The sequence below is a fragment of the Bradyrhizobium sp. SPXBL-02 genome (assembly GCF_051853065.1).
Lineage (GTDB): Bacteria > Pseudomonadota > Alphaproteobacteria > Rhizobiales > Xanthobacteraceae > Bradyrhizobium.
Genome location: NZ_CP182474.1, coordinates 1239463 through 1296257, shown reverse-complemented (window position 1 = coordinate 1296257; position 56795 = coordinate 1239463). Strand labels below are relative to the sequence as shown.

Here is a 56795-nt window from a genome sequence, read left to right as displayed (position 1 = left end):
CTCGGCGCCGAAGATCTGCGCGCGCATATCGCCGACATCGGCCGCGTCGCCGACACGCTCGTGTGCGCCTATCCCAATGCAGGCCTGCCGAACGAGTTCGGCCAGTATGACGAAACGCCCGACTACATGGCGCGCCTCGTCGGCGAGTTCGCACGCGACGGCCTCGTCAACATCGTCGGTGGCTGCTGCGGCACGACGCCGGACCATATCGCCGCGATCGCGGCCGCCGTCGCCCCGCACAAGCCGCGCATCGTGCCCGAGATCGCACCGCGCCTGCGGCTCTCCGGCCTCGAGCCTTTCGTGCTGACGGACGCGATCCCCTTCGTCAATGTCGGCGAGCGCACCAACGTCACCGGCTCGGCCCGCTTCCGCAAGCTGATCACCGCCGGCGATTACACCGCCGCGCTCCAGGTCGCGCGCGACCAGGTCGAAAACGGCGCGCAAATTATCGACGTCAACATGGACGAGGGCCTGCTCGATTCAGAAGCGGCGATGGTGACGTTCCTCAACCTCGTCGCCGCCGAGCCCGACATCGCCCGCGTGCCCGTGATGGTGGACTCCTCGAAATTCTCGGTGATCGAGGCCGGCCTGAAATGCGTGCAGGGCAAGCCGGTCGTGAACTCGATCTCGATGAAGGAAGGCGAGGAGAAGTTCATTCACGAGGCGAAGATCGCCCGCCGTCATGGCGCGGCCGTCGTCGTCATGGCGTTCGACGAGGTCGGCCAGGCCGATACGTTCGCGCGCAAGACCGAGATCTGCAAGCGCGCCTACGACATCCTGGTGAACAAGGTCGGCTTCCCGCCCGAGGACATCATCTTCGATCCGAACATCTTCGCGATCGCGACCGGCATCGAGGAGCACAACAATTACGGCGTCGACTTCATTGAGGCGACGCGCTGGATCCGCCAGAACCTGCCGGGCGCGCATGTCTCGGGCGGCGTCTCCAATCTGTCGTTCTCGTTCCGCGGCAACGAGCCGGTGCGCGAAGCCATGCACTCGGTGTTCCTGTATCACGCCATCAAGGCCGGCATGGACATGGGCATCGTCAATGCCGGTCAGATGATCGTCTATGACGACATCGATCCGGAGCTGCGCCAGACCTGCGAGGACGTCGTCCTCAATCGCGACCCCGGCGCGAGCGAACGCCTGCTGGCGCTCGCCGATAAATTCCGCGGCAAGAAGACGGAAAGCAAGGAAGCCGATCTCGCCTGGCGCGAATGGCCGGTGGAGAAGCGGCTGTCGCATTCGCTGGTGCATGGCAACACCGAGTTCATCGAGCAGGACACCGAGGAAGCCCGCAAGAAGTCCTCGCGGCCACTCGATGTCATCGAAGGCCCGCTGATGGCCGGCATGAACGTGGTCGGCGACCTCTTCGGCGACGGCAAGATGTTCCTGCCGCAGGTGGTGAAGTCCGCGCGTGTCATGAAGCAGGCCGTTGCCTACCTCATGCCGTTCATGGAGGAGGAGAAGGCGCGCAACCTTGCGAGCGGCATCGGCACCGAGGGCTCCTCGTCCGCCGGCAAGATCGTGCTCGCGACGGTGAAGGGCGACGTCCACGACATCGGCAAGAACATCGTCGGCATCGTGCTCCAGTGCAACAATTTCGAGGTCATCGACCTCGGCGTGATGGTGCCGGCGGCGAAGATCGTCGAGACCGTGAAGGCGGAGAAGGCCGATATCGTCGGGCTCTCCGGCCTGATCACGCCCTCGCTCGACGAGATGGCGTTCTTCGCCGGCGAATTGCAGCGTGAAGGCTTGAGGCTGCCGCTCTTGATCGGCGGCGCCACCACCAGCCGCGTGCATACCGCCGTGAAAATCGACCCGAGCTATCGCGCCGGCCCCGTCGTTCACGTCAACGACGCCAGCCGCGCCGTCGGCGTCGCTTCCGCGCTGCTCTCGCCGGAGAAGCGCGAGGCCTATGCCGCCGAGGTGCGCGCCGAATACGCAAAGATCTCGGAGGCGCATCTGCGCGCGCAGGCCGACAAGAAGCGGCTGAAGCTCGCTGATGCCCGCGCCAACCGCGTGCCGGTCGACTTTGCCGCGAACAAGCCGGTGAAGCCGACCTTCTTGGGCACCAAAAGCTTCGACGCATACGACCTCGCCGAGCTCGTGCCCTATATCGACTGGACGCCGTTCTTCCAGACCTGGGAGCTCGCGGGACGTTTCCCCGCCATCCTCGACGACGCCAAGGTCGGCGAGGTCGCGCGCTCGCTCTATGACGATGCGCGCAAGATGCTCGACACCATCGTCAAGGAAAAGTGGTTCCGGGCGCGCGCGACGATCGGCTTCTGGCCGGCGAATGCGCAAGGCGATGACATCGTGCTCTATGCCGACGAAAGCCGGACCAAGAGCATCGCGACGCTGCACACGCTGCGCCAGCAGTTGGAGAAGCGCGAGGGCCGCTTCAACGCGGCGCTGTCCGACTTCATCGCCCCGGCCGGCGTGCCCGATTACATCGGCGGCTTCGTCGTCACCGCTGGGATCGGCGAGGACGCCGTTGCCGACCGCTTCAAGATGGCCAACGACGACTACTCCTCGATCCTGTGCAAGGCGCTGGCCGACCGCCTCGCCGAGGCCTTTGCCGAACGCATGCATGCCCGCGTGCGCCGCGAGTTCTGGGCCTATGCACCTGACGAGGCGCTCTCCAACGATGAGCTGATCCTGGAGAAATACCAGGGCATCCGCCCCGCGCCCGGCTATCCCGCGCAGCCCGATCACACCGAGAAGGCGATACTGTTCGAGCTGCTCGATGCGGAGGCGACCGCCGGCGTGAAGCTGACCGAGAGCTTTGCGATGTGGCCGGGCAGTAGCGTGTCGGGGCTCTATTTTGCGAGCCCCGAGAGCTACTATTTCGGCGTCGGCAAGATCGAGCGCGACCAGGTCGAGGACTACGCGGCGCGCAAGGGCATGACGGTAGCGGAAGCCGAGCGCTGGCTCGCGCCGGTGCTGAACTACATCCCGTCGCAGGACAAGGCCTTCGCCGCCACGCCGGCGAACGACGAGATGCCGAAAGATCTCGCCTCGCATCCGCCGGGCTGCACCTGCGCGGTGCACCTCGTCTGGCAGAAAAAGCGCGCCGGCGCGGGGTAAGCGGGGCGTCCAAAACAAAGTAGAGAAAACAACCCCATGCACAGTAGCGATGGGGTTGAAAAGGCTTGAGGATTTTCGGCCTTGCCGAAATCCCGTTGCGGCGTCGGGCAAAACAGGGGTATTATGGCATCATCGGGCTGCTGTAGCGGTCCGACACTCTCGCCAGCGCCAGCGCCGTCATTCCGGGGCGCGCCACTTGGCGCGAGCCCGGAATCCATTGCTCCACATCATCCGCTGCACGATGGATTCCGGGTTCGCGCTTCGCGCGCCCCGGAATGACAGAGCGCACCTCATCCCTTCGGCGGGGACAGCGGCTGCACGATCTCCTGGAACGGGGCCAGTGCCTCGCAACGCGCGCTATGCGCCGCGAGCGCCGGATAGCGCGACGCATCGAACAGCTGTGGATGCGCTTCGCGGGTAAAGCGGACGACGCAGGCCACCGCGATGTCGGCGTGGCCGATGCGCGTCCCCAGCCAGTACGGCGTCGTCACCCTGGCGCGCTCGGCCTCGAGCACCTCCAGCACGTCCGCGATCTGTGCCTGGCAGCGCTCGACCCACAGCGCGAGCTGCTCCTTCCGCAGCACGCGCTCGTAGAGCAGGCTGACCGCCTTGTCGCCGAGGCCGGAGGCGAGCGCGCAGATGCGCAAATGCCTGCGCCGCTCGGTGCCGCCGCGCGGCAGCATGGCCTTCTCGGGCCCGACGAGGTCGTCGAGATAATCCAGGATGATCATGCTCTCGATCAGCGCCTCGTCGTCGTCGAGCACCAGCGTCGGCACGCGGCGCAACGGATTGTAGGGCGCGATCTTGTCGGCATCGCCGAAGGTCGACCATGGCTTGTGCTCGAAGGCGAGCCCGTAGAGCCGGAGCGCAATCGCGACGCGGCGGACGAAGGGGGAATCATATTGGCCGATCAGGAACATGGTTCTCGCTCTTCTCAATCATTGAACAACGGCCGATCAGTCTCCACGACGGGCTCGGCGCGACGCAACAAAAATCTCGGAAAGGGAGCATTGCGCCGGCTGCAACGAGGTCCGCGGGCGGCCTTGCGCTCAAAGGCCGTCCTGGATCGAGCGCTTGATCGCGGCGATGGCCGTCTCGTTGCGCTTGTACATCGTCCATTGCTTGATGCGCTTGGCGCGCACCAGCTTGGCTGCCGTCAGCACCCGCATGTGCTCGCTCAATGTCGGCGCGCTGACCCCGAGCTTTTCGGCGATCAGCAATCCGCAGACGCCGTCCTCGACCAGGTCGCCATCTTCCTGCTCGCGAAAATGCCGCCGCGGATCCCGCAGCCATTCCAGGATCTGCAGGCGGCGTTCGTTGGCGAGCGCGCGCAAGGCGACGGCAAATTTCATTTAGCCATTTTGCTAATTACCTAATTGATGTCAACGCTCCCTTGGGCTATCCTGGACGGTATCATGACAGCGACAATGGACATCAATCGGGAGCGGATTGCGGCGACCGAGCCGGTCATCCGTCCGCATATCAGGCGCACGCCGCTTGTTCAGGCCGATCTCGCCGATTTCGGCCTGCCGGCAGCGCCCGTCACCTTCAAGCTCGAGATGCTGCAGCATTCCGGATCGTTCAAGGCGCGCGGCGCCTTCGCCAATCTGTTGCTGCGGCAGGTGCCGCAGGCCGGTGTCGTCGCCGCATCCGGCGGCAATCACGGCGCGGCCGTCGCCTATGCGGCGCAGCGGCTCGGCATTGCCGCCACGATCTTCGTGCCCGACATCACCTCGCCGGCCAAGGCCGAGCGGATCAGGACTTACGGCGCAAAGCTCGTGATCGCAGGCAGCCGCTACGCCGATGCGCTCGCCGCGAGCGAGGCGCATGTCGCGCAGACCGGCGCGCTGGCCGTCCATGCCTACGATCAGGCCGAAACCCTGCTCGGCCAGGGCAGCGTCGGACTGGAATTGGAGCAGGATGCGCCCGGCATCGACACGCTGCTGGTGGCGGTCGGCGGCGGCGGACTGATCGGCGGCATTGCGGCGTGGTACGCCGGCAGGACACGCATCGTCGCGGTCGAGCCGGAGCAATCGCCAACCCTGCACGCCGCGTTCGAGGCGGGCGCACCGGTCGATGCGCCGGCCGGCGGCATCGCCGCCGACAGCCTTGCGCCGCGGCGCGTCGGCGAGCTGATGTTTCCGATCGCGCGCTCCCATGTCGAGCGGGTCGTCCTGGTCAGCGACGATGCAATCCGGCAGGCCCAGGCCGCGCTGTGGTCGCACTTGCGCCTCGTAGCCGAGCCTGGCGGCGCCGCCGCCTTTGCCGCGGTGCTCTCCGGCCGCTATCGTCCCTCACCCGCCGAGCGCGTCGCGATTCTGGTCTGCGGTGCCAACACCAATGCGGTGAATTTCGATAGCTGAGCGGGAATGACATGACGGCACCGCGCGGACTGATCCTGATAGCGATCCTGCTGCCGATGATCGGCGCCGCCCACGCCCAGGACCGCCCGATCGACGACCGCCCGATCGGTTTCTTGACGCCGTCGAAGAACATCGCCTGCCAGTTCTTCACCGACAACGGTCAAGGCGTGCTCCGCTGCGACATCATGAACATGGACGCGCGCCCGCGCCGGCCCGCCGATTGCGAGCTCGACTGGGGCCACGCCTTCGAGATGAGCGCGAAGGGCGCCGCAAGCCGCATCTGCGCCGGCGACACCGTGATGGATCCCTCGCTGCCGGTGCTGGCTTATGGCGAGATCTGGCAGCGCGGCGGATTTACGTGCCGGTCGGAGCAGACGGGGCCGACATGCTTCAATGCGATGCAGCGGGGGTTTTCGCTGGCTCGGGGGAAGCAGGAGGTGTTTTGAGATCGTAGGCCCATTGCATGCGGAAAAGCAGGTCCCGGACTTTGCTGTGCGCCATCCAGTACGGCGCCGCCGCCCTTTGATGTGCTAATCAGAACATTGACGTCAGCGCAGCACTTCGTCATTGCGAGCGCAGCGAAGCAATCCAGAAACTCTTCGTGCAGACATTCTGGATTGCTTCGTCGCAAGGGCTCCTCGCAATGACGGTGAGGAGGCAGCCGCACACTACTCAATGATCGGCACATGCGGCGCCGCATCGCGCGGCGACCTCCCGTCGAGGCGCGGGTCGTCGTCGATCTCGATCTGGCGGCGAAAGGGGCGGAAGCCGAAGCGCTGATAGAATGCCACCGCCCCGGGATGATCGAAAGTGCAAGTGTGCAGCCAGAGGCGGCGGAGGTCGCGTGACCATGCGATCTCCAGCGCACGATTCATCAGGAAGCGGGCGGCACCCGTTCCGATCAGGCCGGCGGTGACGCCGAAATAGACCACCTCGCACTGCCCGGGTTCGCGGAAATCCAGTTCCAGAAAGCCTTCCTCGCGCCCGTCCTCGACGAGGGCATAGACCTCGACGCCAGGCGCGTGGATGATTGCGGCGAGCTCGGTGTCGGTCAGATGGGGCCGCGCCAGCCAGAGCCAGTTCTCGCCGACGCGGCGGTAGAGATCGCGGTACCAGGTGAGCGCGGGCGAATCGACCTTGCGCAGGGACCAGTTTCCCGGCGGATCGTCGCGGCGCGCGGGCGGCGTGGTTATCTCCAAATGGGTGACGACGGCGGCGATCTTGCCGTTCGGCACGTCGGAATAGCCGTCGGGGACGATCATGCTTGGTTGCTTCTTTCGTTATGGGCGAGCGGGCGGCGCCGTTTGAGCCACCACAGCAGCGCCACACTCCGTCATTGCGAGCGCAGCGAAGCAATCCAGGATCTTTCCGCAGAGGCAGTCTGGATTGCTTCGTCGCAAGAGCTCCTCGCAATGACGACGTGGAGGCAGTTGAGCGCGTCTCGCGGCATCGAGCTGCGAGGCCGTGCCTACGCCTACCCTTCCCCCTCGTCGCTCGCCAGCACGCCCTTCACCGCGCGTGCCCAGCCGGCGAGCTTCCGCTCGCGCGTCGCTTCGCTCATGTTCGGCTTGAAGCGGTGCTCGAGGCGCCAGTTATCGGCGAATTTTGTCGGCTCGGGATAGACGCCCGCATTGAGACCGGCGAGATAGGCGGCGCCCAGCGCCGTGGTTTCCTGGATCACGGGGCGGTCGACCGGCGCGTTGAGGAGATCGGCGAGGCGCTGCATGGTCCAGTCGGATGCGGTCATGCCGCCATCGACGCGGAGCACGACGCTGGCCGTCTCTGAACTCGGCCAGTCCGCGCGCATCGCGGCCCAGAGGTCAAAGGTCTGGTAACAAACACTCTCCAGCGCGGCATGGGCGAGCTCGGCCGGACCGGTGTTGCGGGTGAGGCCGAACAGCGCGCCGCGCACGCGCGGATTCCAGTAGGGCGCGCCCATGCCGACGAAGGCCGGCACGAGATAGACGCTCTGCATGGAGTCCGATTGATCGGCAAGAGGTCCGGTCTCGGCGGCGTGCTTGATGATGCCGAGGCCGTCGCGCAGCCATTGCACGGCGGAGCCCGCGACGAAGATCGAGCCTTCGAGCGCGTAGGTGCGCTTGCCGTCGAGCTGGTAGGCAACGGTGGTGAGCAGCTTGTTCTTCGACACGACGGGAGTCGTGCCGGTGTTGAGCAGGGCAAAACAGCCGGTGCCGTAGGTGGATTTCATCATGCCCGGGCGGAAGCAGGCCTGGCCGATGGTGGCGGCCTGCTGGTCGCCGGCGATGCCTGATATCGCGATGGCGCCGCCGAACAGATCGGGCGTGCTCTCGCCGAAGCGGGCGGAGGAATCCTTCACCTCGGGCAGCATCGAACGCGGCACGCCGATGATCTCCAGGAGCTCGTCGTCCCACTGGCCGGTGTGGATGTTGAACAGCAGCGTGCGCGAGGCGTTGGTGGCGTCGGTGGCGTGCACCTTGCCGCCGGTGAGGCGCCAGAGCAGATAGCAATCGATGGTGCCGAACATCAGCTCGCCGCGCGCGGCGCGGGCGCGGGCGCCGGGAACGTGGTCGAGTATCCAGGCGACCTTGGTGCCGGAGAAATAGGGATCGATGATCAGGCCGGTCTTCTCAGAGATCACGCCCTCGCGGCCGTCGGCTTTCAGTTTCGCGCAGATGTCGGCGGTGCGCCGGTCCTGCCAGACGATGGCGCGGTGCACGGCCTGGCCGGTGGCGCGGTCCCACACCACGGTGGTCTCGCGCTGGTTGGTGATGCCGATCGCGGCGATGTCCTTTGCGGTGATGCCGGCGTGCTCGATCGCCTCGCGGCAGACCATCACGGTCGAGGTCCAGATGTCCTCGGGCTCGTGCTCGACCCAGCCCGAGGCCGGAAAATGCTGCGGGAATTCGGCCTGCGCCTTGGCGGCGATGGAAATATCGCCGCGAAACACGATCGCGCGCGAAGAAGTGGTGCCCTGGTCGATGGCGAGGACGAAAGACATGGCGGCTTACCTTGATGTGTTCTTGGCGTTTCCCGGAGGGTCGTTGTGTTGGGCCAAAGGGAGCGGATTGGAGGCAGAAGGTCAAGATTGGATAACGGAGGTGCACGCTTGCTTACCCTCCCCTGGAGGGGGAGGGTCGCTCGCGCGCAGCGCGAGCGGGGTGGGGTGAAGCCACAAAGGCGGTCTCACATTTGTTCCGCCGAAGGCTTTTCCGTTCATTCAGGAGCACTGCGCTCGCGGATGGTCTGTCACCCCACCCCGGTTCGCATTCCGCTTCGCTGCATGCGAACCGACCCTCCCCCTCCAGGGGAGGGTAAGAGAAGGGTCGCGCGAGCCGCTAGGTTCGGCGGTGCTTTAAGGGTGTCGTCTCTGCGTCGCTCGATCCGTACAGCTCGACATAGATGCGCTCCATCACCGCGGTCAGATCGGTCGTGATCTCCAAATTCCAGAACCGGATGACGCGGTAGCCTTCGTGTTCGAGCCAGCGTTGGCGGTCGAGATCGCGGGCGGCCACACCGTCTTCATTGTGGTGGCCGCCGTCGAGCTCAATGATCAGGCGCCTGGCAGGGCAGAAGAAGTCCACGATGTATGGACCGATCGGCGCTTGCCGGCGGAAATGCGAGCCATCCATCGGTAATTCTTTGAGGGCACGCCACAAGATGCGCTCATGTGGGGTTGTATTCGCCCTCAGCTTTTTCGCGGCGCTACGTCGGATTGATGTTGAGACCATTGCCTTGGCTTCACCCCACCCCTCCAGGGGAGGGTAAGCGACGCCCGTCACGCCGGCAACCAGAAGTCGCGTCCCGGCAGAGCCGACAAGGCTATGACCATCTCGACCAAAATGCTAAATGCCGTGTCGGGCCAATGGGGCGGCATGACTTTCACCTCCTTTCAGTTCGGCGTCTTCGTCGCGGCCGTGTTCGGCGCTTATTACCTGCCGCCGCTGCGCGGCTTCCAGGTGCAGCTGCTGGTGGCCGCGAGCGTGTTCTTCTACGGGTTCGGCCAGCCCGAGTTGCTGCCGCTGCTGCTGGTCGCGGTGCTCGGCACCCATGTCTGCCTGGTGCTGGCGTTCGAGAACCGGGCTGTGTGGATGCCGGCCGGCATCGTCTTCAACCTCGGCCTGCTGGCGTTCTTCAAATACAAGTTCCTGTTCGTCGATGGCGCCGCAAGCCATCTGACCGGGGTCGCGCCGCTCGACTTCCTGCTGCGGCTGCCGCTGCCGATCGGCATCTCGTTCTTCGTGTTTCACAACATCAGCCTGCTGGTCGACCTGACGCGCGAGAAACGCACCGCAAGCCTGCGCGAGGTCTTCCTCTACATCATCTTCTTCCCGCAGTTGGTGTCCGGGCCGATCACGCGCGCGGCCCAGTTCATGCCGCAGATCGTGCCCAAGCGGATCAGTGACGTCGCTTTCGTCGAGGCCACAAAATGGATTCTCGTCGGCTATTTCTTCAAGCTGTATGTGGCGAACAATCTCAACGAGATGACGTCCTACATGGACTTCCCGCTCCACGAGACGCTGCGCACGCAGGACCGCTGGCTGCTCGTGTTCCTCTATAGCTACCAGATCTACGCCGACTTCTTCGGCTATTCCGCGATCGCGCTCGGCCTCGGCCTCTTGTTCGGCTATCGGCTGCCGGTGAACTTCAACCTGCCCTACATCTCGACATCGTTCTCGGAGTTCTGGACGCGCTGGCACATCTCGCTGTCGAGCTGGCTCAGGACCTATCTCTACATTCCCCTCGGCGGCAACCGGCATGGGGGCTTGCGGACCTATCTCAACCTGATGATCGTGATGATGCTCGGCGGGCTCTGGCATGGCGCGAGCCTGAGCTACGCGCTGTGGGGCATGGCGCACGGGCTGCTGCTCGCCATCGAGCGGCCGTTCCTGAAACTTCTCGGCGACCGTCCTGCGTTGCGCGTCGTCCGGATGGGCGTCGTGTTCTTCTGCGTCACGATGCTCTGGATCTTCTTCAAGCTGCCGAATTTCGACCACGCGATCAGCTACCTCAAGGGCATGTTCATCGCGACGGACGCGCCCAATCCGCCGAAGCTGTTCTATAACCTCGCCCTGCTCTACGCGCTGCCGGTGATCATCCAGCATGCCGGCATCGGCGCGCTCGTCGACGGCCGGTTGCGACGATGGGAGCCGTATCTCTATGGTGCGCTGGCGGCGCTGGCCTATCTCGAAGCCGGGCCCGACAGCGCCTTCATCTACTTCCAGTTCTGACCATGCGGCAGCAAGCGACACTTTCGTGGATGATCAGGTGCGCCGGCGGCGCCGCGATGCTGCTGCTCGCCTGCGGCCTCGCCACCGCGCGCTTCGGCTCGGCCCTGCAGCAGCCGGCCGTCACCACCCGCGACGGCAGCCTCGTCACCCTCAACCGCTATGTCCGGGAGCCCACGCCTGACATCGTGCTGGTCGGCAGCTCGGTCGCGTGGCGCCTGAAGGAGGAATATTTCTCGTTGCCCCGCATCCGCAATTTGGCGCTGGCCGGCGGTTCGCCGGTGACGAGCCTGGAGATCATCGCGAGGCAGAAAAGCCTGCCGAAGATCGTCCTGATCGAGACCAATGTGCTCACGCGCCTGCCGGACGACGCGCTGATCGAAAAATTCTCCGGCGGCGCGGACAACGACGCGCGGTTCCTGCGCCCGGTGCGAACGGCGGTGGCCGCCTACGAGACCTGGAATCACACCCCGCCAAATCCCGCAGAGGCGCGCGCGGCGCGGGATCGCCTGCTCGGCGAGCCACCGAGCACTTTCGACAACAAGGTCTATCTCGACCGCGCCGTGCAACAGATGAACGACGAGGACCCCACGGTTGCGGCGCGGGTGAATGTGGCGCGCATCAAGGCGCTCATCGACGAGATCGAGCGGCGGGGATCGCGCGCCTTGCTGCTCGAGAATCCCTTCGCGGCGGAGATCGAGGAGTCCCGCATGGTCAGGATGAGCAAGGCGATCGTCCACACGGCCTTCCCGGATGGCGGGCGCTGGCTGCCGATCCATCCGCCGATCGGCGAGCTGCGCTGGGCCGACGGCGTGCATCTCGACGAGCGGTCCGCCCTGATCGTGGTGCGCGCCATCGAGGGCGCGCTGGCGGCGCGCGGGGCTACACCGCCGCGGTCGTGACGCCGCCATCGATGACGATGGTCTGGCCGGTCATGAAGCTCGAGGCGTCGGAGGCGAGGTAGGCGACGGCGCCGGCGATCTCGTCGGGCTCGCCGATGCGGCGCAGCGGCGTGGTGGCGGTGCGGCGCTTCAAATTGGCTTCGTCTTCCCAGAGCGCGCGGGCGAAGTCGGTCTTGACGAGGCCAGGCGCGATGCAGTTGACGCGGACGCCTTTCGGGCCCCATTCGCCGGCGAGCGAACGGCACAGCGCGAAGTCAGCGGCCTTGGAGATGCCGTAGGCGCCGATCACGGTGGAGCCGCGCAGGCCGCCGATCGAGGAGATGATGATCACCGAGCCCTTGCCGCGCTCGGCCATCTCAGGGATCGCGAGCGCGGCGAGCCAGATGTTGCTCTTGACGTTGCTTCCCATGATCTTGTCGAAGGCTTCGTCGGTGATGTCGAGCAGCGGGCCGTAATACGGGTTGACCGCGGCGTTGCAGACCAGGATGTCGATCTTGCCGTAATGCTTCGTGGCGCCTGCGATCAGCGCCTCGACCTCGGCCTTGCGCGCGATGTTGCAGGGGATGACGATGGCGTCACCGCCGGCCGCATTGATGCCGTCGGCGACCTCCTTGCAGGCCTCCGCCTTGCGCGAGGAGACCACGACCTTGGCCCCGAGCCTGGCGAGCAGCTCGGCGGAGGAGCGGCCGATGCCGCGGCTGGAGCCGGTGACCACGGCGACCTTGCCGGTGAGATCGAACGGGGTGTTTTTCATTTGGTGTTCTCGATGCTTCAACGGCTTCCGTCATTGCGAGGAGCGAAGCGACGAAGCAATCCAGACTGCCTCAACGGAAGGATCCTGGATTGCTTTGCTTCGCTCGCAATGACGATGTGGAGAGATCCCGGGACGATCGCCTCTTGATGCCCCGGGATGACGCCAAGGCGTCAGATCAACCCGCCCGCATCGGCGACGCGGCGCTGGTGGTAGTCGGTGTCGCCAAAGGTGTTCTCGATCATGGTGAGGCGCTTGAAGTAGTGGCCGATCTTCGCCTCCATGGTCATGCCGATGCCGCCGTGGAGCTGGATCGATTGCTGGCCGACGAACTTCAGCGACTTGCCGATCTGCACCTTGGCCGCGGCGATCGCGTTGCTGCGCTCCTTGGCGTCCTCGAAATCACCAGCCATGGTCGCGAACATCGACATCGAGCGCGCCTGCTCGGTGGCGACGAACATGTCGGAGGCGCGGTGCTGCAGCGACTGGAACGAGCCGATCGCGACGCCGAACTGCTTGCGCGTCTTGATGTACTCGACCGTGGTCTTGAGCGATTCGTCCATCAGGCCGACCGCTTCGGCGCAGAGCGCGACGCGGGCCTCGTCCACGACACGCTCGATCAGCGCGAGCGAATCCTCGGGGTTGCCGAGCACGGCATCAAGGCCGACCTCGACACCGGTGAAGGTGATGTCGGCGGCGTGCAGGCCGTCTTGCGTGGGATAGGACTTCCTGGCGACGCCCTTGGCATTGGCCGGGACCAGGAACACGCCGATGCCTGACTTGTCGCGACGGTCGCCCTTGGTGCGTGCGGTGACGATCAGGGTGTCGGCGTTCTCGCCGTTGAGCACGACGAACTTTTCGCCGTCGATCACAAAGCCGTCGCCCTTCTTCTTCGCGGTCGTGGTGACGTCGAACAGATCGTAGCGCGAGTTCTTCTCGAGCTGGGCGAAGGCGAGCGTCTTGCTGCCGTCCATGATCCCCGGCACGTGCGCGGCCTTCTGCGCATCGGTGCCGGCATGACGCAGGAAGCCGCCGCCGATCACGACCGTGGCCAGATACGGCTCCAGCACCAGCGCCTTGCCGAGCGCCTCCATCACGATCATGGTCTCGACGCCGCCGCCGCCGAAGCCGCCGTCGGCCTCGCTGAAGGGCAGGCCCAAAAGACCCTGCTCCGCGAGCTTGAGCCAGACCGTTTTGCTCCAGCCGCCCTTCTCCGCCATGTACTTCTTGCGCTGCTCGAAATCGTAGGAATCGGTCAGCAGGCCGTCGATGCTTTCCTTGAGAAGCCGCTGCTCCTCGGACAGATCAAAATCCATTTCTGTTTCCTCAAGTCAAAAGTGTACGCGTTGTGTGGGGTGCCTCTCTTCACCTCTCCCCGCTTGCGGGGAGAGGTCGACGCGTGAAACGCGTCGGGTGAGGGGGTACCGCTCTCTCGACAGTCCCTGCGCGGAGAGAGGCCCCTCACCCTGCCCTCTCCCCGTAAGAACGGGGAGAGGGAGAGGAGAGAGCATCACAGCCCCAGCACCGCCTTGGCGATGATGTTGCGCTGGATCTCGTTGGAGCCGCCGTAGATCGAGACCTTGCGGTTGTTGAAGTAGCTCGGCGCGATCTGGGCGGTCCAGTCCATGGCTTCATTGGAGCCGTCGTCGCCGTGCACGTCGTAGGGCGCGGCGAACGGGCCGATCACTTCCATCAAGAGCTCGGTGGTGGTCTGCTGGATCTCGGAGCCCTTGATCTTCAGCACCGACGAGGCCGGATTGGGCTTGCCCTTGCCGTGCTTGCCTTCGTCGGCGACGACGCGCAGCTGCGTCAGCTCGAGCGCCTTCAGCTCGATCTCGCAGGCCGCCAGCTTCTCGCGGAAGGCGGGATCCTGGATGATCGGCTTGCCGGCGGATTCGACCTTCGACGCCAGATCCTTGATGCGGCGGATGCGCTCCTTGGAGACGCCGACGCGGGCGATGCCGGTGCGCTCGTTGCCGAGCAGGAATTTTGCGTAGTCCCAGCCCTTGTTCTCCTCGCCGATCAGGTTCTCGTAGGGAACCTCGACGTCGTCGAAGAAGACCTCGTTGACCTCACGGCCGCCGTCGATGGTCTGGATCGGACGCACGGTGACGCCCTTCGACTTCATCGAGAACACGATGAAGGAGATGCCCATCTGCTTCTTGGCGTTGTTGTCGGTGCGGCAGAGGCAGAAGATCATGTCGGCGTGCTGGGCGAGCGTGGTCCAGGTCTTCTGGCCGTTGATGATCCACTTGTCGCCACGGCGCTCGGCTTTCGTCTTCAGCGAGGCGAGGTCGGAGCCGGAGCCGGGCTCCGAAAAACCCTGGCACCACCAATCGTCGACATTGGCGATGCGCGGCAGGTACTTCTTCTTCTGCTCCTCGTTGCCGAAGGTGTAGATGACGGGGCCGACCATGCTGACGCCGAAGGCGAGCGGCTGCGGCGCCGGATAGGACTGCAGCTCCTCGTTGAAGATGTAGTGCTGCACGGAGCTCCAGCCGGTGCCGCCATATTCCTTCGGCCAATGGCTGACGCCCCAGCCCTTCTTGTTGAGGATGCGCCACCACGTCACCATCTCGTCCTTGGAGAGATGACGGCCCTCGACCAGCTTGCGCCGCGTATCCGGCGGCACGTTGTCGCGGAAGAACTGCCGCACTTCGTCGCGAAACGCCTGCTCTTCTTTCGTGAATGCGAGATCCATCGGATCCTCCTGTGAATTACTGCAAAACTTCGAACAGCCCGGCCGCGCCCATGCCGCCGCCGACGCACATGGTGACGACCGCGTACTTGGCCTTGCGGCGGCGGCCTTCGATCAGAGCGTGGCCGGTGAGGCGCGCGCCGGACATGCCGTAGGGATGGCCGACCGAGATCGCGCCGCCGTTGACGTTGATCTTCTCGGGGTCGATGCCGAGCTTGTCGCGGCAATAGAGCACCTGCACCGCGAAGGCTTCGTTCAGCTCCCAGAGGCCGATGTCGTCGACGGTGAGGCCGTGGCGCTTCAAGAGGCGCGGCACGGCGAAGACCGGACCGATGCCCATCTCGTCCGGCTCGCAGCCGGCGGAGACGAAGCCGCGGAAAATGCCGAGGGGGCTGAGGCCGCGCTTGGCGGCTTCCTTGTCGCTCATGATCACGGAGGCGCTGGCGCCGTCGGAAAGCTGGCTGGCGTTGCCGGCGGTGATGGTGAAACCCTCCCCGCGCACGGCCTTCAGGCCGGCGAGACCTTCGATCGTGGTCTCGGGGCGCGGGCCCTCGTCCTGCGACAGCGTGACTTCCTTCATCGAGACGGCGCCGGTCGCCTTGTCGGTGACCGCCATCTGCGTCGTGATCGGGGCGAGCTCGTCCTTGAACTTGCCGCCCTGCTGTGCGGCCGCGGTGCGGCGCTGGCTCTCCAGCGAATATTCGTCCTGCTTCTCGCGCGAGATGCCGTAGCGCTTGGCGACGACTTCCGCCGTGTCGATCATGGGCATGTAGACCTCGCCCTTGATCTTGAGCAGCGCCGGATCCTGGGCGTGGAAGCCGTTCATCTTGTCGTTCTGCACGAGGCTGATCGACTCGCCGCCGCCGCCGACCGCGATCTCGACGCCGTCGAAGATCACCGAGCGCGCCGCGAGCGCGATCGCCTGCAGGCCCGAGGCGCATTGCCGGTCGATGGTGGTGCCGGCGACGGTGACGGGAAGGCCGGCGCGTAGCAGCGCCTTGCGCGCGATGTTGCCGCCGGTCGCGCCCTGCTGCAGCGCTGCGCCCATCACGACGTCCTCGACCTCCTTCGGATCGATCTTGGCGCGGGCGACCGCTTCGCCGATGGCGTGGCCGAGCAGCGTTGCGCCCTCGGTGGCGTTGAGCGCGCCGCGATAGGCCTTGCCGATCGGGGTGCGGGCGGTGGAAACGATGACGGCGTCGGTCAAGAGCGACCTCCTGATGCGGTTGTCGTGGATTGTGACGGTTTCTGCTGCTGGCGCAATTCGTGGCGCGACAATTTCCCGACCGGCGTGCGCGGCAGGTCATCGACGAATTCGACCGCGGCCGGCAGCTCGTGCCTGCCGAGCTTGCCGGCGAGCTGCGCGCGCAGCTCGTCGAGCGAGAACGGCTTTGCGTCAGGCCTCAGCTTGATGAAGGCCTTTGCGGCTTCGCCACGATACGGGTCGGGAATGCCGAGCACGATCACCTCGTGCACGCCGGGGACTGTGTAGATCGCCTGCTCGATCATCTGCGGATAGACGTTGAAGCCGCCGGAGATGATCATGTCCTTCTTGCGGTCGACCAGGAAGAAGTAGCCGTCGGTGTCGACATAGCCGATGTCGCCGGTGAGGAAGCGGCCATCGACGAAGGCCTCGGTCGATCCCTCCGGCTTGTTCCAGTAGCCTTTGGTGACGTTCGGGCCCTTGATGCGGATCTCCCCGATCTCGCCCGGCGGCAGCACGCGTCTGGGATCGTCGAGCGCGACGACGTCGAGCTCGATGCCGGGCAGCATCAGGCCGATCGAGCCGGGCTTCTCGGGACCCGTGGGCGGATGGCCGGTGCCGGGCGAGCAGGTCTCGGTCATGCCCCAGCCGCTGCGCAGCTTCTTGCCGACCTTGCGCTCGAAGAAGCTCGCGATCTCCACCGGCAGCGGCGCGCCGCCGGAGCCGATGGTGACGAGCGAGGAGAAATCGCGCTTGTCGAGATCGGGCAGCGCGGCGATGGCGATCCACATCGTCGGCACGCCGGGGAAGTAGGTCGCACGCTTGACCTCGATGTCGCGCATCACGGCTTCGACGTCGAAGCGCTGATGCAGCGAGATCAGATTGCCGCGCCGAAGCGAGGACAACAGCACCACGGTGAGCGCGTAGATGTGGAACAGCGGCAGCACGCAGATCACGCGCTCGATCACGTCGCCGCGGGCAGCGCGCGCCGGCTTGCCCCAGACGTCGTAGATCGACACCGCCGAGGTGAGATTGCCGTGGGTGAGCATCGCGCCCTTGGGCAGGCCGGTGGTGCCGCCGGTATATTGCAGCAGCGCGACGTCATCGGCCGCGACGACAGGCCATTGCGCAGGCGCGGCGGCGCCCTCGACGAAGGTCTTGAAGGTGACGATGCGGGGATCGTCGGGGATCGGCGCCTGCGGCGTGCCGACCTTGCCCCAATGATCGTCCTCGCAGACGACGAGCTTGTCGATCAGGCCCTTCTCCAGGAATTTCAGCGCGGTCGGCAGCAGGGCCTGGAGGTTGGAGGTGACCAGCACACGCGAGCCGGAATCGGTGATCTTGTGCGTCAGCGCGATCTCGCCGTCGAGCGGCGACAGATGCGCGACGCGGCCGCCGGCCTTCAGCGCGCCGAAGAAGTTGACGGGGTGATCGGGCGTGTTGCCGAGGAACAGCGCGACCGAGCTGTTCTTGCCGCATCCGGCGCGCAGGAACGCCGCGGCGGCGCGATCGGCCTGAGCTGTGAGCTCGGTGTAGCTGATCGGTCGGTCGCGGAACTCCAGCGCGGTGCGCGTGCCATAATCGGCGGCGGCCTTCGCGAGGAGATCCGGCAGCGTGCCCTGGACGATGGTGTCGTCCCACCGCACGCCCTCGGGATAAAACTGTTCGCCGGGATGGGTCATTTTCTTGATTGCTTGAGCGAGCACTCGCGAAATCCATAGCCACCAGCTGGGGTTATGGATTCCGGGCCTGCGCCTTGCGGCGCATCCCGGAATGACAAAGGTTGAGACGAAGCGGCCATCACGCCGCTTTCGACTCGGCCGCGAGCGAGGCGAACGTCTTGCCCTCCGCCGCGAGCTTCTTCAGCAGCGGGGCGGGCTCGAGGCTGGGGTCGTTGGTCTCCTTGGCGTAGAAGGCCAGGCGATCGGCGATGTGCTTCAGGCCGACGCTGTCGGCCCAGAACATCGGGCCGCCGCGATAGATCGGCCAGCCGTAGCCGTAGAGCCAGACCACATCGATGTCGCTGGGACGCGCGGCGATGCCCTCTTCGAGGATCTTCGCGCCCTCGTTGATCATCGGATACATCATGCGCTCGAGGATCTCCTCGTCGCTGACGACGCGCTTCTTGCGGCCGAGACGCAGCAAGGTCTCGTCGATCAGCTTCTCGACATCGGGGTCAGGCAGCGGCGCGCGAGAACCCTGCTCGTACTTGTAGTAACCCTTGCCGGTCTTCTGGCCGAAGCGGCCGGCTTCGCAGAGCGCGTCCGCGATCTCCGACTTGATGCCGCGGTCCTTGCGCGAGCGCCAGCCGATGTCGAGGCCGGCGAGGTCGCCCATTGCGAACGGCCCCATCGGCATGCCGAATTTCGTCACGACGGCGTCGACCTGCTGCGGCAGAGCGCCTTCGAACAGGAGCTTCTCGGACTGCTTGCCGCGCTGCGCCAGCATGCGGTTGCCGACGAAGCCGTCGCAGACCCCGACCACGGCCGGGACCTTCGCGATCTTGCGCGCGATCGACACCGCGGTCACCAGCGCATCCGGCGCGGTCTTGTCGGCGCGCACGATCTCGCACAGCTTCATGACGTTGGCCGGCGAGAAGAAGTGCATGCCGAGCACGTCCTGCGGACGCTTGGTCGACTTGGCGATCTCGTCGATGTTGAGGTACGAGGTGTTGGAGGCGAGCACGGCGCCGGGCTTGGCGTACTGGTCGAGCTTGCCGAACACCTCCTTCTTCACCGCCATGGTCTCGAACACGGCCTCGATGACGAGGTCGGCATCGCCGACATTCTCGATACCGACGACGCCGTTGATCAGCGCCATCCGCTTGGCGGGCGCATCGGCCGGGATGCCGCCGCGCGCGGCGGTCGCTTCCCAGTTCTTCTGCATGATGCCCATGCCGCGCTTGAGCTGCTCTTCGCCGGTCTCGATCAGGGTTACGGGCACGCCGGCATTGGCAAAGGACATCGCGATGCCGCCGCCCATGGTGCCGGCGCCGAGAATGGCGACGCGGTTGACGGGCCGCGGCTTGGTGCCTTCAGGAACGCCCGCGATCTTGTTGGCCTCGCGCTCGGCGAAGAAGGCGTAGCGCTGCGCCTTGGACTGGTCGCTGGCGACGAGCTTGAGGAAGCCCTCGCGCTCCTTCTTCAGCCCTTCGTCGAAGGGCAGGTCAATGGCGTAGCCGACGGCATCGGCCGCCGCGAACGGCGCCTCCAGGCCGCGCGACTTCTTGGTCATTGCCGCAACCGCATTGGTGAAGATCGAGCGGTCGGCCTTGGCCGCCGCGAGCTTGGAATCGTCGTCGCGCAGGCGCCGCAGCGGGCGCTTCTCGGCCAGCAGTTTGCGCACGAAGGCTTCGCCACCGGACGCCGGCCCCTCGATGATCTCCTCGATCAGGCCGTTCTTCAGCGCTTCCGCCGCCCCGATCGGGTCGCCGCCGACGATCATCTTGACGGCGAGCTCTGGGCCCACCGCACGGGGCAGGCGCTGGGTGCCGCCGGCGCCGGGCAACAGGCCGAGCTTGACTTCGGGCAGGCCGAGCTTGGCCTCTTTCACTGCAACGCGGAAATGGCAGGCCAGCGCGACCTCGAGGCCGCCGCCGAGCGCGGTGCCGTGGATGGCGGCAACGACCGGCTTGGGCGAATTTTCGATCTCGGACAGCACGTCGTTGAGGGCAGGCGGCTTCGGCGGCTTGCCGAACTCGGTGATGTCGGCCCCGGCGATGAAGGTGCGGCCGGCGCAGGTCAGCACGATGCCCTTGATGGCGGGATCGGCGATCGCCGCCTTGATGCACTCGAGGATCCCACCGCGGACTGCGGCACTCAGCGCGTTGACCGGCGGGCTGTTGACCGTGACGATCCCGACTTCGTCATGACGCTCAAGCTTGACCACTTCGCTCACGGTGTCCCTCCTTGGTGGGGATTTACTTTTGTTCGATTTCGCGGTGCGGAATTTAATTCCGCATCTTGACGGCAGGGTTATTTTGAAGCACGGACGTTGTCAACGACTCCGCGCAAGAAGCAGATCAGGGATGAAGCGTACAGGAAAGAAGACCGCGACCGATCGGAATTTCGTCGTCGCGCTTTCCCGCGGACTGGAAGTATTGCGCGCGTTCCACCCCAATGACGGCCTGCTCGGCAATCAGGAGATTGCCTCGCGCACCAATCTGCCCAAGCCCACCGTGTCGCGCCTGACCTACACGCTGACCAAGCTCGGCTATCTGACGCCGGTTCCCCGGTTCGAGAAGTACCAGCTCGCACCTGCAGCGATGTCGCTCGGCTACGCGGCGCTGGCCAATCTGGGCGTTCGGCATTTGTCCGAGCCGTTCCGCGAGGAAGTGATGCGCGCGACCGGCGGCGCCGTCGCCGTCGGCGGCCGTGACCGCCACAGCATGATCTATTTCGGGCAGAGCCGCGGCAGCGAGACCGTCGGCGTTCAACTCGACGTCGGCTCGCGCGTGCCGATTGCAACCAGCGCGATGGGCCGCGCCTATTTCTGGGCGCTCGACGACGAAGGTCGCGCTGACGTGTCGCGCATCCTGCGCGAACATTACGGCAGCCGCTGGCCGAAGATGCGCGAGGGATTGGAACGTTCCGGCGAGACCGTCGCGAAATACGGCTTTGCGATTTCGGTCGGCGACTGGCACGACGACATCGGCGCGGCCGGTGTCGCGCTCAAGCTCAACGACGGAACCGGACCATACGCATTCAATTGCGGCGCGCCCGCATTCCGTTTCACGGAAGAGCGCTTGATCAACGACATTGGACCGCGTCTCCTAGCGATGGTAAGGAACATCGAAGCGGCGCTCGGGGGTCTGATGCCGCATTCAAAAAAAGACATCGGCAAAAAGCTGAAATCAGGAGGAAAAGTTGCGCGTGTGGCCGAGGGATTCAGATAGCCTTTGTCATCACCGGGAGCGGCTCGGATCGCCCCATCGCTCACTGAACGACGTGAGCGAGACGAGATGACGCAGGCACAGCTCGCGCAGGGTACATCGCCCCTGCTCGCGGTTCGCGACGTCAGCGTCGTGTTCGGCGGCATCGTCGCGCTCAACGGCGTGTCCTTCGACATGCACAAGGGCCAGATCCTCGGCTTGATCGGCCCGAACGGCGCCGGCAAGACCACGCTGTTCAACTGTCTGTCGCGGCTGTACCAGCCGTCGTCCGGCGACATCCTGATGGAGGGCGTGAGCATCCTGTCGCGGCCGCCGCACCGGATCGCCGAGATCGGCATCGGCCGCACCTTCCAGAACGTGGCTCTGTTCCCGAACTTGTCGGTGATGGACAACGTCCGCGTCGGCGCGCATGCCCGCACCTCCAGCGACATCATCAGCGACTCCTTGAAGCTTGCCTGGGTCCGCCGCAGCGAGACCGCGGTCAACAAGAAGGTCCACGAGATCCTCGCCTATCTCGACCTCGAGGACGTCGCGCACACCATCGTCTCCGGCCTGCCCTTCGGCACGCAGAAGCGGGTCGAGCTGGCGCGCGCGCTGGCGGCGGACCCGAAGATCCTGCTGCTCGACGAGCCCGCCGGCGGCCTCAATCACGAGGAAGTTCACGTGCTCGGCGACCTCATCCGCCGCATCCGCAACGAGCGCCACATGACCGTGCTGCTGGTCGAGCACCATATGGGCCTCGTGATGTCGATCGCCGACCACGTCGTCGCGCTGAATTTCGGCAAGAAGCTCGCGGAAGGTACCCCCGCCCAGGTGCAGGCGGACCCCGACGTCATCAAGGCCTATCTCGGGAGCAAGGACCAATGACGACACTGCTCAACGTCAAGGACCTGCGCGCCTATTACGGTCAGGTCCAGGCGCTCCATGGCCTGTCGTTCTCGCTCAACGAGGGTTCGCTGACGACGCTGCTCGGGGCCAACGGCGCCGGCAAGACCACGACGCTGCGCGCGATCTGCAACATGGTGCGCTCGACCGGCGGAATCGAGTTCGACGGCAAGCCGCTCAACAACCGCTCCACCGAGAGCATCGTGCGGTTCGGCATCGCCCATGTGCCGCAGGGTCGCGGCACCTTCACCACCATGACGGTCGAGGAGAATCTCCAGCTCGGGGCGATCACCCGCAAGGACAGCGCCGGCATCGTCTCCGACATCGAGCGCATGTATGCGCATTTCCCGGTCTTGAAGCAGCGCCACACCCAGCAGGCCGGCACGCTCTCCGGCGGCGAACAGCAGATGCTCGCGGTCGCCCGCGCCCTGATGCTGCGGCCGCGGCTGATGCTGCTCGACGAGCCCTCCTTCGGCCTCGCGCCGCTGGTGGTGCGCGATCTGTTCGGCATCCTCGGCAAGATCAACCGCGAGGACAAGGTGTCGATCCTGGTGGTCGAGCAGAACGCCCAGCTGGCGCTCGAGCTCGCCGACCAGGCCTATGTGATCGAGACCGGCCGCATCGTGATGTCCGGCAAGGCCAAGGACATCGCGAACAACGAAGAAATCCGCAAATCCTATCTGGGTTACTGAGGGAGCCGGGACAATGGAGCTGTTCACCAACCAGGTCCTGGCCGGCATCGCCACGGGCGCGATCTATGCCTGCATGGCGCTTGCCGTGGTCATGATCTACCAGGCCATCGACCATCTCAACTTCGCGCAGGGCGAGATGGCGATGTTCTCGACCTTCATCTCGTGGCAGCTGATGCAGTGGGGCGTGTCCTATTGGGCCGCCTTCCTGATCACGCTGGCATTTTCCTTCGTTGCCGGCATCGCGATCGAGCGCATCCTGTTCAAGCCGCTCGCCAAGGCACCGGTGCTCACCAACGTCGCCGGCTTCATCGCGCTGTTTGCGATCATCAACTCGTCGGCCGGCCTGATCTGGGACTTCACCATCAAGCAATATCCGACGCCGTTCGGCTCCGCGCCGTTCCTCGGCAGCCAGCTGATCTCGACCCACCAGGCCGGCATGATCGGCGTCACCGTGCTGCTGTTGCTCGGGCTCTATTTCTTCTTCCAGTACACCCGCATCGGTCTCGCCATGCGCGCGGCCGCGTCGGTGCCTGAATCGGCTCGCCTCGTCGGCATCAACACGAGCTGGATGATCGCGCTCGGCTGGGGCATGGCGACCGCGATCGGCTCGATCGCCGGCATGCTGATCGCCCCTGTCGTGTTCCTCGAGCCCAACATGATGGGCGGCGTCCTGATCTACGGCTTCGCCGCGGCGGTGCTCGGCGGACTGTCGAGCCCGTTGGGCGCCGTGGTCGGCGGCTTCCTGGTCGGCGTCTTCGAGAATCTCGCCGGCACCTACATCCCGGGCGTCGGCAACGAGCTGAAGCTCCCGATCGCGCTCGCGCTGATCATCTCCGTCCTGGTCGTCAAACCCGCTGGTCTGTTAGGCCGGCACATCGTCAAGCGAGTTTGATCATGAGCGCAGCAGAAGAAGTCGTCGCCGAAGGCCACGAGGCGGTCGAGGCGGTTCCGAAGCGGGCCATGACGCTGGGCACCGGCACCTCGCTGGTGGTGCTGGCGGCGCTGTTGATCGTGCCGATGTTCGTCAAGAACTTCATCATCTTCCAGATGACGATGCTCCTGATCTACGGGCTCGCGGTGCTGGCGCTGAACATCCTGACCGGCGGAAGCGGCCAGTTCTCGCTCGGCCAGAGCGCGTTCTACGCCGTCGGCGCCTATACCTCGGCCGTGCTGATGGAGCACGCCAACATCAACTACGCGCTGACCATTCCGATCTCCGCTGCGGTCTGCTTCGCGTTCGGCTATTTGTTCGGCAAGCCGGCGCTGCGGCTGTCCGGCGTCTATCTCGCGCTCGCGACCTTCGCGCTCGCGACCGCGATGCCGCAGCTGCTCAAGCTGAACTTCCTCGAGCACTGGACCGGCGGCGTGCAGGGCCTCGTCGTCACCAAGCCGGACGCGCCGTTCGGCCTGCCGATGTCGCAGGACATGTGGCTCTATTATTTCACGCTCATCGTGACGGTCTTGATCTACATCTTCTCGGTGAACCTGTTGCGCTCCCGCTCCGGCCGCGCCTTCATGGCGATCCGCGACAACGAGATCGCGGCCTCCTCGATGGGCGTCAACGTCGCGCTGTACAAGACGCTGGCGTTCGGCGTGTCCGCCGGCATCACCGGCGTTGCCGGCTCGCTCGGCGCCATCGCGGTGCAGTTCGTCGCACCCGACAGCTACACCATCACGCTCGCGATCTCGCTGTTCCTCGGCATGGTCGTCGGCGGCGTCGGCTGGCTGCCCGGCTCGTTCGTCGGTGCGGCCTTCATCATCTTCGTGCCGAACATGGCCGAGAGCATCTCCAAGGGCCTCTCCGGCGCGGTGTTCGGCGTGCTGTTGTTCCTCGTCATCTACCTCGTGCCGCATGGTGCAAGGCAGGTCGCGATCCTGGGCCAGCAACTCGTCGGCAAGCTCAGGAAGAACTGAAGACCCGTTGAATTAACCAAGGAGACCGAATTGTATTTTGGAAGAACACTGCGAGCCGCCGCGCTGGTCACGGCAACGGCGGCCATCACTCTCACCTCCGGCGCTGCACTCGCCCAAAAGAAATACGACACCGGCGCGTCCGATACCGAGATCAAGATCGGCAACATCATGCCGTACAGCGGTCCGGCGTCGGCCTATGGCATCATCGGCAAGACCGAAGAAGCCTATTTCAAGATGATCAACGACAAGGGCGGCATCAACGGCCGCAAGATCAACTTCGTGACCTATGACGACGGCTATTCGCCGCCGAAGGCCGTCGAGCAGGTCCGCAAGCTGGTCGAGAGCGACGAGGTGCTGGCCGTCTTCAACCCGCTCGGCACGCCCTCGAACAGTGCGATCCAGAAATATCTCAACGCCAAGAAGATCCCGCAGCTGTTCGTCGCCACCGGCGCCACCAAGTGGAACGATCCGAAGAACTTCCCCTGGACCATCGGCTGGCAGCCCTCCTACCAGAGCGAAGCCCACATCTACGCGAAATGGCTGATGAAGGAGAAGCCGGACGCCAAGATCGCGATCCTCTATCAGAACGACGATTTCGGCAAAGACTACCTCAAGGGCACCAAGGACGGTCTCGGCGCCAAGGCCTCGTCCATGGTCATCCTGGAGGAGAGCTACGAGGTTTCCGAGCCGTCGATCGACGGCCACATCGTCAAGATCAAGGCCGCCAATCCCGACGTGCTGCTGATCTACGCGACGCCGAAATTCGCCGCCCAGACCATCAAGAAGACCGCCGAGCTCAGCTGGAAGCCGCTTCAAATCCTCACCAACGTGTCGATCTCGGTCGGCAGCGTGATGAAGCCGGCCGGCTTCGAGAACGCGCAGGGCGTGCTGTCGGCCGCCTATGCCAAGGACTCGACGGACCCGCAATGGGCTAACGATCCCGGCATGAAGAGGTGGAACGAGTTCGTCGACAAGTACATGCCGGGCGCCGACAAGTCGGACACCAGCATGGTCTATGGCTATGGCGCCGCCTCGACCCTGGCCAAGGTGCTGGAAATGTGCGGTGACGATCTCACCCGCGCCAACCTCATGAAGCAGGCCGCGAGCCTGAAGGACTTCGCGCCGGATACGCTGCTGCCCGGCGTCAAGATCAACACCGGCGCCACCGACTTCGCCCCGATCGCGCAGCTCCAGATGATGCGCTTCAAGGGCGAGAAGTGGGAACTGTTCGGCGAAATCATCAGCGGTGACGTCGCCTCCGAGTGACGGGCTGACGCTATCATCCAAGACGAGGAGCCCCCGCGGACAGCCGCGGGGGCTTTTTGTTGACGACAGGCGTCAATCTTGTTCAATGCGATCGATCCATCCCGGAGTAGGAGAACAATGGCCGCCGCTCGTTCCCAGGTTGCGCTCCTCTGGGCCGCGCTCGCCTTGTGCACCGCAACGAGCAGCGGAGCGCTGGCGCAAAAGAAATACGACAGCGGCGCATCAGATACCGAGATCAAGATCGGTAACATCATGCCCTATAGCGGTCCGGCCTCCGCCTATGCCGCGATCGGCAAGATCGAGGAAGCCTATTTCAACAAGATCAATGCCGAGGGCGGCATCAATGGCCGCAAGATCAAATTCATCTCCTATGACGACGGCTATTCGCCGCCGAAGACGGTGGAACAGGCACGCAAGCTGGTCGAGAGCGACAATGTGCTGCTGATCTTCGGCTCGCTCGGCACCTCCACCAACAGCGCCATCCGCAAATACATGAACGAGAAGAAGGTGCCGCAATTGTTCGTGGCGAGCGGCGCCTCGAAATGGAACGATCCCAGGCAATATCCCTGGACCATGGGCTGGCAGCCGAGCTACGCGAGCGAGGCGCGCATCTACGCCAAATACGTCATGAAGGAGAAGCCGGAGGCGAAAATCGGCGTGCTCTACCAGAACGACGATTTCGGCAAGGACTATCTGAAGGGGCTGAAACAGGGCCTCGGGCCCAAGGCCTCGATGATCGTGCTGGAAGAAGCCTATGACAGCTCCGAGCCGGCGATCGACGAGCACGTCGTCAAGTTGAAAGCCTCCGGCGCCGACGTCTTCATCAGCATCACCAGCCCGAAATTCGCCGTGCAGGGGATCAAGAAGGCGGCGGAGATCAACTGGCATCCGATGCAGATCATCTCCAACGTCTCGGCTTCGATCAGCGGCGTCTTGGAGCCGGCGGGCATCGAAATCTCGCAAGGCGTCCTGTCGGCGACCTACACCAAGGACGGCTCCGACCCGCAGTGGAATGCCGATGACGGCATGAAGAAATTCTACAACTTCCTCGCCCAATACCAGCCCAAGGCCAACAAGCTCGATGCCGGCGTCGTGTTCGGCTACGCCGCCGCGCAGACCATGGTGAAGGTGCTGCAGATGTGCGGCGACGATCTCACCCGCGAGAACGTCATGAAGCAGGCCGCCAGCCTGAAGGACTTCGAACCCGACACGCTGCTGCCCGGCATCAAGATCAACACCGCGCCGGACAATTTCGCCCCGATCGAGCAGCTGCAGATGATGCGCTTCAAGGGCAAGAAATGGGAGCTGTTCGGCGACATCATCTCGAGCGAGATGAGCCACTGAGCGCCGCGGCGGCACAATTCAAGATAGCTGCTTCTTCACAAGGCAACTCCCGCGGTGAGTTTGCCCCGCAAAAATCTCACGCGCCGGAATATTCCGAGTCGGCTTCGAAAAGATCTCCGCTCCCGCGATGCTCGTGCGGGGCGTTTGTCTTGCTGACGGCCGTGGATAGGTATTGAATACACGACGGAGCGACGAGCAACGATCGCTCCCAACAAGAACAATCGACACAATCAAACCCACCTAGGGAGAGCAAGATGCCTGCAATGCATGTGCGATTGGGGGCCGTCTCGGCTGCCCTCGTGCTGGCCGCCACACTTTCCACGGCAGCGTCCGCGCAGAAGAAATACGACACCGGCGCATCCGACACCGAAATCAAGATCGGCAACATCATGCCCTACAGCGGTCCCGCGTCCGCCTACGGCGTGATCGGCAAGACCGAAGAGGCCTATTTCCGCAAGATCAACGCGGAAGGCGGCATCAACGGCCGCAAGATCAACTTCGTCACCTACGACGACGCCTATTCGCCGCCGAAGACGGTGGAGCAGGCGCGCAAGCTGGTCGAGAGCGACGAGGTGCTGCTGATCTTCAACTCGCTCGGCACGCCGCCGAACTCGGCGATCCAGAAGTACATGAACCAGAAGAAGGTGCCGCAGCTGTTCGTCGCCACCGGCGCAACGAAGTGGAACGATCCGCAGAACTTCCCGTGGACGATGGGCTGGCAGCCGAACTACCAGAGCGAGTCGATCATCTACGCCAAGTACATCCTGAAGAACCATCCGAACGCCAAGATCGCCGTGCTCTACCAGAACGACGATTACGGCAAGGACTATCTGAAGGGCTTCAAGGACGGGCTCGGCGGCAAGACCTCGATGATCGTGATGGAGGAAAGCTACGAGGTCTCGGAGCCGACCATCGACTCCCACATCGTCAAGCTCAAGGCGACCGGCGCCGACGTGTTCTTCAACATCACGACGCCGAAATTCGCGGCGCAGGCGATCAAGAAGAACGCGGAGATCGGCTGGAAGCCGCTCCACTTCCTCAACAACGTCTCGGGCTCGATCGGCAGCGTGATCAAGCCGGCCGGCTTCGAGAACGCGCAGGACATCATCTCGTCGCAATACTTCAAGGATCCGACCGACGCGCAGTGGAAGGACGACAAGGCGATGATCGCGTGGAACGAATTCCTGGACAAGTACTATCCGGAAGCGAACCGCGCCGATGCCTCGGTGATGTATGGCTATATCGTGAGCCAAGGCCTCGCTCACGTGCTCAAGGCCTGCGGCGACAATCTGACCCGCGAGAACATCATGAAGCAGGCCGCCAACATCAAGGACTTCGAGCCGGCGGGCCTGTTGCCGGGCGTCAAGGTCAACACCTCGGCCGCCGATTTCGCGCCGATTTCGCAGCTGCAACTGATCCGGTTCAAGGGCGAGCATTGGGAGCGATTTGGCGAGGTCTTGAGCGGCGACGTCGGCGGCTGACCATTAACCAGTCGCTAAAGACGTAAGTCCCAATCGACTAAAGACGCAGCCCCTGCGGCCCTGCCGCAGGGGCTTTTCCTTGAAGCTTCTGGGCAAATCGTATTGAATTGCGCTCGCGCCGCCAAAAACAATCAAGCCAAGAAAAGGGACGCACACACCAAGAAAAAAACAGGGAGATTGGAATGCCCGCTGTCACCGGCAAATTTGCGGCCGCGTCACTGGCGCTCGCGCTCATTGCAGCTGCGACCTCCACTGCATCGGCCCAGAAGAAATACGATACCGGCGCGACCGACACCGAGATCAAGATCGGCAACATCATGCCCTACAGCGGACCGGCCTCCGCCTACGGCATCATCGGTCGCACCGAAGCCGCCTATTTCAAGAAGATCAACGAAGAAGGCGGCATCAACGGCCGCAAGATCAATTTCGTCTCCTACGACGACGCCTATTCGCCGCCGAAGACGGTGGAGCAGGCGCGCAAGCTGGTCGAGAGCGACGAGGTGCTGCTCGTCTTCAACTCGCTCGGCACGCCGCCGAACACCGCGATCCAGAAATACATGAATTCGAAGAAGGTGCCGCAGCTGTTCGTCGCCACCGGCGCCACCAAGTGGAACGATCCGCAGAACTTCCCGTGGACGATGGGCTGGCAGCCCAACTACCAGAGCGAGACGCAGATCTACGCCAAGTACATCCTCAAGGCCATGCCGAACGCCAAGATCGGCGTCCTCTACCAGAACGACGATTACGGCAAGGACTATCTGAAGGGCCTGAAGGACGGCCTGGGCGCCAAGGCCGCGAGCATGATCGTGCTGGAGGAAAGCTACGAGACGTCGGAGCCGACCATCGACAATCACATCGTCAAGCTGAAAGCGACCGGCGCCGACGTGTTCATCAACATCACCACGCCGAAATTCGCGGCACAGGCGATCAAGAAGATCTCCGAAATCGGCTGGAAGCCGACGCACTTCCTCAACAACGTCTCGGCCTCGGTCGGTAGCGTGATCAAGCCCGCCGGCTTCGAGAATTCGCAGGACATCATCTCGGCCGCCTATCTGAAGGACGTCTCCGATCCGCAGTGGAAGGACGACGCCGGCATGAAGGCGTTCCTGGAGTTCATGACTAAGTACTTCCCCGAAGGCGACAAGCTCGACGGCGGCACCATCGTCGGCTACGGCGTGGCACAGACGCTGGTCGAAGTGCTGAAGAAGTGTGGCGACAATCTCACGCGCGAGAACGTCATGAAGCAGGCCGCGAGCCTGAAGGACTTCCGCACCGAAGTGCTGCTGCCCGGCATCAAGATCAATACCGGGCCGAACGACTTCGCGCCGATCAGCTCGCTCCAGCTCATGAAGTTCAAGGGCGACAAGTGGGATCTGTTCGGTGACGTGATCAGCGCCGACGCCGGCGGCTAGAAGCTGCAAAGCGCGGACAACGAGCCCCCTGCGCCGATCACGCAGGGGGCTTTTCTTTGCGCGGCAATTTTGATCACGCGATTGCACAATCGAATGATGGCAAAGGCCGCTTACGCTTTGGCGCACGATGCGGTAGGCAGATGGCGGCGACCTCGTCGCCGCCACTCCCGTCTGCTCAAGGCCATCGTCCATGACCGACCGACGCCCCCTGCTCCGCGCGCTTTACGACGCCGCCGTCGCCGCCGCCCATCCCAACGTGGTGCTGGCCCCTCACCTGCGGCCTGCGCCCAGGGGGCGCGTGATCTGCCTCGCCGCCGGCAAGGGCGCCGGCGCGATGGCCGCGGCCGCGGAGCGGCATTATCTCGACGCGCTGGGATTGGCGCCGGAGCGCCTCGTCGGCATCGCCACCACGCGCCACGGCTACGGCGTGCCGACGCGCCGCATTCGTGTGGTCGAAGCCGGTCATCCCGTGCCCGACGAAGCCGGCCTGAAGGGCGCGGCCGACACCCTCGCACTCGCGGGCGAGGCCGGGCCGGACGATCTCTTGCTGGTGCTGCTCACCGGCGGCGGCTCGGCCAACTGGATCGCGCCGGTGGAGGGCATCAGCTTCGCACAGAAGCAGGCGGTCAACAAGGCGCTGCTGCGCTCGGGCGCGCCGATCGGCGAGATGAACGTCGTGCGCAAGCACCTGTCGCGGATCAAGGGCGGCCGTCTCGCCCGCGCCGGCAGGAAAGCCGCGGAGATCGTGACGCTCGCGATCTCCGACGTGCCGCACGACGATCCTTCCGCGATCGCCTCCGGCCCCACCGTGCCTGATCCGACCACGCTGGCCGATGCGCGCGCGATCGTGGCGAAATACAAGCTCGACATCGACGATGCGGTGCGCCGCGCCCTCGACGAGCCCGCCAATGAAAGCGCCAAGCCCGATGACGCCGCCTTCGCGCGCGCGTCGTTCGAGCTGATCGCGCGGCCCAAGCAATCGCTGGACGCGGCGGTGAAGCTCGCACGCGAGTCCGGTTACGAGACCATCGATCTCGGCGCCGATCTCGAAGGCGAGGCGCGCGAGGTCGCCGCCGACCACGCCAGGCTGGCACTTCAGGCCCGCGCGCAGGGCAAGCGCGTGGCGATCCTGTCCGGCGGCGAGCTCACGGTCACCGTGCGCGGCAATGGCCGCGGCGGGCCAAACCAGGAATACGCGCTGGCGCTGGCCTCGCTCTTGAAGGACACGGTCGGCATCGCGGCGCTGGCCGGCGACACCGACGGCGCCGATGGCGGCGCCGGCCACCCGACCGACCCCGCCGGCGCGCTGATCGACGCTGCGACGCTCGCGAAGATGAAGGCGCTGGGGCTCGAGCCGCAGGCCTATCTCGACAACAACGACGCGACCACGTTCTTCGAGGCGACCGGCGACCTGCTGCAGCCCGGCCCGACCCTGACCAACGTCAACGATATCCGGGTGATTTTGGTGGATTGAGCGCCTGCCCCAACAACGGTGTCATTCCCCGCGAAAGCGGGGAATCCAGTACGCAGGGCCTTCTCCGCATCTCACTACGGCCTCTGGAATACTGGATCGCCCGCCTTCGCGGGCGATGACGGAGTAACTCAAAACTCGTTGGCGATCTTCGCGAGCATTCCGATCAGGGCTTCGCGGTTGGCCTGGCCGAGCAGATCGTTCAGCCGGGCCTCGTGCTTGGTGGCGACGAGCTTCTTCGCACGCGCCAGCACGGCCTTGCCCTTGTCGGTCAAGACCAGGATGTGCGAGCGGCGGTCGTTGGTGGAGCGGATCCGCGCGCAAAGGTCGCGGCTCTCCAGATTGTCGAGCATGGCCACGAAGTTCGGCCGGAGGATGCCGAGCGTGGAGGCGATCTCGGTCTGGTTACGGCCGGGGTTCTTCTCGACCAGCAGCAGCACCGAGAACTGCGCCGGCGTCAGCTGGAGCGAGGCCATGCAGCGCAAGAAATTCTCGAACACCTTGAGCTGTGCACGTTTCAGGACATAGCCCAGCTGCTCGGACAACTCGCCGAGCTGGAGGGCTTCAGCCTGCGGCTCGCCCGCGTCCTTGCGGCCCTTGGCCGCCTCGGCAGGCTTTTCGGAAGACTTTTCAGCGGTTTTGGAAACGGTCATCGCCTCGTGCTCGTAATCCCGCTAAATTCGGGACGGGTTCGTTCCCCGCCCTTGAAGTTATATTTGATAATTGTTATGGACCATATCAAATATCGCATGCGTTTTTCAATGGCTGTGAGCGGACCGTCCACCACAATCAGGAGGACCGGTCCGGATTAAGGGGGAGCGTCCGGTCTTGAATACCACCATCATGCTGTTCCTGCTGCAGGACGGCATCACCAATGGCGCAATCTACGCGCTGCTCGGCCTGGCGCTGGTGCTGGTGTTCGCCGTCACCCGCGTCATCCTCATTCCCCAGGGCGAATTCGTCACCTATGGCGCGCTGACCTATGCCTCGCTGGCCGCCGGCCAGATGCCGGGCACGGCTAAGCTCGCTCTGGCGCTCGGCATCGGCGCCTTCGCCTTCGATCTGTTCGTCGCGCGCAAGGCGCTGCATGGGCGGCTGATCGCGCGCAGCTTCACCGCCAATGTCGTGCTGCCGGGCATCGTGCTGGCGCTGACGCTGTATTTCTCCGCCCAGAAGCCGCCGGTCGCCGTCTGCATCGCGCTGTCGCTGGTGATCGTGGCGATGATCGGCGTCTATCTCTACCGCATCGCCTTCCAGCCGCTGGCGCACACCTCGGTGCTGGTGCTGCTGATCGCCTCGGTCGGCGTCCACCTCGCGCTGCAGGGCCTCGGCCTGTTGTTCTTCGGCGCCGAAGGCCAGCGCGGGCCTGCCGTGCTGTCCGGCGCCTTCACCGCCGGCGCGCTGCGCTTCACCGGCCAGAGCATCACCGTCTACGCGATCACCATCGCCTTCATCGTCGGGCTCTGGCTGTTCTTCGGCCTGACACTCTATGGCAAGGCGTTGCGCGCCACTGCCGTGAACCGGCTCGGGGCACGGCTCGCGGGCATCCGCACCACGCTGTCGGGCCAGATCGCTTTCCTGCTGGCCTCCGTGATCGGCGCGCTCTCCGGCATCCTGATCGTGCCGATCACGACCCTGTATTATGACTCCGGCTTCCTGATCGGGCTGAAGGGCTTCGTCGCCGCGATCATCGGCGGCCTCGTCAGCTATCCCCTCACCGCCGTCGCGGCGCTGGTGGTCGGCATCGTCGAGGCGTTCTCGTCCTTCTATGCCTCCAACTACAAGGAGGTGATCGTCTTCATGCTGCTGATCCCCGTGCTGCTGCTGCGCTCGCTCGCCGCGCCCGCGGTCGAGGAAGAGAAGGACTGAGCCCGATGCAGAGCCGGCTTCCCATCCTCGTCTTTGCACTTGTCATGGCGGCGATCCCGTTCATCCCGGGCGTGCCCCCGTTCTGGATCGTGCTGCTCGACAATATCGGCCTTGCGGCCCTGGTCGCGATGGGCCTCGTGCTGCTGACCGGCGTCGGCGGCCTCACCTCGTTCGGCCAGGCCGCCTTCGTCGGCTTCGGCGCCTATACCACCGCGGTGCTGTCGACGGCCTACGGCCTGTCGCCCTGGCTGACGCTGCCGCTGTCGCTCCTGGTCAGCGGCTCGCTCGCGGTGCTGCTCGGGCTGATCACCGTGCGCCTCTCGGGGCACTATCTGCCGCTCGGCACCCTCGCCTGGGGGCTTGGACTGTTCTACCTGTTCAGCAAGCTGGAGTTTCTGGGCCGCAACGACGGCATCTCAGCGATCCCGCCGCTGTCGATCGGCACGTTCAAGATGCTCTCGCCCGGCTCGATCTATTACGCGATCTGGGTCGCCGTGATCCTCTCGGCCCTGCTGACGATGAACCTGCTGGACTCCCGCACCGGCCGCGCCATCCGTGCGCTACGCCGCGGCCATGTCGCGGCCGAGGCGTTCGGCGTCCACACGCCGCGGGCCAAACTGCTGGTGTTCATCCATGCCGCGGTGCTCGCCGGCCTGTCCGGGTGGCTCTACGCCCATCTCCAGCGCGCGGTGAACCCGACGCCGTTCGGTGCGCATATGGGCATCGAATATCTCTTCATCGCCGTGGTCGGCGGCGCCGGCTATGTCTGGGGCGGCGTGCTGGGGGCGGCAATCGTCGTGATCCTGAAAGAGGTGCTGCAGAGCTATCTGCCGTTGATCCTGCCCGGCTCCGGCCAGGTCGAGACCATCGTGTTCGGCATCATGCTGGTGGCGCTGCTGCAACTTGCGCCCGGCGGACTCTGGCCCTGGCTGATGTCGTTCTTCCCCGAGCGCACCGATGGCGAGAAGCCGGACACCTCGCTGAAGCTGGAGCATCGCGCCCGCGCGCCCACCGAGGCCGGTGTCCTGCTTCAGGTCGAGAAGGCGCGAAAACAGTTCGGCGGCGTGGTCGCGGTGAACAACGTCTCCTTCGACGTCCAGGCCCGCGAGATCGTCGCGCTGATCGGCCCGAACGGCGCCGGCAAGAGCACGACCTTCAACCTGATCACCGGCGTATTGTCGGCGACGTCGGGCTCGATCTCGGTGCTCGGCAGGAAGGTCGACAACGCGCCGCCGCAGGAGATCGTCAAGCTCGGCATCAGCAGGACCTTCCAGCACGTCAAGCTCGTCCCCGACATGACCGTGCTGGAGAATGTCGCGATCGGCGCACATCTGCGCGGTCATTCCGGACCGGTTTCCTCGATGCTGCGGCTCGACCGCGCTGACGAAGCCAAGCTGCTCGCCGAGGCCGCCCGGCAGATCGAGCGCGTCGGCCTCACCGAGCAGATGCACCAGCTGGCAGGCTCGCTCTCGCTCGGCCAGCAGCGCATCGTCGAGATCGCCCGCGCGCTGTGCGTCGACCCGATGCTGCTGCTGCTCGACGAGCCGGCGGCGGGCCTGCGCCACATGGAGAAGCAGCGGCTCGCCGCGCTGCTCCGCGAGCTGCGCGACGGCGGCATGAGCGTGCTGCTCGTCGAGCACGACATGGGCTTCGTCATGAACCTCGCCGACCGCATCGTGGTGCTCGATTTCGGCACCAAGATCGCCGAAGGCACGCCGGCGACGATCAAGACCAATCCCGAAGTGATCAAGGCCTATCTCGGAGTGGCGGCATGAGCACGCTGTTGTCCGTCACCGACGCGCATGTCGCCTATGGCAAGGTCGAGGCAGTGCGTTCGGTCTCGCTCGAGGTCGGCACCAACGAGATCGTCACCATCGTCGGCGCCAACGGTGCCGGCAAGACCACGCTGCTTTCGGCCATCATGGGCATCCTGCCGCTGAAAGGCCGCGTCGCCTTTGCCGGGCAGGATCTCGCCCGGCTCGACATCGAGGACCGCGTCGCGATGGGGCTCGGTCTCGTTCCCGAGCACCGCGAATTGTTCGTGACCATGAATGTCGAGGACAATCTCGAGCTGGGCGCGTTCCGGATCGAGCGCAGCAAGGCGAAAGCCTCGATCGAGCGGGTCTATGCGCTGTTTCCGCGGCTGAAGGAGCGGCGCAAGCAGCTCGCCGGCACGCTCTCCGGCGGCGAGCAGCAGATGCTCGCGATGGGCCGCGCGCTGATGGGCGAGCCGAAGCTCTTGATGCTGGACGAGCCGAGCCTGGGCCTTGCCCCGATCATCGTCGCCGACATCTTCCGCATCGTCACCGAGCTCCGCGCCGCCGGCGTCTCCGTGCTGCTCGTCGAGCAGAACGCGCAGGCCGCGCTGAAGATCGCGGACCAGGCCTATGTGATGGAGCTCGGCGAGTTCGTGCTCAGCGGCAAGGCCAGCGACATCGCGGCCAACGAGCGGGTCGCGGCGAGCTATCTCGGCTTCCAGCACGAAGGTGAAAGTGTGATTTAGCGATATAGCGCTGTTCTTCCCTTCTCCCCTTGTGGGAGAAGGTGGCGCGAAGCGCCGGATGAGGGGTTCTCTCCACCCGCAAGATTGCTCGTGAGGATAGAGACCCCTCACCCGTCTCGCCGCTCCGCGGCGAGCCACCCTCTCCCACAAGGGGAGAGGGTGCACCGCGCAGGCTGCTTTAGCTTTCGTTGGAGGCTAAGCTCGCCTTCTCACCCTTCAGCGCCGCAACCTCCGCCTCCAGCTCCGCGATCCTCGCATCCCTCGCCGCCAGCGCGGCCGCGACGTCGGACGCGTCGAATTTCTGCGGGATGTGCTGCGGGCAGTTGGTGTCCCAGGCCGCGATCTTGAACAGGATCACCTGCTCGGGGCGGGCGCGGTAGCCTTTCGGCATCAGTGACGTGGTCAGGGCTTCGTCGTCCTCGACCACGCGCGCCTCGCCCCAGATCTTCACACGGCGGCGGTGGGCGTAGTCCATCACGAAGATGTAGGCTTTGGGATTCTCCGAGAGGTTCCCTTGCGTGATGAACTGCTGGTTGCCGGCGTAGTCGGCGAAGGCGAGCGTCTGCTTGTCCAGCACCTTGAGAAATCCCTTCGGGCCGCCGCGGTGCTGGATGTAGGGCTGGCCGTCGGCTGAAGCGGTGGCGAAGTAGAAGCTATTGGCGTCGGCCAGGAAGGCGGCGAGATTGTCGTCGACCTCGGTGCGCCAGCCGCGCTGCTCGCTGCGTGCATAGGCCTCGCGCGAACCCTTGCGGGCCTGGATCGTCTTCACCGCCGGCGAGAAGGCGACATCGCTGGCATAGGTGTGTACTGCCGTCATCGGAACATCTCCTGAAATTCCGGCGCATGCTTGCGTCTTTCGCGCCTAATCTGGACCTTTCGGCGCCTAAAACAATCGAGCACCTTGACACTTCATCATTGCTATATATGCAATAATGTCCCATGGACCGCCTGGAAGCCATGCACGTCTTCGTCACGGTCGCTGATCTCAGCGGCTTTGCGCCGGCCGCGCGCAAGCTGCGCCTCTCGCCGTCGGCGGTGACGCGGCTGATCGCGGCGCTCGAGGAACATCTCGGCGCGCGGCTGCTGCAGCGGACCACCCGGCAGGTGACGCTGACCGACGTCGGCACGCGCTATCTGGAGCGAGCTCGGCGCATCCTCGCCGATGTCGAGGAGGCTGACGGCTCGGCGCGGGAGGAGCGCAACCGACCGAGCGGGCGCCTCGTCGTGTCGGCGCCGGCCGGCTTCGGCCGGCTGCATGTCGGGCCAGTCATGACCGCCTATCTCAAGCGCTATCCCGAGGTCACGGCCGAGCTCCGGCTGTCGGACCACCTCGTCAATCTCGTGGAGGACGCCGTCGATGCAGCGGTGCGGATCGGCCATCTCGCCGATTCCTCGCTGGTGGCACGCCAGGTCGGCGAGATGCGGCGGATCGTGGTGGCTGCGCCCGGCTATTTGAAGCGGCATGGCGAGCCGAAGACGCCGGAAGCGCTCGCCACGCACCAGACCATCCAGTTCGGCCCCTGGTCCGAATGGCGCTTCCTGCGCGACGGCCGCGATATCGGGCTGCCGCTGTCCCCTCGCTTCATCAGCAACAGCGCCGACGCCGCCCTGCAATATGCCGAGGCCGGCGGCGGCGTGACGCGGGTGCTGGCCTATCAGGCCGCCGAGGGCCTGAAGCGCGGACGCCTGAAGATCGTGCTGGCGAAATTCGAGCAGCCGGCGCTGCCGATCCACATCGTCTATCCGACCTCGCGCCTGCTTTCGGCCAAGGTGCGCGCGTTCATCGATCTCGTGGTGGAGACGGCGGAGTGGCGGTTTGGGTGAGTGCGTGTCCCGCCCCGCTATCTCCACATCGTCATTGCGAGCCAACGGGTCCGCGCGTAGCGCGGCCCGATGACAGGCTCCGCGAAGCAATCCAGAGTCTTTCCGCAGTGGCAGTCTGGATTGCTTCGCTACGCTCGCAATGACGGGGCAAGGGGCGACATCGCGGCGACCTCACGAGCATCATCCCTTCTTCGGCACCACCCGGAACGTGCCGCTGGCCCGCGCGATCACGGCGTCGTCCGCCTTCACCAGGCACTGCGCGAAGCAGATCGTGTTCCCGGTCTTGATCGCCTCGCCCTCGACCGCGAGCCACTGGCCGATCTCGGCGGCGCCGACATAGTCGACCGACAGCGAGATGGTGACGAACGACGTCGTCCAGCCCGTCGCCTGGGCGCAGCTGTAGCCCATGGCGGCGTCAGCGAGCGCTGCGATCAGCCCGCCATGAATCAGCCCGCGGGCGTTGGTGTGCGGCGTCGCCAGGCGCAGTCCGACGGTGACGCCCTTGTCGGTCTTCTTCGAATAGAGCGGCTCCCAGGGATCGGTCAACGGCGCTTTGCGGAAATGCGGCCCGTAGCCGGCGGGGATGTCGGTGAAGGTCATGGCAATCTCGCTTCATTGCTTTGGCCGCATTGGAAGCGAATGAAGCGGCGAATGCATCACCTACAAAGCTTTAAACGGAATTTGTGCAGGTGTTTGAAACGAGCTCCGCCGTCGCCTCACCAAGACTGTCATCACCCGCCTTGTGCGCAATGGCGCACCGGGGCGGGTGATCCAGTATTCCAGAGACGGCAGTGATTGAAATCGAAAGGCCGCGGTGTACTGGATGCCCCGCCTTCGCGGGGCATGACAGTTGCCCAAGCAGCAATTCGGCCGGCCCGGCTCCGCTGATTGCGACCTTTGCCCGCAATACTTGCTCTGCCCGATCCTGTAGGCTCTGGGTCCGGGGCCTGCTTGTCGCACGGGCTCGCAGACGATAATTATACCATATAACGTTTGCGCAAAGGGGAGAGCGGTCGTCGCCCGAGCAGCGACAAGTCCATGCAACATGGCTGACGTAGATGGCGCGACACCGCGCGCCTCAGTTCCGGCTTGAACGCGCCGGCCAATTAGATAACATGTTAATTAACGAGACCGGGCCAACGAAGCCCGCCGTCGCAAAAGGGAGAGACGCGTGATGAGGAAAGCCTGTCTGGCCTTGCTGCTGGCAGCAAGCGTGAGCCCAGCGCTCGCGCAGGACAAGACCTTCGACCTGAAGATCTCGCATTGGGTGCCGGCCTCGCATCCCCTGCAGAAATCGCTGGAAGACTGGGCCGCCGCCGTCGAGAAGGATTCCGGCGGCACCATCAAGGGCAAGGTGTTCCCGGCCCAGCAGCTCGGCAAGGCCTTCGACCATTACGACATGGCGCGCGACGGCATCGCCGACGTCACCTATGTCAATCCCGGCTACCAGCCCGGCCGCTTCCCGATCATCGGCGCCGGGGAATTGCCGTTCCTGATCTCGGACGCCAAGGGCGGCTCGATGGGGCTCGACGCCTGGTACCGCAAATTTGCCGAGAAGGAGATGAAGGACGTCAAATATTGCCTCGCCTTCGTCCACTCGCCCTCCTCGTTCCATTCCCGCACCAAGAAGATCGTCAACCCCGAGGACGTGAAGGGCCTGAAGATCCGCCCGGCCCACGCCACCATGGCGAATTTCGTCACCTCGCTCGGCGGCACCAACGTGCAGTCCTCGGCTCCGGAAGTGCGCGACATCATCGAGCGCGGCGTCGCCGACGGCGTCACCTTCCCGTGGGGCTCCCTGGTGCTGTTCGGCATCGACAAGGTGACCAAGTACGACATGGAGGCGCCGCTCTACACCACGACCTTCGTGTTCGTGATCAACAAGGACAAGTACAATGCGATGTCCGACAAGCAGAAAGCCGCGATCGACAAGAACTGCACGGTCGAGACGGCGGGCGCGGTCGGCGAGCACTGGGGCAAGTTCGAGGACGCCGGCATCGACAAGGTGAAGGCGGAATCCAACCATGAGGTCTACAAGCTGACGCCCGAGCAGATCGCGGCCTGGAAGAAGGCCGCCGAACCGCTGGTCAAGACCTGGGGCGACGGCGCCAAGAAGGCCGGCGCCGATCCCGATGCGACGCTCGCGGAGCTCAAGGCCTCGCTGAAGAAGTACAACGCGCTGGCGGAGTGACGCGGCGCCGGCGCGGCGACTTTCTCTTCCCCCTCGCCCCGTTCTTACGGGGAGAGGGTCGGGGTGAGGGGCTGCCTCCGCAAAAACAGTGAGAGATGGACTCGCGGAGAGTCCCCCTCACCCGCATCGCATCTCCGATGCGATGCGGCCTCTCCCCGCGCGCGGGGAGAGGCGAAGAGCCGCCGCTGGAGTCGGGATCAAGCAATGACAGCACACGACGGAACACACCCCGCAAGGCGCTCCTGGATGGATCGCGTGATCGACTCGATCGAATGGATCGCGGCCGGCTTCGTCGGCATCGTCGCGCTCGACATCTTCCTGTCGGTGCTCTTGCGCAACACGCTGAACTATTCGATCCCTGATTCCTTCGACATCGGCCGCATGCTGCTCGGCATCCTCATCTTCTGGGGCATCGCCGCGACCTCCTATCGCGGCACCCACATCACGGTCGACCTGGTCTGGGGCAATGTCGGGCCGCGCCATCAGCGCTGGATCGACGTGTTCGCGACGCTGGTGCTGCTCTTCGTCGTGACCGTGCAGACCTGGACGCTGTTCGACAAGGTGCGCGGCACCTACAACGACAACGTCCAGACCTTCGACCTGCACATGCCGACCTGGCCGTTCTTCGCGGTCGCCTGGATCGGTGACGTCTGCGCCGTGCTGCTGATCGCGATCCGCACCTACCGGCTGATCTTCCATCCCGAAGAGATGCACGACCCCAAGATCAAGGCGACGGAGTAACCATGAGCACCGATGCCGTCGCCGTAATCGGCTTCGTTTCCCTCTTCGTCCTGATGCTGCTGCGCGTGCCGGTCGGCATGGCCATGGGCCTCGTCGGCGTGTCCGGATTCGCCTATCTCGTCAACGGGACTGCCGCGCTGAAGCTGGTCGGCCAGACCTCGATGCGCACGGTCACCGACTACACGTTCGGCGTCATCCCGATGTTCCTGCTGATGGGCTCGTTCGTGTCCCATTCCGGCATGAGCCGCGAGCTGTTCCGCGCCGCCAACGGTTTCGTCGGACATCTGCGCGGCGGGCTCGGCATCGCCACCGTCGGTGCCTGCGGCGGATTTGCCGCGATCTGCGGCTCGTCGGTGGCGACCGCCGCAACCTTCTCCGCCGTCGCCTATCCCGAGATGCGCCGGTTCGGCTATCCGCAGTCGTTCGCCACCGGCGTGATCGCGGCCGGCGGCACGCTGGGGGCGATGCTGCCGCCCTCCACCGTGCTCGCGGTCTACGGCATCATCACCGAGCAGGACATCGGCAAGCTGTTCATCGCCGGCATCATCCCGGGCCTGCTCGCGATGACCATGTACATGATCACGATCTTCCTGATCGGCTATTTCCGCCCAGACTTCCTGCCGAAAGGCAAGGTGACGCCGTGGCGCGAGCGCTTTGCCGGGCTGAAGGAGATCTGGGCACCGGTGCTGCTGTTCATCTTCGTCATCGGCGGCCTCTACGGCCTGCCCTTCCTGCCGCGCTTCACGCCGACCGAGGCCGGCGGCGTCGGTGCGACCGGGGCCTTCATCATCGGCGTGCTGACCGGCCGGCTCGACCGCGAGAAGGTGCTGGCCTCGCTGCTGCAGGCCACGCGCACCGCGGCTGCGGTGTTCACGGTGCTGATCGGCGCGCTGATCTTCGGCTATTTCCTCACGGTGACGCAGACGCCGCAGAAGGTGACGGAATTCCTCACCGGGCTCGGCCTTGGTCCCTACGGCGTGCTGGCCCTGATCATGGTGATGTATCTCGTGCTCGGCTGCCTGATGGACGCCATGGCGATGATCATCCTCACCGTGCCGATCATCTTCCCGGTGATCATGCATCTCGGCTTCGACCCGATCTGGTTCGGCGTCATCATCGTCATGACCGTCGAGCTCGGCCTGATTCATCCGCCGGTCGGCATGAACGTCTTCGTCATCAAAAGCGTGGTGAAGGACGTGTCATTCTCGACGATCTTCAAGGGCGTGATCCCGTTCGTGGCAACGGACCTGGTGCGGCTGGTGATCCTGATCGCCTTCCCGCTGCTGGCGACCTGGCTGCCGACGCGGATGATGGCGCATTGATGCTTTGAGTCGAGACAGTCGCCGCGACGGCAGTAAGCCCCCTCGCCCCGCTTGCGGGGAGAGGGTTGGGGTGAGGGGGAGCCTCCGCGGGGACGCTGGCAGTTGGACTCGCGGAGACTCCCCCTTACCCGGAATCCGCGCTACGCGCGCATTCCGGCCTCTCCCCGCAAGCGGGGAGAGGCGAAGAAGGCGGCGCCTTCTAACATGAAAGTTGGAGTGACCGATGGCCCCTATCCTCGAAACGAAATACGTCTTCACCATCACCGCGCGGATCGGCGACGTCGTCACCGCCGGCGAGACCGGGATCGGCGTCCGCCGCATCATTCCGATCATCGGCGGCGAGGTGACGGGCGCGGTCCGGGGAAAGGTGCTCCCGTTCGGCGCGGACTTCCAGACCATCCGGCCCAACGAGCTGATCGATCTCGAGGCGAAATACGCCTTCGAGACCGACGACGGTGCGACCGTCTACGTCGAGAACAGAGGTATGCGCTTCGGCCCGGTCGAGCTGCTGCACAAGCTCAAGCGCGGCGAGCCGGTCGATCCGAAGCTGATCTATTTCCGCACCGTGCCGAAATTCGAGACCGGGCACGAGAAGTACCGCTGGCTGATGGAGCACATCTTCGTGGCGTCAGCGGCGCGCCATGCGGATCGCGTCGTGATCGACGTGCATCAGGTGATGTGAGGCGAAGATGCCTACAACGTCTCCTGCTTGTGCCCGCAGTTCTTGCAGGCGAACTTGACGCGGGTCTGGCCTTTCTCCGCCTGCACCCGGTTCGGCGCTCCGCACTTGCCGCAGACGGCCTCGATACGGGTCGAGCCCTGCTTGACCACGATGGTCTTCTTTTCCATCGATTCGCGGATCAGGCGCTCGGCCTCCTCGCGCAGGGATTGTTTCGACAAAGCTCGTCTCCGCCTCTGGAAAGCGCGAGAGCCATATCGCACCTGCTCGCGAAGCACAATGCGCCCGTCCTGCCGCAGGGGCCCCGCCGCCCCACATTGCGGCGGGGCCGTTCGCTCCTCACGCCGCCTTGGAGACCTCCATCAGCAGCCGCTCGGCCTTGGCATCCTCGATGCGGTTCACGAGGCGGCTGCTCTCATGATTGTCGCGCACGGTCTTGGTCAGGGTGACGCAGGTCTGGATCATCATCACGATGCCCATGGTGAGATAACCCTTCATCCAGAGGTCGATCGGCAGGAAGAAGATGCCGATGGCGACGAGGAAGGCGGACGCTGCGAAGGACGCGTAGGTAAAGCTCACCCAGGCGCCGCTGTGGGGCTGGCCGGTTTGATTCATGATCGTCTCCTGTTGTTTCGAATGATGATTGCGTTCGGCTTCAGGCGTGAGTTCAGGCCGCCGGCATGCGCTTGGACTTCAACCGCGCCAGCACGTCGTCTGCGGTCGTCTTGAGCCGGGGGCCAAAGCCCTGCTCGGCGAGTTTTTCGGCGGTGGCGAGCGGACCGGTGGCCGCGTCGAGCTCGACCAGGGCATCGTCGGCCGCCTGAGCCTCCATCTGCCGCTCGCGCAGACGCCTCAGCGTGCCCTCCGCCTCCGGCAATGTCGATTCATAGGGGCGCGCGGCCTCGATGCCGCTGCGGCGAAGCGAGCGCACCGCGTCAGAGGCACGCGCGATCCGGCGACCGCGATCGAGCTCGGTGATACGGGCCTGCGCGTTGGCGACGTGGCGCTTCAGCCGGGCGATCTCGGTCGCGAACAGCGCGCGCGCCGTCATGGCCGCATCGCGGTCGGCCTCCAGGGCCGCAATGGCTTCGGCGGCCTCCTTGGCGAGGTCCTCGCGGCCGCCATCCAGCGCCGCAACGGCGCGGGTCTCGAGATCGGCGATGCGCGCGTTCGTGGCCTCGAGCTTTCGGCCTTCCTGCTGGTCCTGCGCGATCGCCAGCGCCAGCGTGCGCTTGCTGCGCTCGACGGCTGCGGCCGCATCGCGCATCTGCTGGTCCAGGATCAGAAGGGCGGTGCGGTCTTCCAGTTCCTCGCCCGCAGCGGCGACGCTGCCGCGGAAGAGGGTCACGACGGTCTTGAACATTGGTTGCTCCCTGTCTATGAGCGTTGCTCACAATTTCTTTGTAGCAGGAATCTTGAACTTCGTTCAATAAAAATTTGAGCGACGCTCACGGATTTGGTTAAAGATGGCTAAAGCTCTGGAACGGCGAGAGAAATTGCGGACCGCCCTGATCCAGGCGGCCGAGCAAATGATCGCTGAGCGGGGGTTGGCGGGCCTGAAGACCCGCGATTTGGCCCGCGAGATCGGCTGCGCCAATGGCGCGGTCTATAATCTGGTGGCTGATGTCGACGAGCTGATCCTGCGGGTCGGCTCGCGCACACTGCTCCGGCTCGACGAGGCGCTGACTTTCGCGACGCGTGCGGGCGAGCCATCGCCACCGGAATCCCTGGTCCGCATCGCCCTCGCCTATTGCGATTTCGCCGCCGAAAATCTCCAGCTCTGGCGCGCGCTGTTCGAGCACCGCATGGAGACGGGCAAGCTGGTGCCGGATTGGTCGGTGCACGACCAGATGCAGCTGTTCCGTCATATCTACCAGCCGCTGGCAGCGCTGTTTCCCGGGCGCAGCCCGGAGGAACTCGGCATCACCGCGCGCAGCCTGTTCTCGGCCGTGCATGGCATGGTGGCGCTCGGGCTGGAGCAGAAGCTGGTGGCGGTGCCGTTGCCGGCGCTGCGCAAGGAGATCGCGGGCCTTGTGCGCGCGATGATCGACGGGTTGGTCGCGCGCGATGTGAAAAAAGGAGCGGCGGCGGCTGACTAAAATTTCACCTGTCGCATCGCCAGTAGCGCGCTTAGCCTTCGAGCCGTCCCTCACCTCTCGGAGTGCCTCATGCCCCTCCTCATCCGCGGCGGCACCGTCGTCAATCACGATCATTCGCGCCGCGCGGACGTGCTGATCGACGGCGAGACCATCGTCGCGATCGACGCATCGCTCGATGCGCCGACCGGTAGCCAGATCATCGATGCGGGCGGCGCCTACGTCATCCCGGGCGGGATCGATCCGCACACCCATCTCGAAATGCCGTTCATGGGCACCGTCACAGCCGACGATTTCGAATCCGGAACCAAGGCGGCGCTGAGCGGCGGCACCACCATGGTGGTGGATTTCTGCCTGCCCGATCCCGGCCAATCCATGCTCGCGGCGTATCAGGAGTGGCGGCACAAATCCGAGAAGGCGGCCAGCGACTACGGCTTCCACATGGCGGTGACGTCGTGGTCGAAGCAGATCCATGACGAGATGGAGACCGTGGTCAAAACCTACGGCATCAACACCTTCAAGCACTTCATGGCCTACAAGGGTGCGCTGATGGTGAACGATGACGAGCTCTACAATTCGTTCGCGCGCTGCGCCCATCTCGGCGCCATGCCTGTTGTCCATGCGGAGAATGGCGACGTCGTCGCCCTGATGCAGGAGGCGCTGATCGCGCGCGGCGTCACCGGCCCGGAAGGCCACGCCTATTCACGGCCGCCGGAGGTCGAGGGCGAAGCCACCAACCGCGCCATCATGATCGCCGATATGACGGGCACGCCGGTCTATATCGTGCATACCAGCTGCCGCGAGGCGCATGAGGCGATCGCGCGGGCACGCGCCGCGGGCAAGCGCGTCTATGGCGAGCCGCTGATCCAGCATCTGCTGTTGGATGAGAGTGAATACCAGAACAAGGACTGGGATCATTCCGCCCAGCGCGTGATGTCGCCGCCGTTCCGCGACAAATCGCATCAGGACAGCCTCTGGGCTGGCCTGCAAGCCGGCTCGCTCCAGGTGGTTGCGACCGACCATTGCGCCTTCACCACCGAGCAGAAGCGGTTCGGGCGCGGCGATTTCAGGAAGATCCCAAACGGCACCGGCGGCCTCGAAGATCGCCTGGCGCTGCTCTGGACCGCGGGCGTCGCCACCGGGCGGCTGACGAAAGAGGAATTCGTCGCGGTGACCTCGGCGAACATCGCGCGCATCCTCAACATCTATCCGCGCAAGGGCGCGATCGCCGTGGGCTCGGATGCCGACATCGTGGTGTGGGATCCCAAGGCGAGCAAGACCATCAGCGCCAAGCGGCAGATGAGCCGGATCGATTACAACGTGTTCGAGGGTTTTGCCTGCACCGGCGGTGCGGCCGCAACGCTGTCGCGCGGCCGTATCGTCTGGAAGGATGGCGATCTGCGCGCCGAGGCCGGCGACGGGCGCTACGTCGAACGTCCCGCCTTCTCGCCGGTGCATGTGGCAAATTCGACCTGGAAGGAACTGACGGCTCCGCGCGCCGTCGCACGCAGCGCGGTAACACCATAAGCCATCGCGCTCGCTGGCAGACGTCCGGGCAACGACAGCCTCAATCTCGGAGAGACTTAGGAACGAACGGCCGGAGGCCTCGTTGTCGCGCATATTTCCCTCCAGCACGCGAGTCCCTCCATGTATCACCACGTCAAGAAGCTGATGTTCACCGTGCGCGTCGACGAACCCGATCCGCGCTTCGGCAATATGCTCCTCGAGCAGTTCGGCGGCGCCAACGGCGAACTTGCGGCTGCGATGCAATATTCGATTCAGGGACTGAATTGCGAGGATCCCGACCGCAAGGACCTCTTGATGGATATCGGCACCGAAGAGCTCAGCCATCTCGAGGTCGTCGGTTGCCTCGCCCGGATGCATCTTGCGCCCTCGCGGAACGACCGCCAGGCCGCGGAGGCCGATCCGCTGATTGCGATCGCCGGCGGAGGCGGCGTCAATCTGTTCAACTCGCAAGGCAATCCCTGGACCGCCGACTATCTCAAGATCACCGGCGAGCTCGACGTCGATCTCCGCAGCAACATCGCCGCCGAAGCGCGTGCCAAGATCGTCTACGAGCGCCTGATCAATTTCTGCGACGACGCCGGCAGCAAGGACGCGCTGCAATTCCTGATGACGCGCGAGATCACGCATATGAAGGCGTTCGCGCGCGCGCTCGAGAGCCTGTCGAAGCCGGCCTTCAGCATCGGCCGGATCGCCCCGACGCCGGGCCTCGTGAACCAGTATTTCAATGATTCCACCGGCAGCGGTGATCACGGCGAGATCGACACCCGCGGTCCTTGGAACGAAGGCGAGGACTGGGTGTTCACGGAATCGCCTGCGCTTCAGTCCGCCGATCCCGGCGCTGCCCCGTCGATCGTCGCGGAGAGTTCGCCGCCCGTCGACGAGGCCGGCCTGACCGATCTGATGCTCCATGAGCTGCGCGATATTCTTCATGCCGAGAAGCAGCTGACGAAGGCGCTTCCCAAGATGGCGCAGGCCGCCCGATTCGATCAGCTGCGTGAACTGTTCGAGCAGCATCTGGCCGAGACCGAAAATCAGGTCGAGCGCATCAACGAGTGCTTCGAGCTGCTCGGCGAGAACGCTCGCGCCAAGCCCTGCAAGGGCATGATGGGCCTGATCGAGGAAGGCCAGGAGGTCATGAAGGAAGGCGAAGAGAAGGAGGACGCGGCCGCCGACCTCGCGCTGATCTCTGCGGCGCAACGCGTCGAGCATTACGAGATGGCCGGCTACACCACCGCGCGCAACCTCGCGCAGCAGCTGCGCCACAGCGCCATCGTCGCCCTGCTCTCCAAATCCCTCGCCGAGGAAGAGAATGCCGATCTCCTGCTCAACCAGGTCGCGCGATCGCTGATGTCGGTCGCGAAAATGCCCGCCGCGCTGGAGCAGGCCGAACAGACCTAAGACGATCGCGCAGCGCGTATCCGGTCGAACCCAAGCCGCCTCGCGCTTTGCGGGGCGGCTTGGCACGTCCTGCCTGTGGCATACACCTTGCCTCTCGATGCCGGACAATTCCGGACAGGAGGTATCCTTGAGCGTTTCACCCCTCGATTTGAACCGCCGCAGCGTCGTGCTCGGAGGCCTCGGTGTCGCCGGTATGGCAGCATTTGCTCCATGCCTCGCCTGGGCGCAGGGGCGCAGCGAGACGCTGCTGGTGGTGCAGGAGCTCGGGCCGAACTCGCTGGACATGCAGGGCGTCGGCTCCAACCAGACCGTGAACGGCCTGTCCTGGAATTGCTACGACCGTCTGCTCACCTACGCCTCCAAGGCACTGCCGGACGGCACGTTGTCGTATGACCGCGAGAAGCTCGCGCCCGAGCTCGCCGAGAGCTGGGAGGTCTCCGCCGACGGCATGTCCTGCACCTTCAAGCTTCGCAAGGATGCCAAATTCCACGACGGCTCGCCTGTGACTGCCAAGGACGTCAAATGGTCGTTCGACCGGGCCGTGAAGGTCGGTGGCTTTCCGACCTTCCAGATGTCGGCGGGGTCGCTGGAGAAGCCGGAACAGTTCGTGGTGGTCGACGACCACACTTTCCGCATCGACTATGTCCGCAAGGACAAGATGCTGCTGTTCAACGTCGCCGTCGTCGTGCCCTTCATCATCAATTCCGAGCTCGCCAAGAAGAACGCGACTCCGGAAGACCCGTGGGCGCTGGCCTGGCTGAAGAACAACGAGGCCGGCGGCGGCGCTTACAAGATCGAGAGCTGGAAGCCGGGCAGCGAGACCGTGCTGACGCGCTTCGACGACTGGAAGAGCGGGCCGCTGCCGAAGGTGAAGCGCGTGATCGCACGCGACGTTCCTTCCGCCGGCACCCGCCGCGCCATGCTGGAGCGTGGCGATGCGGATATCTCCAGCGGCTTTGCGCCGCGCGATTTCGAGCAGATCATCAGGGAGGGCAAGGTCAAGGTCTCGGGCGTGCCGATCCCGAACGCGCTCTGGTACGTCGCGCTGAACACCGCCAAGCCGCCGTTCGACAATGTCAAGCTGCGCCAGGCCATCGCCTGGGCCATGCCCTACGAGCAGATCCAGACCAGCGCCTTCTTCGGGCGCGCCGTTCCCATGTATGGCGGCGCCGCCGAAGTCTCAAAGCCGGTCTGGCCGCAGCCATTTCCTTACGTCACCGATCTCGACAAGGCCAAGGCTCTGCTGAAGGAAGCAGGCTTCGAATCCGGCCTGGAGACCACGCTGTCGCTCGACACCGGCACCGCCACCGTCGGCGAGCCGGCCGCGATCCTGATCCAGGAGAGCCTCGCCAAGATCGGCATCAAGGCGGGAATCGAGAAAATTCCCGGCGCGAACTGGCGCACGACGCTGAACAAGAAGGAACTGCCTCTCGCGCTCAACCGCTTCAGCGGCTGGCTCGATTATCCCGAATATTACTTCTACTGGAATTTCCACGGCAACAACTCGATCTTCAACATCTCCTCCTACAAGAACAAGGAGATGGACGCCCTGATCGACAAGGCGCGCTTCACCACCGATACCGCGGAATACGACAGGTGCGTGAAGGATTTCATCGCGCTCTGCATGCGCGACGTTCCCGTCGTTCCGCTTAACCAGCCGATCCACGACGTTGCCATGCAAAAGGGTGTCTCCGGCTACGAATTCTGGTTTCACCGCGAGCCGGACTACCGCCAGTTCGCAAAAGGCTAGTTCCGCCGGGCGACGCTGACGGTGCGTGAGGCAGCTCGCGCCTGCGCGGTCGAAAAGCCGCGCTCCAGGCGCGCCGCGCTCGCATGCAGCATCGCCGCATCGAGCCTGCCCTGTCGCGATCCTTGCAGGGCGCAGGCAAAGACCCGGTAGAACTGCGCGCCATCATATGCGACCAGCAACAGATCGACGCCGGCATTGACCGCCTCGACCACGGCCTTGCAGACGTCGTTCTGGTAGATCGCGCCCATCACGAGGTCGTCGGTCATCACCACGCCCTGGTAGCCCCACGTCCCGCGAATGATCCCATCGACGACGCGCTTCGAATGCGAGGCGGCGCGATCGGGATCGACGGCGGTGAGCGTGACGTGGCCGACCATGAGCGCGCTGCGCGAATGCGACAGCACCTCGCGGAACGGGCGCCAGTCGGCTGCCTCCAGCTCCTTCACCGGCGTGTCGAGATTGGCGCTGAAATGATGCGTGTCGGTGCGGACGCGGCCGATGCCGGGAAAATGCTTGAGCGTGGCGCCGACGCCGGTCTCTTCCAGCCCGCGCACATAGGCGCTGGCGATGGTGCTGACGACGGCGGGATCGGTCGCAATCGCGCGCTGGCCGATCAGCGTGTGGAAATCGAGACGGTTGCGCCGCGCCGGCGGCTTGAGGTCGAGCACCGGGGCGAGATTGAGGTTGACGCCGACTTCGGCAAGCTCGCGGCCGTGAATGCGGCCGAATTCCTCAGCCTTGGCCTGCTGATCGTCGGGGGCGAGCCCCGTCAGCGTCGCCAGCGCCGGCACCTTCGTCAGCGGCGGTGCAAGATGCCCGACGATGCCGCCTTCCTGATCGGCGGCGACGACCAGCGGCGGCAGGCCGGCTGCCCGTCTGAGATCCTGGAGCGCCGCGATCTCGGCCCGCAGCGCCTCGATGGTGCGGCCGCGGATATTGTGCCGGGTGACGTAGACGCCGCCGATAAGGCCCTGCCCGGCAAGACGCGCCACCTCGGGAAAGGAGGAATAGCCGACCATGAAGTGAGGCCCGAGCTGCCGCGCCTCGACGGCGCTGGCGCCGAGAACGTCGTGCTTGCGCAGCTCGAACTTCAGATGCGCGGCGGACATCGAGACAGGCGGCAAGCACCAGAGCACGACGAGCGCCTTGCCGGCCAAGGTGCGCCAGCGGCCTCTGCGCAGCAAGAGAACGACGATTGCGATGCTTGCGACGACAAGAGCGATGTTTCCGGCGCCGCGCAACACGAGCAGATACGGATCGTTCTTGTTCGCGGCCAGAAATGCAACGAACGGCGCGGCGAGCCAGAGCAGGATGAGACCGATGCGGTTGAGCAATTGCATGATGCGTCACTTGCGAAAAGCGATGAATGCTTCGCACCTATCAAAGCACTTCGCGCCGCGCGAGAGCCAAAACCACGCCTGCACGAAAACTGCAAAAGACTCCTGAAACCGTGCAGACGATGGCCGCGGCTTCTGCGCAAACGCCGTTCAGAGTTCGTGATGCCACCATTCACGGAGACTTTCTGGACATGACGAGCCTGGCTTCGACATCGACGACGGACATCCAGCCGATCAGGCCTTCTGCGCTGTCGGCCAAGCTTGCAATGGCGCTGCTGCTGGCCGCGCTCGCCGACTGGCTGTTCTACGGCCAGCGGATCGGGCTGTCGCTGACGCTGTTTGCGATCGCGACCGCCTGCGTGTCGGTGCTGTTCAATCATGCGGCCCTGGACTTCAGGCGTGCGGCAATCGGCGGCGCGATCCTCACGCTCGGCGTCGTCCCTGCCGTGGAGGAGCTCAACACGCTGTCGCTCCTGATCCTCGTCGCGTCGCTGACGATGGCCCTGTTGCTTGCGACCAATCCTGATACGACCGAGCTCACCGAACGCGCCCGTGCGCTGCGCAATTTCCTCCTGCTCGGTCCCTTCAGGTTCTTCCTCGACGCGCCCCAGGTCTTCAACATGTCGGCGTTCACCCGCGGCATCGCGCTCTGGCTGATGCCGGCGGCACTCGGCACCGTCTTCGTCGCACTGTTCGCCGCGGCCAATCCGGTGATCGAGCAATGGGTGTCCCTGCTCAATCCCAAGGTCATCCTCGAATATGTCAACACGTGGCGCGTTCTGTTCTGGACCTTGATGCTGGCCCTGGTCTGGCCGTTCATCCATGTGCGCTGGCGGCGCAAGACGATGGTCACCACCACCGGGGTCGACGGCCCTGTGCCACCGCCGCTGCCGCCCATGGTCTCGGCAGAGTTTCTCGGCCCCTCCACCATCCTGCGCTCGCTGATCCTGTTCAACCTGCTGTTTGCGGCGCAGTCCATTCTCGACGGCATCTATCTCTGGGGGCACGTGGCGCTGCCCGACAACATGACTTATGCGACCTACGCCCATCGCGGCGCCTATCCGCTGATCGTCACCGCTTTGCTCGCCGCTGCCTTCGTGCTGGCGGCAATGCGTCCGGGCGGGCCGGCCGAGAAATCGAAGGTGATCCGGCCGCTGGTCTATGTCTGGGTCGGGCAGAACGTGCTGCTGGTCGCCTCCTCAATTCTTCGGCTCGATCTCTACGTCGGCATCTACATGCTGACCTACTGGCGCATAGCGGCCTTCATCTGGATGGGCCTTGTGGCGCTAGGACTGATCCTGATCGTGGCCCGCATCGCGCTCAACCGGTCCAACCGGTGGCTCGTCTGCGTCAACCTGATCGCATTAACGATCGTGCTCTATAGTGTCTCGCTGATGAACTTCGATGCATTCATTGCCGACTATAATCTGAAGCACAGCAGCGAAATTGGAGGGAACGGCGTGAAGATCGATGCCAACTACCTCCTCACGCTCGGGCCGCAGGCGCTGCCTGCGATCGACAAGGTCATTGCGCTTCGCGGCGGCGACTACTGTCTTGCGGGACGTCGAGATCGGCTTGTAGAAAGTCAACGGCAGGACCTCGCCTGGCGGGCCTGGGGCTTCCGAAGCTGGCGGCTGCAGCGCCGGCTCGATGCTCAGGTCAAGATGCAGCCCGGCAATCAGCCGGCGGGGTGAGCGGAGAGTTTCTTGGCGCATCGCATTCTCATCGTCGACGACGAGGGCCATATCCGCGAGGTCATCCGCGTCGCCCTGAAGAAGGCCGGCATGGACGTGATCGAGGCGCGCGACGGCAAGGAGGCGCTTCTCCGCTTTGCCGCCGACAGGCCCGACCTCATCGTGCTCGACATCGGCATGCCCGAGTTCGACGGCCTCGACGTCTGCCGCGAGATCCGCAAAGGCTCCGACGTGCCGATCCTGTTCCTGTCGGCGCGCGATGAGGAGATCGACCGCATCCTCGGCCTCGAGATCGGCGGCGACGATTACGTGACGAAGCCATTCAGCCCGCGCGAGCTGGTGGCGCGGGTCAACGTCATCCTGCGCCGCCTCAGCCCGCGCAATGGCGAGGCCAAGGCCGGGCCCACCGCGCTCGCGCAAGGCGGCCTGCTGATCGATCCCGAACAGCACGTCGCAACCTTCGCCGGCACGCCGCTGAAGCTGACCGCGATCGAGTTCGGCATCCTGCGCGCATTCCTGACCCGGCCGACATCGGTGTTCAACCGCGAGCAGCTGATGCGCGCGGCCTATCAGCTCAACATCCAGGTCTCCGACCGCACCATCGACAGCCATATCCGCAACATCCGCGCCAAGCTGGCGGCGCTTTCCTGCGACAACGTGATCGAGACGATCCACGGCGTCGGCTTCAAGCTCGGCCGCTGCGAGAAAGAGGCATGAGCACAGCGCCCGACAAATGGCGGCCGTCGCTCACCCTCGTGATCTTCACGGTGCTGGCGACGGTCGGAATATTGCCGCTGGTCGGCCTGTTCTTCTTCCGTCTCTACGACAACCAGCTGATCCGCCAGACCCAGGCCGAGCTGATCGCGCAGAGCCGCGTGCTGGCGACGATCTATGCGCAGGAGGTCGCGGCCCGGCTCGACGGCGGCCTCATGCTCGGCGCCGAGGTGCCGCCGGGCGTGCTGCCCGATCCCGGCGACCAGGTCACGCCGATCCGCCCCGCGCTCGACCTCACCGCGAACGACCTCTTGCGGCGGCGGCCCGACGCATTGGCCGCGCCCAAGCCGGCGCAAGCAGCCTATGTCGAGATCGGCGCCAGGCTGACGCCGATCATCCGCGAGACCCAGAAGGTGACGCTGGCCGGCTTTCGCATCCTCGATCCCCAGGGCGTGGTGATTGCCGGGCGGCAGGAGGTCGGCCAGTCGCTCGCCCATATCGAGGAGGTCGCGGACGCCCTGCACGGGCAATACCGCGCGACTTTACGCAACCGCGTGCCGGACAAGCCGCCGCCGCCGATCTATTCCTTCAGCCGCGGCCTCGGCGTGCACGTCTTCTCGGCGATGCCCGTCATCGTCAACAACCGCGTCGCCGGGGTGATCTACACGACGCGGACGCCGAGCAACATTTTCGATCACCTCTACCAGGAGCGGGCCAAGTTCGTGTTGGCGGGGTTGGCGGTGATCCTCGGCACGATCGCGATCGGCCTCGTGTTCTCGCGCACCATCACGCTGCCGATGCGCGAGCTGATCGACCGCGCCGCCAGAATCGGCCGCGGCGACCGCGAGGCGTTCCAGCCACTGAAGCATTACGGCACCCGCGAGTTCGCCCAGCTCTCGCACAGCTTTCTCGGCATGGCCGAGCAGCTGGCGCGGCGCTCCGACTATATCGCGACCTTCTCGGCCCATCTCACCCACGAGCTGAAATCGCCGCTGACCTCGATCAAGGGCGCGGCCGAGCTGTTGCAGGATTCGGTTCAGGGCAAGGCCGAGGGCCTGACGCCGGCCGAGCAGAAGACCTTCATCGCCAACATCCTGTCCGACACCCAGCGCCTGGAGGCGATGGCACAGCGGCTGCGCGAGCTCGCCCGCGCCGAAAGCCTGCCGCAGAACGAGCGCACCGAGCTGGCGCCGGTGATCGCCGATCTCAGGAACCGGTTTCCGGCAAGCGCGATCGAGGCCAGCGGCAGCCTCGACCGGGCGATCGGCATGTCCTCGGAGAAGGCGCTGATCGTGCTGTCGCACATCGCCGACAACGCGGTGCGGCACAAGGCTGGGACGATCAGGCTGGAGGCGGTCGACGCGCGGACGACCGTGCTCGTGACGGTCAGCAATGACGGCGAGCCGATTTCGGCGCCGAACCGCGACAGGATCTTTGATGCGTTCTTCACCACCCGCCGCGACCAGGGCGGCACCGGCATGGGGCTGGCGATCGCGCGCGCGGTGATGGCGAGCCATGGCGGCTCGATCAGGCTGAAGCCGACCGACGAAGGGGCCGCCTTCGAGCTCCAGTTTCCGGTTGCCTAGATTGCAAAGACCCAGGCGGCGACGATGGTGCCGATGGTGACGAGACCGGCGATGGTCCAGCCGGCGGCGTATTCCAGCTCAGGATGACCGGTCGCCCGCATGATCTCAACCGGATCGGCGGTATGCTTCTCTGCCATGACAGCCTCGCACGTTTCTTCCCGCGTCATAGATAAGTCGCATCAGCCGCAAAGAGGTTCCATCACGGAAATGCGAGGCATGACGCAGCTAGGTTTGTTCGCCGACCCGCAGGAAGGCCCGGCCGGCCTTCGCTACACGGACGATTTTATCGATCGTGCCACCGAGCAGGATCTGATCGCCCGCATCGCAGCATTGCCGCTCCAGCGCTTTCAGTTCGGCGTCTTCGAGGGCAACCGCCGGGTGGCGTCGTTCGGCTATCGCTACGACTACACGCTGCAGCTTCTAGCCGAGGCCGATCCGATCCCGGACTGGGTGCGGCCGGTCGCGCACCAGGTCGAGGCCTGGGCGGGGCTGCCGGAGGGCAGCGTCCGGCAGGTGCTGTGCACCGAATACGAGGTCGGCGTCGGCATCGGCTGGCATCGCGACAAGCCGCACTTCGACAAGGTGCTCGGCCTGTCGCTGGGCTCGCCTTGCGCTTTCCGCTTCCGCCGTCGCAGGGGCAAGAAGTGGGAGCGCCACACGCTCAAAGCCCTGCCGCGCTCGCTCTACATGATGGACGGCGAGGCGCGGTCGCAATGGGAGCACAGCATCCCGCCGGTCGCGGCGCCTCGCTACTCCATCACCTTCCGGACAATGAAGCGGGCCTGACGGGCCGTCCAAAACAAAAACTGCGAAAACAACCCCATGCACAGTAGAACGCCAGATCCGGCGCGAGCCTCGGCGGCGCCGGACAACGGCTTGACGGATCGGGATAAAACGGCGGCTGCGCGCGGTGTCGGCCAAGGCGCCGCGAATTCGCCTCAAGGCCGGCGGACTAATGAGACGAATTGAAAAGACGGGCCATATCTGCGAGCCAAGACGAGTCCCGCAAGGCCGCCACACCCATGAAGAACTATCTGACATTTTTCCTGTTTCTGACCATGACCGCGGCCTCTGCGCACGGACCCGTGCCGGGCCGGCTCCCGCCGCCCTCCGATCTCGTGCAAGTGGGCCTCACCGATTCCGACACCACCGCCGGCGGCACCGCGCGGCTGTGCGAGCAGGTGACCTTCTCGCGCGGCCTGCGCTATGGCGAGAGCGAGGCCAACGTGCTCGATGTCGCGGCCAGCGCGACCAAGGCCGATACGCCGCGGCCGGTGCTGCTGTTCGTGGCGGGTGACACCTTCACCGGCGACCGCGGAGCGCCGGAGCTGTCGCGCCAGATCCAGGATCAGGCCATGTGCTTTGCCGCGCGCAACGGCATGATCGGGGTCCGGGTCAATTATCGCCTGGCGCCCGCGGCGACCTGGCCGGCCGGCGCGTCCGATGTGGCGGCGGCGCTGTCCTGGGTCCACGGCAATATCGACCTCTTCAATGGCGATGCCCGCGAAATCGTCGCGGTCGGCTACGGCGCCGGCGCCTTCCACGTCGCCACCCTGCTGGCGCATCCGGAGCTGCAGACCGCCGGCGCCGACGTCGCCGGCGTGGTGCTGGTGTCCGGGGTCTACCGCGCCGGCAAGGACGCCAGCGACAGCGAGAAGGCCTATCTCGGCGGCGATGCCACCCAGTACGACAAGCGCTCGGTGTTCCCCGGCATCCTCAATGTCGACGTGCCGATCGTGCTGGCCTGGGCCGCGGACGATTCCGCCGGCCTCGTGGCGCAGGGCGAGACCCTGAAGAAGACGCTGTGCGGCGCCGGCCATTGCCCGCGCAGCACGCTGCTGCGCAGCCGCGACGGCATCGCGAGCGCCTTCGGCCTCGATGGCTCCGGCGAGAGCCTCGCGGAGCCGACGCTGCTGCTGGTGCATCAGTTGGAGGCGCGGGGGTTGCCGTAACGCGTTGCGGCAACACGCCTGCCGCTTTCATCGAAGCGCGC

Annotated in this window: 51 protein-coding genes (1 of these 51 running past the window's edge); 32 read left to right on the top strand and 19 right to left on the bottom strand. The window is 65.0% G+C overall.

Features of this window, described 5'->3' with window-relative positions; all coding sequences use genetic code 11:
- Nucleotides 1-3090 carry the 3' portion of a methionine synthase gene (gene metH / locus ACNJYD_RS06060; protein ID WP_439365666.1) on the top strand. It extends 753 nt beyond the left edge of the window, so 3090 of the gene's 3843 nt are visible here — the last part of the coding sequence; its start codon lies beyond the left edge, outside the window; it ends in the stop codon at nucleotides 3088-3090.
- A 290-nt stretch (nucleotides 3091-3380) separates the two neighbouring features.
- Here metH and ACNJYD_RS06055 read toward each other — a convergent pair whose 3' ends face one another.
- Both ACNJYD_RS06055 and ACNJYD_RS06050 read right to left on the bottom strand, forming a co-directional pair.
- The gene (locus ACNJYD_RS06055) at nucleotides 3381-4010 is read right to left on the bottom strand and encodes a glutathione S-transferase family protein (RefSeq protein ID WP_260382028.1); all 630 of its coding nucleotides are present in this window, start codon (nucleotides 4008-4010) and stop codon (nucleotides 3381-3383) included.
- Nucleotides 4011-4139: 129 nt separating this feature from the next.
- Nucleotides 4140-4442 carry an ArsR/SmtB family transcription factor gene (locus tag ACNJYD_RS06050; RefSeq protein WP_057028173.1) on the bottom strand — a complete coding sequence of 101 codons (303 nt, stop codon included), beginning with the start codon at nucleotides 4440-4442 and terminating at the stop codon, nucleotides 4140-4142.
- Nucleotides 4443-4469: 27 nt separating this feature from the next.
- On the opposite strand from ACNJYD_RS06050, the gene ACNJYD_RS06045 reads away from it, so the two are divergent.
- Both ACNJYD_RS06045 and ACNJYD_RS06040 read left to right on the top strand, forming a co-directional pair.
- Nucleotides 4470-5453: a threonine/serine dehydratase gene (locus tag ACNJYD_RS06045; protein ID WP_439365665.1), complete on the top strand. Its 984-nt coding sequence runs from the start codon at nucleotides 4470-4472 to the stop codon at nucleotides 5451-5453.
- Between the two features lie 11 nt (nucleotides 5454-5464).
- Nucleotides 5465-5899 (top strand): DUF6636 domain-containing protein, encoded by a 435-nt coding sequence (locus ACNJYD_RS06040; protein ID WP_439365664.1) that lies wholly within the window; start codon nucleotides 5465-5467, stop codon nucleotides 5897-5899.
- Between the two features lie 222 nt (nucleotides 5900-6121).
- Here ACNJYD_RS06040 and ACNJYD_RS06035 read toward each other — a convergent pair whose 3' ends face one another.
- From ACNJYD_RS06035 to ACNJYD_RS06025, 3 genes are all read right to left on the bottom strand, one after another.
- Nucleotides 6122-6715, bottom strand: coding sequence for a GNAT family N-acetyltransferase (locus ACNJYD_RS06035; protein WP_439365663.1), 594 nt, complete (start codon nucleotides 6713-6715; stop codon nucleotides 6122-6124).
- Between the two features lie 212 nt (nucleotides 6716-6927).
- A complete protein-coding gene (gene glpK / locus ACNJYD_RS06030; RefSeq protein ID WP_439365662.1) occupies nucleotides 6928-8433 on the bottom strand; it encodes a glycerol kinase GlpK in 1506 nt (501 codons plus the stop codon).
- A gap of 337 nt (nucleotides 8434-8770) precedes the next feature.
- A complete protein-coding gene (locus ACNJYD_RS06025; protein WP_439365661.1) occupies nucleotides 8771-9091 on the bottom strand; it encodes an endonuclease domain-containing protein in 321 nt (106 codons plus the stop codon).
- 165 nt (nucleotides 9092-9256) lie between these two features.
- On the opposite strand from ACNJYD_RS06025, the gene ACNJYD_RS06020 reads away from it, so the two are divergent.
- Together ACNJYD_RS06020 and ACNJYD_RS06015 are read left to right on the top strand one after the other, a co-directional pair.
- Nucleotides 9257-10663 carry an MBOAT family O-acyltransferase gene (locus ACNJYD_RS06020; protein ID WP_439365660.1) on the top strand — a complete coding sequence of 469 codons (1407 nt, stop codon included), beginning with the start codon at nucleotides 9257-9259 and terminating at the stop codon, nucleotides 10661-10663.
- A gap of 29 nt (nucleotides 10664-10692) precedes the next feature.
- Nucleotides 10693-11562: a hypothetical protein gene (locus ACNJYD_RS06015; protein ID WP_439365659.1), complete on the top strand. Its 870-nt coding sequence runs from the start codon at nucleotides 10693-10695 to the stop codon at nucleotides 11560-11562.
- On the opposite strand, the gene ACNJYD_RS06010 is transcribed toward ACNJYD_RS06015, so the two are convergent.
- The 6 genes from ACNJYD_RS06010 to ACNJYD_RS05985 form a co-directional block, all read right to left on the bottom strand.
- Entirely contained in the window at nucleotides 11543-12316 is a 774-nt protein-coding gene (locus ACNJYD_RS06010; RefSeq protein WP_260382021.1) for an SDR family NAD(P)-dependent oxidoreductase, read from the bottom strand. The genes ACNJYD_RS06015 and ACNJYD_RS06010 overlap by 20 nt on opposite strands.
- 170 nt (nucleotides 12317-12486) lie before the next feature.
- Nucleotides 12487-13629 carry a pimeloyl-CoA dehydrogenase small subunit gene (gene pimD, locus ACNJYD_RS06005; RefSeq protein WP_439365658.1) on the bottom strand — a complete coding sequence of 381 codons (1143 nt, stop codon included), beginning with the start codon at nucleotides 13627-13629 and terminating at the stop codon, nucleotides 12487-12489.
- Nucleotides 13630-13823: 194 nt separating this feature from the next.
- Nucleotides 13824-15014 (bottom strand): pimeloyl-CoA dehydrogenase large subunit, encoded by a 1191-nt coding sequence (gene pimC / locus ACNJYD_RS06000; protein ID WP_439365657.1) that lies wholly within the window; start codon nucleotides 15012-15014, stop codon nucleotides 13824-13826.
- A gap of 16 nt (nucleotides 15015-15030) precedes the next feature.
- Nucleotides 15031-16218, bottom strand: a complete 1188-nt coding sequence (locus tag ACNJYD_RS05995) for an acetyl-CoA C-acyltransferase (protein WP_439365656.1) — start codon at nucleotides 16216-16218, stop codon at nucleotides 15031-15033.
- Nucleotides 16215-17897 (bottom strand): dicarboxylate--CoA ligase PimA, encoded by a 1683-nt coding sequence (pimA, locus tag ACNJYD_RS05990; protein ID WP_439367416.1) that lies wholly within the window; start codon nucleotides 17895-17897, stop codon nucleotides 16215-16217. The genes ACNJYD_RS05995 and pimA overlap by 4 nt, the downstream gene beginning before the upstream one ends.
- A gap of 118 nt (nucleotides 17898-18015) precedes the next feature.
- Nucleotides 18016-20112 carry a 3-hydroxyacyl-CoA dehydrogenase NAD-binding domain-containing protein gene (locus ACNJYD_RS05985; RefSeq protein ID WP_439365655.1) on the bottom strand — a complete coding sequence of 699 codons (2097 nt, stop codon included), beginning with the start codon at nucleotides 20110-20112 and terminating at the stop codon, nucleotides 18016-18018.
- 130 nt (nucleotides 20113-20242) lie between these two features.
- Between ACNJYD_RS05985 and ACNJYD_RS05980 the strand changes: the two genes are divergently transcribed.
- The 10 genes from ACNJYD_RS05980 (at nucleotide 20243) to ACNJYD_RS05935 (ending at nucleotide 31574) form a co-directional block, all read left to right on the top strand.
- Nucleotides 20243-21109 carry an IclR family transcriptional regulator gene (locus tag ACNJYD_RS05980; protein WP_172784948.1) on the top strand — a complete coding sequence of 289 codons (867 nt, stop codon included), beginning with the start codon at nucleotides 20243-20245 and terminating at the stop codon, nucleotides 21107-21109.
- A gap of 66 nt (nucleotides 21110-21175) precedes the next feature.
- A complete protein-coding gene (locus ACNJYD_RS05975; protein ID WP_172784949.1) occupies nucleotides 21176-21973 on the top strand; it encodes an ABC transporter ATP-binding protein in 798 nt (265 codons plus the stop codon).
- On the top strand, nucleotides 21970-22683 hold the full coding sequence (locus ACNJYD_RS05970) for an ABC transporter ATP-binding protein (RefSeq protein WP_035711291.1): 714 nt from the start codon (nucleotides 21970-21972) through the stop codon (nucleotides 22681-22683). The genes ACNJYD_RS05975 and ACNJYD_RS05970 overlap by 4 nt, the downstream gene beginning before the upstream one ends.
- A gap of 13 nt (nucleotides 22684-22696) precedes the next feature.
- The gene (locus ACNJYD_RS05965) at nucleotides 22697-23575 is read left to right on the top strand and encodes a branched-chain amino acid ABC transporter permease (protein WP_172784951.1); all 879 of its coding nucleotides are present in this window, start codon (nucleotides 22697-22699) and stop codon (nucleotides 23573-23575) included.
- Nucleotides 23576-23577: 2 nt separating this feature from the next.
- Nucleotides 23578-24597, top strand: coding sequence for a branched-chain amino acid ABC transporter permease (locus tag ACNJYD_RS05960; protein ID WP_172784952.1), 1020 nt, complete (start codon nucleotides 23578-23580; stop codon nucleotides 24595-24597).
- 30 nt (nucleotides 24598-24627) lie between these two features.
- Nucleotides 24628-25863, top strand: a complete 1236-nt coding sequence (locus ACNJYD_RS05955; protein ID WP_172784953.1) for an ABC transporter substrate-binding protein — start codon at nucleotides 24628-24630, stop codon at nucleotides 25861-25863.
- 117 nt (nucleotides 25864-25980) lie between these two features.
- Nucleotides 25981-27207: an ABC transporter substrate-binding protein gene (locus ACNJYD_RS05950; protein WP_260382016.1), complete on the top strand. Its 1227-nt coding sequence runs from the start codon at nucleotides 25981-25983 to the stop codon at nucleotides 27205-27207.
- Between the two features lie 254 nt (nucleotides 27208-27461).
- A complete protein-coding gene (locus ACNJYD_RS05945; RefSeq protein ID WP_439365654.1) occupies nucleotides 27462-28688 on the top strand; it encodes an ABC transporter substrate-binding protein in 1227 nt (408 codons plus the stop codon).
- Nucleotides 28689-28870: 182 nt separating this feature from the next.
- Nucleotides 28871-30100 (top strand): ABC transporter substrate-binding protein, encoded by a 1230-nt coding sequence (locus ACNJYD_RS05940; protein WP_172784956.1) that lies wholly within the window; start codon nucleotides 28871-28873, stop codon nucleotides 30098-30100.
- A gap of 190 nt (nucleotides 30101-30290) precedes the next feature.
- Nucleotides 30291-31574: a glycerate kinase type-2 family protein gene (locus ACNJYD_RS05935; RefSeq protein ID WP_439365653.1), complete on the top strand. Its 1284-nt coding sequence runs from the start codon at nucleotides 30291-30293 to the stop codon at nucleotides 31572-31574.
- Between the two features lie 128 nt (nucleotides 31575-31702).
- On the opposite strand, the gene ACNJYD_RS05930 is transcribed toward ACNJYD_RS05935, so the two are convergent.
- Nucleotides 31703-32224: a MarR family winged helix-turn-helix transcriptional regulator gene (locus ACNJYD_RS05930; RefSeq protein ID WP_172784958.1), complete on the bottom strand. Its 522-nt coding sequence runs from the start codon at nucleotides 32222-32224 to the stop codon at nucleotides 31703-31705.
- A gap of 175 nt (nucleotides 32225-32399) precedes the next feature.
- On the opposite strand from ACNJYD_RS05930, the gene ACNJYD_RS05925 reads away from it, so the two are divergent.
- The 3 genes from ACNJYD_RS05925 to ACNJYD_RS05915 are packed head-to-tail and all read left to right on the top strand — an operon-like array spanning nucleotide 32400 to nucleotide 35943.
- Nucleotides 32400-33440, top strand: coding sequence for a branched-chain amino acid ABC transporter permease (locus ACNJYD_RS05925; RefSeq protein ID WP_439365652.1), 1041 nt, complete (start codon nucleotides 32400-32402; stop codon nucleotides 33438-33440).
- Between the two features lie 5 nt (nucleotides 33441-33445).
- The gene (locus tag ACNJYD_RS05920; protein WP_172784960.1) at nucleotides 33446-35215 is read left to right on the top strand and encodes a branched-chain amino acid ABC transporter ATP-binding protein/permease; all 1770 of its coding nucleotides are present in this window, start codon (nucleotides 33446-33448) and stop codon (nucleotides 35213-35215) included.
- Nucleotides 35212-35943 (top strand): ABC transporter ATP-binding protein, encoded by a 732-nt coding sequence (locus tag ACNJYD_RS05915; protein WP_439365651.1) that lies wholly within the window; start codon nucleotides 35212-35214, stop codon nucleotides 35941-35943. The genes ACNJYD_RS05920 and ACNJYD_RS05915 overlap by 4 nt, the downstream gene beginning before the upstream one ends.
- 178 nt (nucleotides 35944-36121) lie before the next feature.
- Here ACNJYD_RS05915 and ACNJYD_RS05910 read toward each other — a convergent pair whose 3' ends face one another.
- Nucleotides 36122-36760 carry a pyridoxamine 5'-phosphate oxidase family protein gene (locus tag ACNJYD_RS05910; RefSeq protein WP_439365650.1) on the bottom strand — a complete coding sequence of 213 codons (639 nt, stop codon included), beginning with the start codon at nucleotides 36758-36760 and terminating at the stop codon, nucleotides 36122-36124.
- 122 nt (nucleotides 36761-36882) lie between these two features.
- On the opposite strand from ACNJYD_RS05910, the gene ACNJYD_RS05905 reads away from it, so the two are divergent.
- The gene (locus tag ACNJYD_RS05905; RefSeq protein ID WP_439365649.1) at nucleotides 36883-37767 is read left to right on the top strand and encodes a LysR family transcriptional regulator; all 885 of its coding nucleotides are present in this window, start codon (nucleotides 36883-36885) and stop codon (nucleotides 37765-37767) included.
- 180 nt (nucleotides 37768-37947) lie between these two features.
- Here ACNJYD_RS05905 and ACNJYD_RS05900 read toward each other — a convergent pair whose 3' ends face one another.
- Entirely contained in the window at nucleotides 37948-38367 is a 420-nt protein-coding gene (locus ACNJYD_RS05900; RefSeq protein WP_439365648.1) for a PaaI family thioesterase, read from the bottom strand.
- 574 nt (nucleotides 38368-38941) lie between these two features.
- On the opposite strand from ACNJYD_RS05900, the gene ACNJYD_RS05895 reads away from it, so the two are divergent.
- From ACNJYD_RS05895 to ACNJYD_RS05880, 4 genes are all read left to right on the top strand, one after another.
- Entirely contained in the window at nucleotides 38942-39958 is a 1017-nt protein-coding gene (locus ACNJYD_RS05895; protein ID WP_172785227.1) for a TRAP transporter substrate-binding protein, read from the top strand.
- A gap of 204 nt (nucleotides 39959-40162) precedes the next feature.
- Nucleotides 40163-40699, top strand: coding sequence for a TRAP transporter small permease (locus ACNJYD_RS05890; RefSeq protein WP_210268232.1), 537 nt, complete (start codon nucleotides 40163-40165; stop codon nucleotides 40697-40699).
- Between the two features lie 2 nt (nucleotides 40700-40701).
- Entirely contained in the window at nucleotides 40702-42021 is a 1320-nt protein-coding gene (locus tag ACNJYD_RS05885; RefSeq protein WP_172784965.1) for a TRAP transporter large permease, read from the top strand.
- Between the two features lie 223 nt (nucleotides 42022-42244).
- A complete protein-coding gene (locus ACNJYD_RS05880; RefSeq protein ID WP_439365647.1) occupies nucleotides 42245-42703 on the top strand; it encodes a DUF3237 domain-containing protein in 459 nt (152 codons plus the stop codon).
- A gap of 11 nt (nucleotides 42704-42714) precedes the next feature.
- Here ACNJYD_RS05880 and ACNJYD_RS05875 read toward each other — a convergent pair whose 3' ends face one another.
- The 3 genes from ACNJYD_RS05875 to ACNJYD_RS05865 form a co-directional block, all read right to left on the bottom strand.
- On the bottom strand, nucleotides 42715-42921 hold the full coding sequence (locus ACNJYD_RS05875; RefSeq protein WP_018648496.1) for a hypothetical protein: 207 nt from the start codon (nucleotides 42919-42921) through the stop codon (nucleotides 42715-42717).
- Nucleotides 42922-43039: 118 nt separating this feature from the next.
- Nucleotides 43040-43315 carry a YiaA/YiaB family inner membrane protein gene (locus ACNJYD_RS05870; protein ID WP_212254126.1) on the bottom strand — a complete coding sequence of 92 codons (276 nt, stop codon included), beginning with the start codon at nucleotides 43313-43315 and terminating at the stop codon, nucleotides 43040-43042.
- A gap of 52 nt (nucleotides 43316-43367) precedes the next feature.
- Complete coding sequence (locus ACNJYD_RS05865; RefSeq protein ID WP_172784968.1) at nucleotides 43368-44063, bottom strand: PspA/IM30 family protein; 696 nt, start codon at nucleotides 44061-44063, stop codon at nucleotides 43368-43370.
- Nucleotides 44064-44166: 103 nt separating this feature from the next.
- On the opposite strand from ACNJYD_RS05865, the gene ACNJYD_RS05860 reads away from it, so the two are divergent.
- From ACNJYD_RS05860 to ACNJYD_RS05845, 4 genes are all read left to right on the top strand, one after another.
- On the top strand, nucleotides 44167-44799 hold the full coding sequence (locus ACNJYD_RS05860) for a TetR/AcrR family transcriptional regulator (protein ID WP_439365646.1): 633 nt from the start codon (nucleotides 44167-44169) through the stop codon (nucleotides 44797-44799).
- Between the two features lie 69 nt (nucleotides 44800-44868).
- On the top strand, nucleotides 44869-46323 hold the full coding sequence (gene hydA, locus ACNJYD_RS05855; protein WP_212254123.1) for a dihydropyrimidinase: 1455 nt from the start codon (nucleotides 44869-44871) through the stop codon (nucleotides 46321-46323).
- Between the two features lie 120 nt (nucleotides 46324-46443).
- Nucleotides 46444-47721, top strand: coding sequence for a DUF892 family protein (locus ACNJYD_RS05850; protein WP_212254122.1), 1278 nt, complete (start codon nucleotides 46444-46446; stop codon nucleotides 47719-47721).
- Between the two features lie 127 nt (nucleotides 47722-47848).
- Nucleotides 47849-49471 (top strand): ABC transporter substrate-binding protein, encoded by a 1623-nt coding sequence (locus ACNJYD_RS05845; RefSeq protein WP_439365645.1) that lies wholly within the window; start codon nucleotides 47849-47851, stop codon nucleotides 49469-49471.
- Here the strand turns inward: ACNJYD_RS05845 and ACNJYD_RS05840 are convergent.
- Nucleotides 49468-50811, bottom strand: a complete 1344-nt coding sequence (locus ACNJYD_RS05840) for a glycoside hydrolase family 3 N-terminal domain-containing protein (RefSeq protein WP_439365644.1) — start codon at nucleotides 50809-50811, stop codon at nucleotides 49468-49470. The genes ACNJYD_RS05845 and ACNJYD_RS05840 overlap by 4 nt on opposite strands.
- A gap of 188 nt (nucleotides 50812-50999) precedes the next feature.
- Between ACNJYD_RS05840 and ACNJYD_RS05835 the strand changes: the two genes are divergently transcribed.
- From ACNJYD_RS05835 to ACNJYD_RS05825, 3 genes are read left to right on the top strand one after another with little or no spacing between them, the layout of a single operon-like run.
- Nucleotides 51000-52502, top strand: coding sequence for a DUF4153 domain-containing protein (locus ACNJYD_RS05835; protein WP_439365643.1), 1503 nt, complete (start codon nucleotides 51000-51002; stop codon nucleotides 52500-52502).
- A 12-nt stretch (nucleotides 52503-52514) separates the two neighbouring features.
- Complete coding sequence (locus ACNJYD_RS05830) at nucleotides 52515-53219, top strand: response regulator transcription factor (RefSeq protein WP_172784975.1); 705 nt, start codon at nucleotides 52515-52517, stop codon at nucleotides 53217-53219.
- On the top strand, nucleotides 53216-54802 hold the full coding sequence (locus ACNJYD_RS05825) for an ATP-binding protein (RefSeq protein ID WP_439365642.1): 1587 nt from the start codon (nucleotides 53216-53218) through the stop codon (nucleotides 54800-54802). The genes ACNJYD_RS05830 and ACNJYD_RS05825 overlap by 4 nt, the downstream gene beginning before the upstream one ends.
- Here the strand turns inward: ACNJYD_RS05825 and ACNJYD_RS05820 are convergent.
- Nucleotides 54799-54939 carry a hypothetical protein gene (locus ACNJYD_RS05820; RefSeq protein WP_165935896.1) on the bottom strand — a complete coding sequence of 47 codons (141 nt, stop codon included), beginning with the start codon at nucleotides 54937-54939 and terminating at the stop codon, nucleotides 54799-54801. The genes ACNJYD_RS05825 and ACNJYD_RS05820 overlap by 4 nt on opposite strands.
- A gap of 79 nt (nucleotides 54940-55018) precedes the next feature.
- Between ACNJYD_RS05820 and ACNJYD_RS05815 the strand changes: the two genes are divergently transcribed.
- Both ACNJYD_RS05815 and ACNJYD_RS05810 read left to right on the top strand, forming a co-directional pair.
- Entirely contained in the window at nucleotides 55019-55588 is a 570-nt protein-coding gene (locus ACNJYD_RS05815; RefSeq protein WP_439365641.1) for an alpha-ketoglutarate-dependent dioxygenase AlkB, read from the top strand.
- A gap of 236 nt (nucleotides 55589-55824) precedes the next feature.
- Nucleotides 55825-56754 (top strand): alpha/beta hydrolase, encoded by a 930-nt coding sequence (locus ACNJYD_RS05810; protein WP_260382002.1) that lies wholly within the window; start codon nucleotides 55825-55827, stop codon nucleotides 56752-56754.
- The last annotated feature ends 41 nt before the right edge of the window (nucleotides 56755-56795 follow it).

Coding starts and splice junctions, on each gene's coding strand:
- ACNJYD_RS06055 (WP_260382028.1), bottom strand. CDS start 4,010: ATGTTCCTGATCGGCCAATATGATTCCCCCTTCGTCCGCCGCGTCGCG.
- ACNJYD_RS06050 (WP_057028173.1), bottom strand. CDS start 4,442: ATGAAATTTGCCGTCGCCTTGCGCGCGCTCGCCAACGAACGCCGCCTG.
- ACNJYD_RS06045 (WP_439365665.1), top strand. CDS start 4,470: ATGTCAACGCTCCCTTGGGCTATCCTGGACGGTATCATGACAGCGACA.
- ACNJYD_RS06040 (WP_439365664.1), top strand. CDS start 5,465: ATGACGGCACCGCGCGGACTGATCCTGATAGCGATCCTGCTGCCGATG.
- ACNJYD_RS06035 (WP_439365663.1), bottom strand. CDS start 6,715: ATGATCGTCCCCGACGGCTATTCCGACGTGCCGAACGGCAAGATCGCC.
- glpK (WP_439365662.1), bottom strand. CDS start 8,433: ATGTCTTTCGTCCTCGCCATCGACCAGGGCACCACTTCTTCGCGCGCG.
- ACNJYD_RS06020 (WP_439365660.1), top strand. CDS start 9,257: ATGACCATCTCGACCAAAATGCTAAATGCCGTGTCGGGCCAATGGGGC.
- ACNJYD_RS06015 (WP_439365659.1), top strand. CDS start 10,693: ATGATCAGGTGCGCCGGCGGCGCCGCGATGCTGCTGCTCGCCTGCGGC.
- ACNJYD_RS06010 (WP_260382021.1), bottom strand. CDS start 12,316: ATGAAAAACACCCCGTTCGATCTCACCGGCAAGGTCGCCGTGGTCACC.
- pimD (WP_439365658.1), bottom strand. CDS start 13,629: ATGGATTTTGATCTGTCCGAGGAGCAGCGGCTTCTCAAGGAAAGCATC.
- pimC (WP_439365657.1), bottom strand. CDS start 15,014: ATGGATCTCGCATTCACGAAAGAAGAGCAGGCGTTTCGCGACGAAGTG.
- pimA (WP_439367416.1), bottom strand. CDS start 17,897: ATGACCCATCCCGGCGAACAGTTTTATCCCGAGGGCGTGCGGTGGGAC.
- ACNJYD_RS05980 (WP_172784948.1), top strand. CDS start 20,243: ATGAAGCGTACAGGAAAGAAGACCGCGACCGATCGGAATTTCGTCGTC.
- ACNJYD_RS05975 (WP_172784949.1), top strand. CDS start 21,176: ATGACGCAGGCACAGCTCGCGCAGGGTACATCGCCCCTGCTCGCGGTT.
- ACNJYD_RS05970 (WP_035711291.1), top strand. CDS start 21,970: ATGACGACACTGCTCAACGTCAAGGACCTGCGCGCCTATTACGGTCAG.
- ACNJYD_RS05965 (WP_172784951.1), top strand. CDS start 22,697: ATGGAGCTGTTCACCAACCAGGTCCTGGCCGGCATCGCCACGGGCGCG.
- ACNJYD_RS05960 (WP_172784952.1), top strand. CDS start 23,578: ATGAGCGCAGCAGAAGAAGTCGTCGCCGAAGGCCACGAGGCGGTCGAG.
- ACNJYD_RS05950 (WP_260382016.1), top strand. CDS start 25,981: ATGGCCGCCGCTCGTTCCCAGGTTGCGCTCCTCTGGGCCGCGCTCGCC.
- ACNJYD_RS05945 (WP_439365654.1), top strand. CDS start 27,462: ATGCCTGCAATGCATGTGCGATTGGGGGCCGTCTCGGCTGCCCTCGTG.
- ACNJYD_RS05940 (WP_172784956.1), top strand. CDS start 28,871: ATGCCCGCTGTCACCGGCAAATTTGCGGCCGCGTCACTGGCGCTCGCG.
- ACNJYD_RS05935 (WP_439365653.1), top strand. CDS start 30,291: ATGACCGACCGACGCCCCCTGCTCCGCGCGCTTTACGACGCCGCCGTC.
- ACNJYD_RS05930 (WP_172784958.1), bottom strand. CDS start 32,224: ATGACCGTTTCCAAAACCGCTGAAAAGTCTTCCGAAAAGCCTGCCGAG.
- ACNJYD_RS05920 (WP_172784960.1), top strand. CDS start 33,446: ATGCAGAGCCGGCTTCCCATCCTCGTCTTTGCACTTGTCATGGCGGCG.
- ACNJYD_RS05915 (WP_439365651.1), top strand. CDS start 35,212: ATGAGCACGCTGTTGTCCGTCACCGACGCGCATGTCGCCTATGGCAAG.
- ACNJYD_RS05910 (WP_439365650.1), bottom strand. CDS start 36,760: ATGACGGCAGTACACACCTATGCCAGCGATGTCGCCTTCTCGCCGGCG.
- ACNJYD_RS05905 (WP_439365649.1), top strand. CDS start 36,883: ATGGACCGCCTGGAAGCCATGCACGTCTTCGTCACGGTCGCTGATCTC.
- ACNJYD_RS05900 (WP_439365648.1), bottom strand. CDS start 38,367: ATGACCTTCACCGACATCCCCGCCGGCTACGGGCCGCATTTCCGCAAA.
- ACNJYD_RS05895 (WP_172785227.1), top strand. CDS start 38,942: ATGAGGAAAGCCTGTCTGGCCTTGCTGCTGGCAGCAAGCGTGAGCCCA.
- ACNJYD_RS05890 (WP_210268232.1), top strand. CDS start 40,163: ATGACAGCACACGACGGAACACACCCCGCAAGGCGCTCCTGGATGGAT.
- ACNJYD_RS05885 (WP_172784965.1), top strand. CDS start 40,702: ATGAGCACCGATGCCGTCGCCGTAATCGGCTTCGTTTCCCTCTTCGTC.
- ACNJYD_RS05880 (WP_439365647.1), top strand. CDS start 42,245: ATGGCCCCTATCCTCGAAACGAAATACGTCTTCACCATCACCGCGCGG.
- ACNJYD_RS05870 (WP_212254126.1), bottom strand. CDS start 43,315: ATGAATCAAACCGGCCAGCCCCACAGCGGCGCCTGGGTGAGCTTTACC.
- ACNJYD_RS05865 (WP_172784968.1), bottom strand. CDS start 44,063: ATGTTCAAGACCGTCGTGACCCTCTTCCGCGGCAGCGTCGCCGCTGCG.
- ACNJYD_RS05860 (WP_439365646.1), top strand. CDS start 44,167: ATGGCTAAAGCTCTGGAACGGCGAGAGAAATTGCGGACCGCCCTGATC.
- hydA (WP_212254123.1), top strand. CDS start 44,869: ATGCCCCTCCTCATCCGCGGCGGCACCGTCGTCAATCACGATCATTCG.
- ACNJYD_RS05850 (WP_212254122.1), top strand. CDS start 46,444: ATGTATCACCACGTCAAGAAGCTGATGTTCACCGTGCGCGTCGACGAA.
- ACNJYD_RS05840 (WP_439365644.1), bottom strand. CDS start 50,811: ATGCAATTGCTCAACCGCATCGGTCTCATCCTGCTCTGGCTCGCCGCG.
- ACNJYD_RS05835 (WP_439365643.1), top strand. CDS start 51,000: ATGACGAGCCTGGCTTCGACATCGACGACGGACATCCAGCCGATCAGG.
- ACNJYD_RS05825 (WP_439365642.1), top strand. CDS start 53,216: ATGAGCACAGCGCCCGACAAATGGCGGCCGTCGCTCACCCTCGTGATC.
- ACNJYD_RS05820 (WP_165935896.1), bottom strand. CDS start 54,939: ATGGCAGAGAAGCATACCGCCGATCCGGTTGAGATCATGCGGGCGACC.
- ACNJYD_RS05815 (WP_439365641.1), top strand. CDS start 55,019: ATGACGCAGCTAGGTTTGTTCGCCGACCCGCAGGAAGGCCCGGCCGGC.
- ACNJYD_RS05810 (WP_260382002.1), top strand. CDS start 55,825: ATGAAGAACTATCTGACATTTTTCCTGTTTCTGACCATGACCGCGGCC.